This is a genomic window from Paenibacillus sp. GXUN7292, assembly GCF_050864975.1.
GTDB lineage: Bacteria > Bacillota > Bacilli > Paenibacillales > Paenibacillaceae > Pristimantibacillus.
Genome location: NZ_JBOZWO010000032.1, coordinates 1 through 57,671 on the forward strand (window position 1 = coordinate 1; position 57,671 = coordinate 57,671).

The 57,671-nt window shown below is 41.4% G+C and carries 35 protein-coding genes, 2 tRNA genes and 1 pseudogene (1 of these 38 running past the window's edge); 33 read left to right on the forward strand and 5 right to left on the reverse strand.

Annotated elements, in window-relative coordinates:
- Positions 1-276 precede the first annotated feature (276 nt).
- Positions 277-1,068, forward strand: a complete 792-nt coding sequence (locus ACRRU2_RS21310; RefSeq protein ID WP_331700958.1) for a lipid II flippase Amj family protein — start codon at positions 277-279, stop codon at positions 1,066-1,068.
- A gap of 195 nt (positions 1,069-1,263) precedes the next feature.
- Positions 1,264-1,503 (forward strand): thioredoxin family protein, encoded by a 240-nt coding sequence (locus ACRRU2_RS21315; protein ID WP_331700957.1) that lies wholly within the window; start codon positions 1,264-1,266, stop codon positions 1,501-1,503.
- An 86-nt stretch (positions 1,504-1,589) separates the two neighbouring features.
- Here the strand turns inward: ACRRU2_RS21315 and ACRRU2_RS21320 are convergent, their stop codons facing one another.
- The gene (locus ACRRU2_RS21320) at positions 1,590-2,495 is read right to left on the reverse strand and encodes an AraC family transcriptional regulator (protein WP_432504838.1); all 906 of its coding nucleotides are present in this window, start codon (positions 2,493-2,495) and stop codon (positions 1,590-1,592) included.
- A gap of 161 nt (positions 2,496-2,656) precedes the next feature.
- On the opposite strand from ACRRU2_RS21320, the gene ACRRU2_RS21325 reads away from it, so the two are divergent.
- Positions 2,657-3,475, forward strand: coding sequence for a sugar phosphate isomerase/epimerase family protein (locus ACRRU2_RS21325; protein ID WP_432504841.1), 819 nt, complete (start codon positions 2,657-2,659; stop codon positions 3,473-3,475).
- A 326-nt stretch (positions 3,476-3,801) separates the two neighbouring features.
- Here the strand turns inward: ACRRU2_RS21325 and ACRRU2_RS21330 are convergent, their stop codons facing one another.
- The gene (locus ACRRU2_RS21330; RefSeq protein ID WP_432504843.1) at positions 3,802-4,563 is read right to left on the reverse strand and encodes a response regulator transcription factor; all 762 of its coding nucleotides are present in this window, start codon (positions 4,561-4,563) and stop codon (positions 3,802-3,804) included.
- Positions 4,564-4,572: 9 nt separating this feature from the next.
- On the reverse strand, positions 4,573-6,360 hold the full coding sequence (locus tag ACRRU2_RS21335; protein ID WP_432504845.1) for a cache domain-containing sensor histidine kinase: 1,788 nt from the start codon (positions 6,358-6,360) through the stop codon (positions 4,573-4,575).
- A 265-nt stretch (positions 6,361-6,625) separates the two neighbouring features.
- Between ACRRU2_RS21335 and ACRRU2_RS21340 the strand changes: the two genes are divergently transcribed.
- From ACRRU2_RS21340 to ACRRU2_RS21395, 12 genes are all read left to right on the forward strand, one after another.
- Positions 6,626-7,483, forward strand: coding sequence for an ABC transporter permease (locus tag ACRRU2_RS21340; protein WP_432504912.1), 858 nt, complete (start codon positions 6,626-6,628; stop codon positions 7,481-7,483).
- Positions 7,483-8,352 (forward strand): carbohydrate ABC transporter permease, encoded by an 870-nt coding sequence (locus tag ACRRU2_RS21345; protein ID WP_432504848.1) that lies wholly within the window; start codon positions 7,483-7,485, stop codon positions 8,350-8,352. The genes ACRRU2_RS21340 and ACRRU2_RS21345 overlap by 1 nt, the downstream gene beginning before the upstream one ends.
- 95 nt (positions 8,353-8,447) lie before the next feature.
- Positions 8,448-10,064, forward strand: coding sequence for an extracellular solute-binding protein (locus ACRRU2_RS21350; RefSeq protein WP_432504850.1), 1,617 nt, complete (start codon positions 8,448-8,450; stop codon positions 10,062-10,064).
- Between the two features lie 21 nt (positions 10,065-10,085).
- Positions 10,086-13,424 (forward strand): carbohydrate binding domain-containing protein, encoded by a 3,339-nt coding sequence (locus ACRRU2_RS21355; RefSeq protein WP_432504852.1) that lies wholly within the window; start codon positions 10,086-10,088, stop codon positions 13,422-13,424.
- Positions 13,425-13,490: 66 nt separating this feature from the next.
- Positions 13,491-14,501 carry a Gfo/Idh/MocA family protein gene (locus ACRRU2_RS21360; protein WP_432504854.1) on the forward strand — a complete coding sequence of 337 codons (1,011 nt, stop codon included), beginning with the start codon at positions 13,491-13,493 and terminating at the stop codon, positions 14,499-14,501.
- A 36-nt stretch (positions 14,502-14,537) separates the two neighbouring features.
- Positions 14,538-15,512, forward strand: a complete 975-nt coding sequence (locus ACRRU2_RS21365; RefSeq protein WP_432504856.1) for a Gfo/Idh/MocA family protein — start codon at positions 14,538-14,540, stop codon at positions 15,510-15,512.
- A gap of 22 nt (positions 15,513-15,534) precedes the next feature.
- Positions 15,535-18,522, forward strand: coding sequence for a glycosyl hydrolase (locus tag ACRRU2_RS21370; protein ID WP_432504858.1), 2,988 nt, complete (start codon positions 15,535-15,537; stop codon positions 18,520-18,522).
- A gap of 22 nt (positions 18,523-18,544) precedes the next feature.
- Complete coding sequence (locus ACRRU2_RS21375; protein WP_432504860.1) at positions 18,545-19,285, forward strand: glucosamine-6-phosphate deaminase; 741 nt, start codon at positions 18,545-18,547, stop codon at positions 19,283-19,285.
- A gap of 14 nt (positions 19,286-19,299) precedes the next feature.
- Positions 19,300-20,547: a Gfo/Idh/MocA family protein gene (locus tag ACRRU2_RS21380; RefSeq protein WP_432504862.1), complete on the forward strand. Its 1,248-nt coding sequence runs from the start codon at positions 19,300-19,302 to the stop codon at positions 20,545-20,547.
- 178 nt (positions 20,548-20,725) lie between these two features.
- Positions 20,726-22,198, forward strand: coding sequence for an aminotransferase class I/II-fold pyridoxal phosphate-dependent enzyme (locus ACRRU2_RS21385; RefSeq protein ID WP_331700956.1), 1,473 nt, complete (start codon positions 20,726-20,728; stop codon positions 22,196-22,198).
- 14 nt (positions 22,199-22,212) lie between these two features.
- The gene (glyA, locus tag ACRRU2_RS21390) at positions 22,213-23,448 is read left to right on the forward strand and encodes a serine hydroxymethyltransferase (RefSeq protein WP_331700955.1); all 1,236 of its coding nucleotides are present in this window, start codon (positions 22,213-22,215) and stop codon (positions 23,446-23,448) included.
- A 65-nt stretch (positions 23,449-23,513) separates the two neighbouring features.
- Positions 23,514-24,695: an acetylornithine transaminase gene (locus ACRRU2_RS21395; RefSeq protein ID WP_331700954.1), complete on the forward strand. Its 1,182-nt coding sequence runs from the start codon at positions 23,514-23,516 to the stop codon at positions 24,693-24,695.
- A 21-nt stretch (positions 24,696-24,716) separates the two neighbouring features.
- Here the strand turns inward: ACRRU2_RS21395 and ACRRU2_RS21400 are convergent, their stop codons facing one another.
- Positions 24,717-25,613 carry a LysR family transcriptional regulator gene (locus tag ACRRU2_RS21400; protein ID WP_331700953.1) on the reverse strand — a complete coding sequence of 299 codons (897 nt, stop codon included), beginning with the start codon at positions 25,611-25,613 and terminating at the stop codon, positions 24,717-24,719.
- 99 nt (positions 25,614-25,712) lie between these two features.
- Here ACRRU2_RS21400 and serC point away from each other — a divergent pair, with 99 nt between their 5' ends.
- The 15 genes and pseudogenes from serC to ACRRU2_RS21475 all read left to right on the forward strand — a co-directional run bounded on the left by serC (position 25,713) and on the right by ACRRU2_RS21475 (position 51,748).
- Positions 25,713-26,798 carry a 3-phosphoserine/phosphohydroxythreonine transaminase gene (gene serC, locus ACRRU2_RS21405; RefSeq protein ID WP_432504865.1) on the forward strand — a complete coding sequence of 362 codons (1,086 nt, stop codon included), beginning with the start codon at positions 25,713-25,715 and terminating at the stop codon, positions 26,796-26,798.
- A gap of 12 nt (positions 26,799-26,810) precedes the next feature.
- Positions 26,811-27,425 carry an HAD family hydrolase gene (locus ACRRU2_RS21410; protein WP_331700951.1) on the forward strand — a complete coding sequence of 205 codons (615 nt, stop codon included), beginning with the start codon at positions 26,811-26,813 and terminating at the stop codon, positions 27,423-27,425.
- A 323-nt stretch (positions 27,426-27,748) separates the two neighbouring features.
- Positions 27,749-27,822 (forward strand) — tRNA-Cys (locus ACRRU2_RS21415).
- A gap of 27 nt (positions 27,823-27,849) precedes the next feature.
- A tRNA-Cys gene (locus ACRRU2_RS21420) sits at positions 27,850-27,923 on the forward strand.
- Between the two features lie 117 nt (positions 27,924-28,040).
- The gene (locus ACRRU2_RS21425; RefSeq protein WP_331700949.1) at positions 28,041-28,751 is read left to right on the forward strand and encodes a type 1 glutamine amidotransferase; all 711 of its coding nucleotides are present in this window, start codon (positions 28,041-28,043) and stop codon (positions 28,749-28,751) included.
- A gap of 898 nt (positions 28,752-29,649) precedes the next feature.
- Positions 29,650-31,797 (forward strand): ATP-binding protein, encoded by a 2,148-nt coding sequence (locus ACRRU2_RS21430; RefSeq protein ID WP_432504868.1) that lies wholly within the window; start codon positions 29,650-29,652, stop codon positions 31,795-31,797.
- Positions 31,798-31,804: 7 nt separating this feature from the next.
- Positions 31,805-32,515, forward strand: a complete 711-nt coding sequence (locus ACRRU2_RS21435; RefSeq protein ID WP_432504870.1) for a response regulator transcription factor — start codon at positions 31,805-31,807, stop codon at positions 32,513-32,515.
- A 361-nt stretch (positions 32,516-32,876) separates the two neighbouring features.
- Positions 32,877-33,038 (forward strand): annotated as a pseudogene (locus ACRRU2_RS21440) (S-layer homology domain-containing protein); the annotation flags it as partial.
- 15 nt (positions 33,039-33,053) lie between these two features.
- Positions 33,054-34,700, forward strand: coding sequence for a clostripain-related cysteine peptidase (locus ACRRU2_RS21445; RefSeq protein WP_331700946.1), 1,647 nt, complete (start codon positions 33,054-33,056; stop codon positions 34,698-34,700).
- 393 nt (positions 34,701-35,093) lie between these two features.
- Entirely contained in the window at positions 35,094-41,552 is a 6,459-nt protein-coding gene (locus tag ACRRU2_RS21450; protein WP_432504872.1) for a hypothetical protein, read from the forward strand.
- A 3-nt stretch (positions 41,553-41,555) separates the two neighbouring features.
- Entirely contained in the window at positions 41,556-47,243 is a 5,688-nt protein-coding gene (locus ACRRU2_RS21455) for a dockerin type I domain-containing protein (RefSeq protein ID WP_432504874.1), read from the forward strand.
- Entirely contained in the window at positions 47,240-48,832 is a 1,593-nt protein-coding gene (locus tag ACRRU2_RS21460) for an S-layer homology domain-containing protein (protein ID WP_432504876.1), read from the forward strand. The genes ACRRU2_RS21455 and ACRRU2_RS21460 overlap by 4 nt, the downstream gene beginning before the upstream one ends.
- Before the next feature lie 720 nt (positions 48,833-49,552).
- Positions 49,553-50,266 carry a hypothetical protein gene (locus tag ACRRU2_RS21465; RefSeq protein ID WP_331700942.1) on the forward strand — a complete coding sequence of 238 codons (714 nt, stop codon included), beginning with the start codon at positions 49,553-49,555 and terminating at the stop codon, positions 50,264-50,266.
- Between the two features lie 331 nt (positions 50,267-50,597).
- The gene (locus ACRRU2_RS21470) at positions 50,598-51,098 is read left to right on the forward strand and encodes a GNAT family N-acetyltransferase (RefSeq protein WP_331700941.1); all 501 of its coding nucleotides are present in this window, start codon (positions 50,598-50,600) and stop codon (positions 51,096-51,098) included.
- The gene (locus tag ACRRU2_RS21475; RefSeq protein WP_432504879.1) at positions 51,083-51,748 is read left to right on the forward strand and encodes a GNAT family N-acetyltransferase; all 666 of its coding nucleotides are present in this window, start codon (positions 51,083-51,085) and stop codon (positions 51,746-51,748) included. The genes ACRRU2_RS21470 and ACRRU2_RS21475 overlap by 16 nt, the downstream gene beginning before the upstream one ends.
- 526 nt (positions 51,749-52,274) lie before the next feature.
- On the opposite strand, the gene ACRRU2_RS21480 is transcribed toward ACRRU2_RS21475, so the two are convergent.
- Positions 52,275-54,533, reverse strand: a complete 2,259-nt coding sequence (locus ACRRU2_RS21480; RefSeq protein ID WP_432504881.1) for a helix-turn-helix transcriptional regulator — start codon at positions 54,531-54,533, stop codon at positions 52,275-52,277.
- A gap of 241 nt (positions 54,534-54,774) precedes the next feature.
- On the opposite strand from ACRRU2_RS21480, the gene ACRRU2_RS21485 reads away from it, so the two are divergent.
- From ACRRU2_RS21485 to ACRRU2_RS21495, 3 genes are all read left to right on the forward strand, one after another.
- On the forward strand, positions 54,775-55,683 hold the full coding sequence (locus ACRRU2_RS21485) for an ABC transporter permease (protein WP_432504883.1): 909 nt from the start codon (positions 54,775-54,777) through the stop codon (positions 55,681-55,683).
- A gap of 12 nt (positions 55,684-55,695) precedes the next feature.
- Positions 55,696-56,562: a carbohydrate ABC transporter permease gene (locus tag ACRRU2_RS21490; RefSeq protein WP_331700937.1), complete on the forward strand. Its 867-nt coding sequence runs from the start codon at positions 55,696-55,698 to the stop codon at positions 56,560-56,562.
- An 89-nt stretch (positions 56,563-56,651) separates the two neighbouring features.
- Positions 56,652-57,671, forward strand: partial view of an extracellular solute-binding protein gene (locus tag ACRRU2_RS21495; RefSeq protein ID WP_432504885.1) — the 5' portion only. 561 nt of this gene lie beyond the right edge of the window; 1,020 of the gene's 1,581 nt are visible here — the first part of the coding sequence; it begins with the start codon at positions 56,652-56,654; the stop codon falls past the right edge of the window.

The following is a 57,671-nucleotide window of genomic DNA, read 5'->3' on the forward strand; positions in this document are numbered from 1 at the left end:
TAAAAAGAACTCTAATGCTCATAAATCCTGCATAATCGCAGGAATGTTATAGAAAAGTAACAAAATTGGAAAAAATAATGTATTTTTGCATCATTTTCGAATCACAGCGATGAAATGGTTAGGTAAACAGGAAGTAGTCATACGATTTTGGGCAAAGATGACATTTAGAGTTTCTTCAGGGGCTAACACTTACACGATACAATTTTAAAATTTTGGAAAATATAGTATGATACTAATAGAAGCGGCATAGAGGCGGTGACGGAGCATTAGATGTTAATGTTAAATAGTTTAATTTTAGTATTTGTGTTAACTATGATCATACATACAGCAGAGACACTTTCTTATTCTTTAAGATACGCCGGGGTCAAAATAAATAAAATCGCTGTTGCGCTCTCTTTAACAGGCATTGTTGTACTAGTATCAAGGACAGCTAATCTCATTCAAGCGGCACCAATAGGAAGGTTTGTAGATTATGCAATGGTTGATTCAGATTTCAATTTATTGGAATATCTCAGAATAATAATGTTTGCTGCAACGATAGGAACATTAATTGCTATTATATTATTCCCGACCTTTGTGAATATTTGGAGCAGAGTCATATCCAAGCTGGAATTGACCGGTTCCTTGCCAAAGCTGATTTCCAGCGTAACGATTGCACAGTTGAAAAATACAAGGCACTATATTCGAAAGCCTTCTTTCCGCTTAGCTCAATATAGATATTTGGGCGTATCCAAACGGTTTATTTTTCTAAATATAGTCGTTACCGCGATTTATACAGTAGGGGTACTTTCTGCATTGTACGCCGCCTATTTGGTTCCAGAATTACAAATGACTGCTTCGCAATCATCTGGATTGATCAACGGTATTGCCACTATTCTATTAACGATATTTATTGATCCGCAGGTTGGATTAATTACAGATAGAGCGATTAACAACGTAACGTATCGCGATCAGCTTGGCAAAATATATACTCTGCTTATGGTTTCACGTTTTCTAGGAACTTTGCTAGCGCAGGTGCTAATATTGCCTGCTGCTTACTTAATTACTATACTGATCAAGCTAATTTAAGCCTTGTTTATATTGTACAAAGATACAAATATCGCCTAATCAATTCTATGTTGGGGCAAGAGTATATTTTGTTTCCATATAACGATTGCTTTTGCCTATGATAATAAGAAGAAATGTGTAATTGATAATAGCTCATGACCTCCCCTATACTCAATATAAGTAGCGATGCTACATAAATTAGAGGGAGTGATGGTAATGTCTAAAGCGGTATTTTATCATGCTGGTTGTCCTGTTTGTGTTGATGCTGAGCAGGTGGTACTTCAGTACCTTGATCCGTCGAAGGTGAGTGTAGAAGTCGTACATTTTGGTACAGACAGAAGCCGTATCGGTGAAGCGGAAAGCGCTGGAGTAGTTTCCGTTCCGGCTTTGGTGCTCGATGGCAATGTGTATCATATTAACTTTGGTGCTAGCCTGGATGATGTTAAAAAAGGCTAGTAAAAACTTGAGGCGCCCTGATGGGCGCCTTTTTCTATTAAATGCATCCAGTTAGTCCGCTCCTGTACTTTGATTGCCTTCAAACATCAAGTTTTCTTGAGAACACTTACTTCCCAGCCGCGAAGATTAATGCTCCTAGCATATTCTGACGGGGTCATACCGGTTGTTTTTTTGAAGTGCCGCGAAAAGTAATGGATGCTGCTGTATCCGAGCAACTCTGAGATTTCGGTTAGATTGTAAACTTCTATTCGAATATATTCCTTCGCCTTCTCAACACGAAGTTGGTTCATGTACTCAATAACGCCGCAGCCGGTTCTTTCTTTAAAAATAATATTGATCTGCGTACGCCCAATCCCAAATTTAGCGCAAACTTGTTGCAACGTCCATTTACCCGCAAGGTTGGTCTCCAAAAATGCAATAATCTGATCCGTCAATAGATTTGCTTGATTCTTACGCGTAGATGACACGATAGGGCGTTCTTCGTTTCTATGATGGTGGCGTAGTAGGTGAATGAGTAATGTCTCTAGATAGTTGCTGACTAACTGTTCACAAGCAAAATGTGACTCACGCTCCTCCTTCGATAACGAGGATGGTTTGGTCTTCAAGTCTATTAGGTGCAAACCTTCTCTCATCAATTGAGTAAAAATAGTGCGTTCAAATTCGCCAAGTCGGAATTTCTTGTGTTTAGCGAAAAAGCTCATAGGATCCGAGGTGCAGACGAATGTGATAATAAAAATATTCGGAGCAGTGTCACCGCTACTGCTTAGATTATGAAATTCGTTCGGTTCATGGAAGACCAAGTCACCTTGCTTAAGCAAATGAACCCCTGTTTTAGTGCGTGCTTTGGCCTCCCCTTTATCGACGTATACAATTTCCCAAAAGTTATGTTTTTCCCCTTTATTGCTAAAAGTTTTCGAGAATTCAAAGTAGAAACAGGTAACTAAACTGCGAACATTAATTTCATTTCTCAAAGGATGATGTTTGAACTTCAATGTTTGTCCCTCCCTGTTTACACGGAGTATAAAATTTCCGGTCTATAATGTCAAGGAGTGTGCAAGAAATGTGTTTGTGAAGCTAAAGAATAATATAACTTGAGCTTTTATAATAAATTTGAATGATTCTAAATCTAATTTATTTGGGGGAAAACAATACTATGAAAATTGGAGTAATTCATTCATTGCAGTTGGATTCGCAGCAAAATCAGTTTAATAACGTCAAAAGTTACGACCTTGATGTGTGTCAATTGTTATGCGGGGGAGATAAGCTGCCGGCGACACAAGAAATGGCAGATCGTATTATACAGGAATCTCGCGAAGCGGAGATACGCGTCTGTGCGGTGTGGGCAGGTTTACCTGGCGTGGGGTCATGGAATTTTACGGAAGGACCGGTGACGCTGGGGCTTGTGCCAGCGGAACTTCGGGAAGAACGGGTTCAGGCGCTGAAGCAATGGGCAGATCTTGCAGCTTGGATTGGTGCACCTGCCATTATTACGCATTGCGGCTTTATCCCTGAAAATTTGACAGATCCTGAGTTCACACCTATTGTGGATGCCATTCGTGAAGTGGCACAGTATTGTGCACAGCTAGGCATTGAATTCTGGTTTGAGACGGGGCAGGAGACACCGATTACATTGCTGCGCACGATCGAACGAGTTGGGACCTCTAATCTCGGCATCAATCTTGATCCGGCTAATCTGATTATGTATGGTAAGGGAAATCCAATTGATGCACTAGATGTGTTTGGTCGTTACGTACGGAATGTACATGTCAAGGATGGTTTTTATCCTACTAACGGTGATAAACTGGGCGATGAAGTTAGGGTGGGAGAAGGAAAAGTGGATTTCCCGCAATTTTTAAACAAGCTTAAGCAGTTGGGTTTTGACGGCGAGTTTATTATCGAACGCGAGATATCTGGTCCGGAACAGCATGCGGATATTATCCAAACGATACAGTATTTGCAGAAATGGTGGTAATTATTTAGCAGAAATTGATAAACTTTTTTTCAAAATATAAGAAGTATAAATTTTTGCACCTTATATCTGTTCTTATATTTCATTGGTAAACGCGCCAGTCTAAAGGACGGCGATAGCCGTTTATCCTTGTGTCATACCCTATAATGTAGTCGAACATTAACAAGTAAGGAGGGTGTCGATTCATTATGGGCAACTATTGATAAGCAATAAGGTTAGTAGTATTCCTTTCGATTGTTGCCCTATCCACAATTAATCGACCCCCTCAATCGATGAGCTATCGTCGAAGACTGGCGAACGCGAATCGACATTGATAGGGGGCATGAAAGCTAGACCTGCCCACTTTTATAATCACTTGGTTTAATAAGAGTCTTTTTTTCGAAAATTTTGCTAAAGTATTTGGCATCTTTATAGCCGACGCGATCGCTAATCTCATACACCTTCAAATCGGTTTCAAGTAACAATTTTTTGGATTTTTCAATACGTACATCAGTTAAGTAGTTGAGAAAGGTGTCCTTTGTTTTTTTCTTGAAAAGCTGGCTTAAATAGCTGGGGTTTATAAAAAAGTGTTCGGCAATGGAATTTAATGAAATGTTCTCCATATAATGCAGCTCGATATAGTTTTTAATATGGTGAATTAACCCTTGCTCACTAATGGTGGCTTTTTTTTGGTTTTGCAGTTGAGATTGTAGCAGCAGCTCTCGATTGAGCCGCTCATTTTCAATTTCGAAAGTGATTAGCTGGATGCTTTCCTCTAGCTCCTGCTCATTAACTGGCTTTAATATGAAATTTTTTATACCGAGTCGTATTCCTTTTTGTGCATATTGAAAATCATTATAGCCGCTTAAAATAATGAACTTAATAGGACTAGAGCGAGCTTTCAATACTTCAATCATCTCAAGACCGTTCATATAAGGCATATTAATATCTGTAATAACAATATCTGGTTGTGTATCCTCCACTAATCGCAAGCCGGTCTCCCCGTTATAAGCCGTTCCTACCACCGTACAATTCAATTTCTCCCAAGCGATAATATGTGATAAGCCTCGCGTAATTCGGTTTTCATCATCGACCAACACAACTTTATACATGGCGGAAGCTCACTCCTCTAGTTTGTTGTAATCGTTCAAGCTGTATGTAAAAGCGATAACAGTCCCTTTATTGGGTGTCGACTCAATGCTAATTGAGTAGCTCTCTCCATAATGAAGCCGCAGTCTTTCGCTGATATTTTTCAACCCCAGCGATTTCGTAGGTGTATCCTCAACACGATTTCTTTTGAATAGATCCTCGATACTTTTTAATTGTTGCTCCGACATTCCTTCACCATCATCATGAATGCTAATTGTACATTTATTATTTTGACAGATGCCCTTAATCGTAACATGATAATTGCGTTCATGCTTCAAAAAGCCATGAATAATACTGTTTTCTATTAGCGGCTGGAAAATAAGCCTCGGGATCGGAGCGTTAAGCAATGTCTCATCCATTTCGATACGCAGCTTGAAGCGGTCATCGAAGCGAATATTTTGAAGTTCTAAATACGTTTCTACATATTCGATCTCATCACATATTCGATGGGGCTGATTCGACTCGTTGAGTGCAAGCTTAAACAGCTTGCCAAGTGTTTTGATCATATTGGCAACTGTAGGGGTGCCGGTCATTTGAGCTTCCATTCGTATCGATTCCAATGTATTATTCAGCCAATGCGGGTTAATCTGATTTTGCAATGCGAGAAAGCGCGCTTCATTTTGCTTGATTTTTGATGTAAGCACATCTTCGATCAGATGTTTGATTTTTAAAATCATATCATTGTAGTGCTGTGTTAGAACGTTAAATTCATCCTTGCGCGTCGAGTTTGGGATAGGCATATAAAGTCCTTGATCGACATGCTTCATGCTGGAAATTAATCGTCTAATCGGTTTAGTAATGTGATAGCTGATCCATACTGAAATTGGTGAAATGACAATCAAGATGATAAGCGTTACTAAAAAAGAAAGCTGTTTAAATTTATCAAGTCTTTGATAAAGCTTCTGCTCAGGTACATCGATTGTAACACTAATGCCAGTCGTGCTGGATTGATTGGAAATGCTTAGTACTGCCTGCTCGGCTGGATGGGATGATGGAGATGCATTTGCTTGTTTAGTTTTCGGTGTGTCCACACTATATTGTGGAATCATATTAAATAACAGCTCACCCGTTTTATTATGAACGGCAATTTGTGCATCATAGGTTTTACTCAATTGAAATAAGTCTTTGTCAATCGCAATTAGACTGCGGGAAGAAAGCTCAAACAAAATAATTCCAGCGGGTTCACCCTGCTGCGTTTTAATTAAACGTCCTGCAGTGAATACATCAAATTCTCGTTCTTTTAATGTCTTTTTCTCGTAATAAGGAGTAAGAACGAGCTGTCCTCCTGCTTTAATGATATCTTGAAACCACGTCTGGTTCGACAAATCATTGTAAACGGTTTCAATTTTCGTGTTTCCGGTAGAGTAAATGTTGCCCTCATTGCTAACAATCATGACTCCCTCCACAAATGGAAGCTGGTCAGAAAATCGAATAAGCTGGCGAGAAATCATTAGATTATGTTTAATACTGTCTCCTGTTGAATAGGAGGACTCATTTTTCAAAAAAGAAATCATTTCGTAATCACTGAAAATCGTGCGTGATGTATGATCAATTTGCAAGACATAGTTGTTAATCGTTGTATTGAGCTGAGACGCATACAGCTTAATGAAATCAGTCGAAGCATGCTCGATCGATTTTGTACCTTGTGAATAGATGATTTGAATGGCAAGCAAAAGTGGGATGATACATAGAAATAAAAAGTAAATAAACAGTTGTTTTGAAAAGCTGAGATAGCGAAGACTAGTGTAAAGTTTTTTCAAGATGATTCCCTCTTTTCTTGAAAATAGTATAGAAGATATAAGGATTACTGGCAAGTTGAATGAAAGCGCATTCTAAAGAATGTCGTACCAAATACTACAGAATGTCTCATTTCGGCAGTAGCAGCTTCAATGTTACGATGTAAACGCAATCACATGATATGCAACTAGAAATAGAGGAGGGGTCTCTTTGGCGGCAGCAGCCAAATTAAAGACAAGCAAGGAAAGTCTGTGGCAGAATTTTAAGAAATATAAAGTATTATACCTGATGGCACTGCCTGGGATTATATATTTTATTATGTTTCGATATATCCCATTAGGCGGCATCATTATAGCATTTCAGGATTATATGATTTTTAAAGGGATTGGCGATAGTCCATTTGTAGGCTTTCTACATTTTGAAAAATTATTTTCATATCCGCAATTTTGGCGGGTATTGAAAAATACGTCGATCATCGGATTTTATAATATTGTTTTTGTGTTTCCTGTTCCGATTTTACTGGCGCTATTGTTTAATGAAATCAAAAACTTAGCTTATAAACGTACTATGCAAACGATTTACTATGTGCCTCATTTTTTTTCATGGGTCATTATTTCAGCGCTTGCGTTCGATTTTCTTTCAACCTCGGGTGTAGTAAACGCGGTACGCGGTTGGTTTGGCTATGAACCTTTCTTATTTATGCAAAGCGAGACTTACTTTCGGACTATCGTCGTACTGACAAGTATTTGGAAGGAAGCAGGCTGGGGGACGATCGTGTTGCTGGCAGCAATTAGCGGAATAAATCCAGAAATTTATGAGGCTGCAATGGCGGATGGCGCCAATCGTATTCGCCAAATGTTCAGTATAACCTTGCCAATGCTGATGCCGACTGTCGTTATATTACTGCTGCTCAATATTGGTAACTTTCTCGATTTAAGCTTTGATCAGCTTTATAATTTACTGACGCCTATGACATATCCTGTTGGCGATGTAATTGATACTTATGTCTATCGTGTTGGTATCGTTCAAGGACAATATAGCTCGACTACAGCAATTGGTTTGTTTCAATCGCTTATTGGTTTAATGCTGGTGGTGTTTTTTAATAGACTGGCGAAGAAGTACCAAGAAGACGGAGGGCTATGGTAATGATAGGTACTCGTGAAACTGTGGGAGACAGTATATTTCGATTGATAACAGTGATTGTTATAGGGTTGCTCTCGATCCTAATGCTGATGCCGTTTCTGAAGGTGCTGGCAACGAGTTTTAGTGGTCCTGTGCCCGTGGATAGCGGACGAGTATATTTTTGGCCCGTGCAATTTACTTGGGAATCCTGGATTTATATCGTGAAGCAGGCAGCTTTATGGAGATCGGTATCTTTAACTGTATTTGCTACTGTGGTAGGAACTATCCTGTGCTTGCTTGTGACGGCATTGTTTGCTTATCCGCTGTCTAAAAACGAGTTTAAATTAGCCAAGATACTCATGCTTATGATTGTGATTACAATGATTTTTCGATACCCGATCATTCCATATTTTTTAGCCTTACGTTCATACGGCTTATATAATTCGATTTGGGTGCTCATCATTCCACATACGATTACTGCTTTTAATTTAATTATTATGCGTACCTTTTTTAAAGGATTGCCTAAGGAGTTGGAAGAGGCGGCGCAGATGGAGGGTTGCGGTTATTTTCAGCTATTATTCAGAATCGTACTGCCCTCATCGAAGGCTGTGCTTGCGACACTTGGTATTTTCTATGCAGTTGGGATATGGAATCAGTTTATGACACCTTTAATGTTTATAGAGGATCAGGCATTATATCCACTGCAATTGAAACTGCGAGAGTATATCATCGATGTCGATATGGCGACAACTCGTTTAAAGGAAATGCTTCCTTATAATAACAGTACATTGCAAGCTGCTGCTGTTATTTTTGCCACATTGCCAATTTTACTTGTATATCCCTTTTTGCAAAAGCATTTTGTAAAAGGAGCCATGCTAGGTTCCGTTAAGTAACAGGACATGAGTACAAATCGAAGTATCCGGCTGCATCAAGACAGCTGTTTACGATAGAACAATAAGCAATATTACACTGAGAGGGGTAGTAAAGAATGAATAGCAAGCAAAAAACAATGATTCAAAAGCTAGTGTTGCTAGTTTTAATGACATCTTTAGCGTTAGTAGGCTGTTCAAGTACTAAAGGAGGAAATGAACCGTCTTCCAGCCCATCAACAAAGCCTGAGCAATCTGCTCCGGCTGCAGAATCTGAGCCGCCGAAAGAAACGCCCTTTGTAGAGATTTGGGGTAATCATGGAAATTACAAAAATGCGATTACGAAGGAATCGCCTTATGCGCAATGGTTGGCTGAGCAGGTTGGTGTCGGCTACTACTCGCCGTTAGTTCCATGGGAAGGCGGTACAGCTTATATTCAGCGTTTAAATACAAGAATTGCGAGTAATGACTTGCCAGATGCCTTCATTCCATGGCAAGGAATTGAAGGAACATTAATTAAACAAGGCGCTCTAGCTGATTTAACTGATTATTTGCCGAAATATGCGCCAAATATTTGGAACCGCATTCCTCAAGAAATTTGGGATGTAGTAAAAACGGCTGATCCGACTAATCAAGGACGAATTTACTATATTCCAAGAGTTGAGCTGTATCAAGGCTATGGTGCATTTATTCGTCAGGATTGGCTTGATCGGGTAGGTAAGGAAGTACCAACGACGAAAGAGGAATTCGAGGATGTACTGCAGGCATTTCTAGATCAGGATGCTAACGGAAATGGTGATGCGAAGGATGAAATTCCGATTTCGGGCAGAGAATTTGGACGATGGATGGACGTATTGTTCGGCATGTATGGCGTAGCAATGTGGGAAGGCTTTCCGATGTGGGATATTTATGATGGAGAAATGACATACTCGGGTGTAACTCCAAATATGAGAGCAGCTATCGAAAACTTAAGAGAAATGTATGTCAAAAAGCTGTTGGATAACGAGACATTTTTGAATAAAGCTGGGGATTGGACTGCAAAGCTGAATTCTGACCGTGTTGGTGCTTGGTTCCATATTAATAAAAATACAACGGGGCAGTTGGATCAAATTAAAGAAATTAATCCTGAAGTTCATTTAGTAGCTATGCCGCTGCCTAAAGTGGAAGGCTATGACGGTTTTACAACGCATACTCGTATTAATCGTCCGGAGTTTGTAATAGCCAATAAAGATGAAGAAACGATTATTAATGTGCTGAAAATATTAGATTGGATTCATGATCCGGCCAATAAAGAAACAGCGATACTCGGTGTAGAGGGCATTGATCACGAAGTAGTAGACGGTCAGAAAAAGCTATTGCCGCTTGATTATGACAATAACACAGCCAAAATCGTAAACGATTTTATTATAGACCTGGCTAGTTTGCAGAAGCAGCTTGAATTGGATGCGATTGGAGTTGACGAGAATCTTAGAAAAATATTGGACCAGCGTGACCGAATTATTGCGGATAATCAAGCAAATTCCAAAACAATCGCTGGTGATGGAATGCCTGCCAATGTGTATGAAGGATACGCAGATATTCAAAACCACACACTGTACCAAGAGGTTATGACCAAAATTGTTATCGGTGAATATCCGATTGAAAAGTTTGATGAGTTTGTTACGAATTGGTATCGCAGTGGTGGGGAAGAAGTAACAGCTCGTGCACGCGAGTGGTATGACAAGGTGAAACAATAAGCGAAAGTAGGAGGATTCAATATGTCTAAGCTAAACGTAAACAGAGGGTCGAAACGAACGATGGCACGGTGGGTAATCGCTGCTAGTTATGCTGTAATTGTTTTTATAGCGGCACTAGGAGCTTCAAAAGCAATGGCAGCGAATGTCGGTGACGAACTCATGCTTAACGGCAGCTTTGAACAGAATACTCAGCTTATTCCAGATCATTGGGATGCAATGGGAGGATGGGGAAATCCAGAGATTTCCCTTTCCCCTAATGCCGCATATTCAGATGACTTTGGCATAAAAATCGAAACGTCTCAAAAAACTAATCCCTGGATCATGCAGGTTGTTCCATTTGAAGAAGGAGGAACTTATGAAGTTTCAGCGTGGCTGAAAGCAACAGGGGTGCAGGGGTCCGGTGTCGGCTTTAAGCTGGAATATTACCGTGGGGAGGATACAAGCTCCAGTAATCATATCCTCGATTACGATAGAACATTTATATTGCCGCCGAATCAATTGACGGGTGATTGGCAGCAGTTTAAAGTCGAGAATATTGCACCGCCTGAAGCGGGTCATGTAAAGGTTTATGTTCGTTTGTATGGTACGGGTTCTGTAAATTTTGATGATGCATCCTTTATTTTAAAACAGCATAAAGCGATCATTGATATGCAAACGGATGAAATTTTTTATTATTCCGACAAGACTGATGGAAGAATTGATGCAGCATTTTATCCTTTAGATGGCGTGTTAAATAATAAGAAGGCTATTGCCCGTATTTATAATGAAGAAACAAATGCATTGTTCGCCGATTCAGGACTGCTGAATGCAGAGAATGTTTTTGAGTTTCATTTCGATCCATCGCAAATGAGTAAAACGATTCCCTATCGCGTTGAGGTGCAGTTACTTGATCAGAATAATACGATGATTGCAGTAGAAGAAGAAATGATATTCCGCTATGATCGTCCTTCAATGCTAGATGAAGACGGTACATTAATTGTAGATGGAGAGCCGTTTTTTCCAGTAGCTGCGTACCACGCTCATATGAATGACTATCCATTTCTTACTTCAGCAGGAATTAATGCTATTCAAGGAAGCGGTACCAATAATGCGAATACGTTGCAAAGTGAACTTGATACCGCTGCACAATACGGATTAAAAATGATGGTGGTGCTGTATAGTGGCATGAAAGTTCATGAAAATGCCGCGATGACGGAAGAGTTTGTAACGAGATTTAAAGATCACCCTGCCGTTCTGGCATGGATGATTATGGATGAGCCTATTCATAACGGTAAAACTAAAGAAGAGTTAATTAACGCATATCGGATTATCAAATCTATTGATTCCGAGCATCCCGTCTATATGGTGGAAGCTCCAATAGAATGGGCCTATGAAACGACAGCGAAGCTATCAGATATATTTGCAACCGATTATTATCCTCTCCCGGATAAATCAATCTCTCTAGTTGGTCAGCATACTATGCTAGGAAAGCAGGCTGCTGGAGAATATAAACCGGTTTGGACTGTGCTGCAAGCGATGTACAATTCAAATCATCCCTATTTGCCTTTGATTGACGAAGTGCGGAATATGGCTTATCAATCCATTATTAACGGAGCTCAGGGCTTAGCTTATTATTCTATGAATGAAATAGGCTTCGAGATGCGCCAGTCTGTATTGTGGCCGGGATTAATTAGCTTTCGCGAGGAATTGGAGGAAATCGGACAGCTGGTGACAAGTGCTGATCGGCTTGCTTCTGGCGGTGATGTAAGCTCAGAATTACAGTGGACCTTATGGCAGAAGGATGGCGAGCTGTATGTGATGGCCGTCAATTTAAGCGAGCAATCGAACCAAGCAACGATTCCGCTCGGTGTGAGCGGTTACCATGCCGAACTGATATATGGAGGTACAGCAGCCTCTATCGATTCTGGATCCAATGAATTGCTGGTACAGCTCCATGCAGAGCAAGCGATGATGTATCGGATTACTCCCTATCCATTACTTGCAGAAAAAATGATAGATGCAGCGGCTCAAGCGAGCTTATTGTCCGCAGACGCTCAGTGGATCAATAAATTAACAAAATTGAATGATGAATTAAGCTCGCTTTATGCAGGTTTGACGGCTGACGCACCTAATATGGCGCAGATTACGAAAGAAGCGCTGAAAGCCTTGAAAACGATTGAACAGTTGAACAAGCATGTCGCTAAGCTTCAGGATCAAGCGGTTCAAGACGTATTGAAAGCTGCATTGTTACCAATCGAGCAGTATTTGGGTATGGTTTCCAGCTATGAACAAGACGTTAAGCTGACGCTGGCAAGTGGGACTATTTCGGCGCTGGAACAGAATAATTTATCGGTACAGATAGGTCACTTGGCTAATAGTCCAATGAAAAATATTCACATAGAAGTTGTTTTCCCAGAAGCATTTGGATTAGATCCTATGACTCAGACAATAGCTAAATTAAAACAAAACGAATCGGAAAATCGTAATTTTTCATTTACCATTAATGAGCCGCTCGCAGAAGGTCAATATCGATTGCCGGTCAATATTTATTACGAGTATAAGGGTACAGAAGTATGGGTAGAAAAATCGATCTATATAAAGTCAGTACAGGAGTTGCAAGCACTGGCTATCCCTGGCGAGCTCATAGTGAATAAAGCTGGCAGTTATCCTATTGCAATTAAATTGAGTAATCGCTCGCTCAGCAATATGCAGGTATCGTTGGAAGCTGAGCCTATGGTGGAAGGGATCAGTCTTCAATTGCCAGCAGGGACAGTGGTCGGTGCGAGCGCTCAGCAATTGGTAGACGCTACCCTCAATATACCTGCTGGAATAGCAGAAGGGGAATATACTGTTGTAGTTCACATTAGCAGAGGCGAAAGAGTTGTACAATCTTTGCAAATACCGATTAAGGTCAGCTACAATATGCTGTTTAATCCGGGATTTGAACAAGCAACAACTGGCAGCAACGTGCCTGAAGGCTGGTTGATGCGTCAAGGGCAAAGAACGACGGACGAAGCTCATAGCGGTCAATATGCTGTTAGCTTGCTTCCCGATGGAGGTGCAAATACGTATAATGTCATCAACTCTTTAGGCTTAATGCCAGTTGAGGCGGGACATAAATATGTACTGCGGGGCTGGGTCAAAAATAGTGCTTCGACCGGCTTAGTACAAATCGGCTTGAGAGAAATAAAAGCAGATAAAATAGCATCTGTTCGCTATACGTGGGAGACTGTACAAGTGCAATCAGACTGGACACTTTATGAATTGGAAGTTGTGCCTGATGCTGCATCAAAATATTTGCAAGTATATTTGAGTATGAATACACATACCGATGGTGCTGCATGGTTCGATGATTTCTATGTTCGAGAGCTGCCTCTATAGTAAATGAGAAATATAGTCTGTATATTGCGAATAATACGAATTTAGCACAGGCAGGAGAGGGTCGTGTTGAAGACAATTAAATTTGCAGTAGTTGGTACGGGATGGGTCGCAGGGGAGTATATCAAAGCCATTAGCTCTCTTCCAGACGCGGAATTGTATGCCATCGTGAGTGAAAATAAGCAGCGTGCTTATGAAAAATTGGCGACCTACCAATTACAAGCAAAAGTGCTGAGCGAATATGAGACTGCGGTTAGGGATCCGAATATAGATGCGGTTGTATTGTGTTCAACACCGGATAAACGCGTAGATCAGATGGTCGCTGCGGCGCAGAACGGCAAGCATATCGTTATTGAAAAACCATTGGCCATGAATCGGGAAGATCTAAGGAGAATACAGGAGGCCAGTGAGAAATGGCCTGTGCATTCGGTTGCTAGTTTTGTACTGCGCTGGAATCATTCTTTTCAAAATACAAGAGCGCTTATACAAGATGACGCGATCGGTCGTCCATTTCTAGTAAATGTAGATTATTGGCATCATGTAGGTCCGCAATATGGACAATTTCGTTGGAGTAAAACACGTGAAAGCGGGGGCAGCAGTATGCTCTCTGCAGGTTGTCACGCAGTTGATGCGATCCGTTTTTTTGCTGGTGATATTACGGAGGTTACAGCTTATAGCTGCTCCACTTGGCATCAATCCGATTATGAATTCGATCCCAATGCTGTAGCGATTTTCAAATTAAAAAATGGCGGTGTGGGAAAAATTTCATCGTCATTGGAATGCAAGACGCCTTATCGTTTCAATGTCCATATTCTTGGAGAGAAAGGGGCGATTATGAACAATCAATTGTTTACTCATAAATTACCAGGGCAAACCGATTTTGCAACGATTCCAACCATTTTACCGGATAGCGGTGATGTTGCGCATCATCCTTTTACTCAGGAAATAGAAGACTTTATTATGACTTTACGTAATCAAACCTCTTCGCTTTGCAGTATGGAAGATGCATGCAAATCAATGGAAGCTTGCTTTGCCATTGATGAATCGATTAAAAGCGGAAAACCGGTTAAGCTGCCATAATATTCACTAGTAAGAGCAGCAAGAAAGGAAATTGAGATGGAAATCAGATTTGGTGTTATCGGAGCGGGCGGCATATCTAGCCATCATATTCGCGTGTTTGAACAGATAGGCAATGTCCGAGTTGTTAGTGTTTTTGACGTAAATACCGAACAGGCAGCTAAGCTTGCATCCAAGACAGGGGCAGCAATTGCTGCCTCTGCGGAAGAGGTGCTTGATCCAGAGCAAATTGATGCGGTCTTAATTTGTTCACCGCAATTTGCTAGAGGGAACTTGGAGGAGCTTGCTGCTAACAGAAATATTCATCTGTTAGTTGAAAAGCCGCTCGGTCTGCAGATTGATGAGGTACAGCAGAAGCAAAGGGTGATCGAGCAATCAGGCATTATTCATGCTGCAGGGTACTGTTTAAGGTATTTGGATACTGTACAGCTTGCTAAGCAATATTTGCATAATAGAAAAATACATTTAGTACAGGTTCAGCGTTATGGAGCTGCACATCCGGCAAAATGGTGGAATCAGCTTGCCGCTTCGGGTGGTTTTTTAGTGGATGCTGTAACACATCAGGTTGATCTTGTTCGTTATTTAATCGGTGAGTTTCATAGTGTTTATGCTAATTTCGGACGTAATTCAATAAAGGATAGCAATCCGGAAGCAACGATTTATGATGGCGGAGCTGTAACATTTACGATGAAAAATGGCGCAGTAGGCACTTTAACAGAGTCCTGTCATTCCCTTCATTATAATGAAGCAGAAATTAAAATATTTGGAGCGGATTTTTTCTTGTCTCTGAACAAAAATGGCACGCAGCTTACTATTATCGACGAATCGCAGCATATGACACGAATATCGAAGCAGGATGCTTATTATGAACAAAATAAACAGTTTGTTGAAGCTGTGTTAAGCAGTTCAGCAGAACAAATTTTATGCAATTATGGCGATGCCGCTAAGACGCTTGCCTTTACATTAGCTGCTAACCGCTCTTTTATTGAGCAGACTAGCATCTGTTTAGATTAGCTGGTTTGGAGGGATATATGCGATGAAAGAAACTATGACACCGATATCCTTCTGGTTTCTTAATCATTTGCTTGAGGAAAATGAGTTGATATGGCAGCTGGACGAGATGAAAGATAAAGGGTTTAAAGGGGTTTTTATTCATCCGCGAGATGGACTGGAAACCCCCTATTTATCCGAGGATTGGATGGAAAAGGTAGAGCTGATTGTGAACTATTGTGAGCAAATCGGCTTGCATGCATGGTTGTATGATGAGGATCCATATCCTAGCGGGACAGCTGGCGGAATGGTTACTTTTCATAAACCGGAATTTTTAGCAAAGTCGTTATTTATGGAATCGATGGTTAGTGCTGGCGGAAAACTCTGCTTTGACTTTCCGGTTGGCAGATTGATTAAGGTGTTTGCCATACCTATTAAGGATGGCGCTCAGAGAAGTGAGTGGATTGATTTAACAAGCCGAACAGGTATTGTTCGTGTCAATTGGAGCCCCTCCTATGTACATCACTGGCATTATTTTGGACGATACGAGGATGAAGGGAATCCTCACTGGCGAACAGCTGCGGGCAGTTCGGTATATAGAACGATGGCAGTGCTGCCAACAGGGGATTGGAAAATTTGCGCGTTTGTAATACGAAATATAGTTCCATCGTCTAGAGGCGGTTATGCGGATCTGCTTAATCCGGAAGCGGTTCGTTATTTTATGGAGCTTACGCATAAGCGTTATGCTGCTAGATTCGGCAATAAATTTGGCAGCACGATCCCAGGCATGTTTACGGATGAACCTAAAGTGCTCGGTATTGTAGCTTGGACAGAGCAGTTTCCATCTTATTTTAAAAAAATGTTTGATTATGAGCTTACTGATCAATTGCCGCATCTTTTTATGCAGCTTGACGGACATACTGCACAAATTAGGCATGACTATCGTTATGCGCTTAGTCGACTTATTCTGGAATCATTTATAGAACCAATTGCGAAATGGTGTCAGGAGCATCACTTATTATATACGGGACATTTAAGCCCAGAGGAAGATCCAATCGGACAGACACATTTTACACCTTATTTAATGTCTTTATTAAGGCCCTTTTCGTTGCCTGGAACGGATTTAATAGCTGGACTTATCGGTGATGAGCAAAGACCGCTTTTACATTTGGGGCCTAAGCTGGTCAGTTCAGTCGCTCATCATGGCGGTAAACCAGGGGCAATGGTGGAGACATTTGGTGCAAATGGCTGGGATATGACGATTGGCGATATGCAACGCATGACAGATTGGCTATTCGTAATGGGGATTACCGATATTGTGACACATGCGCAGTTTTATTCTATTGATGGACAACGCAAGCGTGAGGCTCCACCGTCGATCTTTTATCAATCGAGCTATTGGAGTTTTTATGAGACATATTCACAGCGACTGACCGATTTATCTAATCGTTTGAAACGGGGTAAGCATCACTGCCACGTGCTGTTATATTATCCGCAAAGCTCATTTAGTGCTTATTATCCTGATGAGAAGCAGAAGATGGAGCAACTGCGGGATCGGCTCGCATGGCTGCAGCATGAATTATTAGCTAATCAATGGGATTTTGATTGGGTGGATGAAGATGCATTGCTGTCGATGAAGCTTGAAAATGGCAAATGGAAAAATGAAATTAGCGATGAAAGCTATGATGTGCTGCTGCTGTTTGGTGATTTTTTAGAAAGCGAAGCAGTACTGTTTTGCAAGCGAATGGTAGATCAAGGTGCCGAGGCATGGCTTTTAGGAGAGCCGCCGCGGCTCATTCAAACTGCACAAAAGGCTGCCAGCAATGTCGCATCGTACACTGAACAATTTTGGTCTAGGCAGATTGTTGATCCAGCACTTATTACTGAGCTGAGGAATACGGTGAAAAGAGAGGTTGTTCTGCTGGAAGCTGCGGATTCAGAAGCTGAGCAAGTATATGCTCGCGAAGTTTATATGCATACCCGAATGGTTGGCAGCGCTAAACTCATTTTTTTAGTTAATGGGCAAAAAAAATGGCGCAGGCTTTTTGTTCATTTGGATGAGGCAGGACAGCCAAAGCAGCTATCGCTTGCACCTGAAGGCTCTATTTATCTCGAGTGGAGCAAATCTGCAGGCTGGAAGCAGCCGCTCGATAAGGTTGCGAATAGTGACCTGTACGAAACGCCTTCCGTCACGCTAGATATTAGCGATAGCTGGAATATTCAGCCCAAGACAGATAATGTATTGGTGCTGGCAGATTGGCATTGCTCGACTGAGGAGTTGCTCGCGAGTAAAAAATCGATTACGCTGCTTCCGATTCATCGCTTGACGACTCAGCCTGAGCGCCATATGCAGCCGGGGGAGCATGCCTACTGTCGGTTCTTTTTAGACGCAGTACCAGCTGCATTGTATTTAGTGACGGAATCGTTTGCTTTGACTAACGGCATAACTATTTCTGTAAACGGGATAGAATTAAATACAGCCCCTAAGCGAGTGCGCAGATATGATACTCATAACTATGAATGGAACATTGCTTCGGTGTTAAAGCAGGGATTGAACTGGGTAACTGTTTATTTCCCCAATGGGGGAGTATTTTGTGAGCCGCTTAGGCTTTATGGCCGTTTTCTAGCCGAATTATGTTACGCAGGAGCGATGACAGGGACGATCAAGCAGATGGATACAGCGCTGGATGGAAGCGTGTTTTCAGAGTGGTCCTATTTAGGCTTCCCGCACTATTCGGGCGTAATGATGTACGAGAAGGAATTGGTTATTCCAGAAGGATGGTTTCTAAAAGAAGAAAAGGCGGCGTCCATTTGGCTGCAGATAGGCAATTTGGCAGATACAGCGCGCTGCGTTATTAATGGCAATGATGCTGGAACTGTGCTAAGTAAACCGTATGCTTGGGAAGTAACCACTCAGTTGCATGCGGGTGTTAATCATATCTTGATTCTAGTAGCTGGAGGTACGCTTGCTACAATGGAAGGGATTAGCAAACGATGTGGAATTTTCGAAAGTATTAACCTAGTCAGATACTAATATGAAGATAGCGGGGATAAAAATGAATATTAAAATATATGAAAATCCAACGGAATTAGGCGAAGCAGCAGCGCAATATTGCGCTTCTATTCTGCATCAAACGATTCAAGAAAAAGGTGAAGCTGTTATTATTTTGTCTACAGGCTCTTCGCAATTTGAATTTATGCAGTCCTTTGTTGAGATGGACATTGACTGGGGTAAAATTACGATGTTTCATTTGGACGAATATGTTGCTTTGCCGGAATCGCATCCTGCTAGCTTCAGAAAGTATTTAAAGGAACGTTTTTTACAGTTTGTCTCAATAAAAGAAGCATTTTTGGTAAATAGCGAAGGAGATGTGGCGGCTCATTTACAGAAATTAAATAAAGAGCTAGGGAGCCGTACAGTTGATCTGGCTTTGATCGGTATTGGTGAAAATGCCCATATCGCCTTTAATGATCCACCTGCTGATTTTGATACCGATGAAATTTACAAAATTGCAGCTTTAGACGATGCTTGCAAGCAGCAACAGGTTGGAGAAGGCTGGTTTGCCAGCTTGGATGATGTTCCAACTCATGCAATTACGATGACGGTTAAACAAATTATGAAAAGTAAGCATATCGTTTCGGTCGTTCCGCATCAAGTGAAGGCAAAGGCAGTAAAGCTTACATTGGAGCATCAGTTAAGCAATATGGTACCGTCTACTATGCTAAGAGAACACCCTAGATGTACTTTGTTCCTGGACAATGGCTCGGCTTCATTGCTCAATGACGTAAAGGTGTAGAACGAGGGGAGTAAATGATGAAGAAATATGTACTTGTAGGAGCGGGACATCGGGCTCGGGCTATGTTTGCGAAACCACTTGCCACAGAGTATGGCGATGTCGCACTCCTTTCTGGTATTTACGATCATAATCAAGTTCGAGCAGAGGCATTAAGTAAAGAATGCGGAGATATTCCAGTTTTTTTAAGCTTTGAACAAATGCTCAATCAGGTAAAGCCGGATGTTGTTATTGTAGCCGTTCCAGATGCTTATCATGATAAGTATATTATTGGTGCATTAGAAGCTGACTGCGACGTCATCACTGAAAAACCGATGACGATTGATGGAGTAAAGACTGAAGCGATACTGGCGGCGGAACAGAATTCAAAGGGAAGCATAACCGTGACGTTCAATTTGCGGTTTAACGCCTATATGGCCAAGGTGAAGGAGCTTATTGCTGGAAATGCTGTGGGGGAAATATTAAATATTCATTTTGAATATTTTTTGGACGATGTGCACGGCGCTGATTATTTTAGAAGATGGCATAGCCGAATGGAAATAAGCGGGGGCTTGCTTATACATAAATCTACCCATCATTTTGATATCGTGAATTGGTGGATGGATGACGAGCCGGCCGAGCTGTATGCTTTTGGTACAACGAGGTACTATGGTCCTGTAAGAGAGGAACGGGGTAAACGCTGCTTAAATTGTCACTATACACAAAGCTGTGAGTATTATTGGAATATTCGCGAAGATGATTTCATGAAAGCTTACTATTTAGATGCGGAACAAGAAGAAGACGGCTATATTCGTGATCAATGCGTGTTTGGTGATCATATTAATATTTATGATACGATGTCTGTTAATGTGAAGTATGATCGTGGTGCACTTCTATCTTATTCTCTTATTGCGCATAGTCCATATGAAGGCTGGAAGGCTGTTATTAACGGAACAAAAGGCAGACTTGAATTGGCTGAATATTACAGCGGTGAACAGGCGAAGGAAAACGAAAGACCGATCATACTATATAAGCGAAGTAGAGAAAAAATAATATATATGGTTCCAAAAGTTTCTGGTGCACACGGCGGCGCAGATACACAGCTGCGAGAATTTTTGTTTCGTTCTATCATTACTGATCCTCAGCTTGATCAACAGGCTGGATCTCGTGCAGGCGCAATTTCTTTGTTAATGGGCGAGGCTGCGAATAAGGCAATCTCACAAAATACGCCTGTGCAAATATCATTGAAGACTGCTGTAAAAAAGGACGCTCCTAGATCATTATGATCAGGAGTGTTTTCTTATAAGAAGGAATGCTGCCTCCCCCAATGATAGTTTCCCCTCGTCCAATCGATAGGATATTCCTATGAAAACCATATAATTTATTGAATTGATCAATTAATTTGTTCGCTCTATACTAAATCGAAATACGGATATCGCATTCTGAAAGGATTTGACCGCTATAATGGACCATCACCGCACCCCTTTGTTTACGGCTCTAACGGAGCATGCAAAACGCGATCCCATTCAATTTCATATACCCGGCCACAAAAAAGGGGCAGGAATGGAAAATGGATTTAAAACGTTTCTGGGCGGCAATGCCTTGTCCATCGACTTAATTAATATTGCGCCTCTGGACGATTTACACCAGCCTACCGGTGTAATTGATGAGGCGCAGCGCCTTGCTGCAGATGCGTTTGGCGCAGACTATACGCTGTTTTCTGTACAAGGTACAAGCAGCGCGATTATGACGATGATTATGGCCGTTTGCGGACCAGGTGACAAAATCATCGTGCCTCGCAATTTGCATAAATCCATTTTGTCAGCGGTCATTTTTGCCGGCACGAAGCCTGTATTTATTACGCCTGAACGAGACACCCAATGGGGCGTTGATCATGGTATTTCTGTACGTTCAGTGAGAAAGGCTTTAGAGCGGCATCCAGATGCTAAAGCTGTGCTCGTTATTAATCCGACTTATTTTGGCGTATGCACGAATTTGAAGGCCATCGTGGATTTAGCTCATAGCTATGACATCCCTGTTTTAGTTGATGAAGCGCATGGCGCCTTGCTGCATTTCAACGATAAGCTTCCATTATCGGCGATGCAGGCCGGGGCCGATATGGCAGCGACAAGCATGCATAAGCTTGGCGGTTCCTTGACGCAAAGCTCGCTTCTGCAAATAAAAAAAGGGCTTATCCGCCCTCAAAAGGTGCAAACTATTTTCAGCATGCTGACCACAACCTCCACTTCTTACATTTTGTTGGCATCGCTGGATGCGGCCCGTAAGCATCTGGCTATCGAAGGACGGGAAATGTCCGAAAAAACGATTCGCTTGGCAGAATATGCGAGAGGCCGGATTAATGAAATTGACGGGCTTGCTTCCTTCGGCAGAGAAATATTATGGACGGATGCAGCATTTGACTTTGACCCGACAAAGCTTACCGTGCATGTTCGCGAGCTTGGCATCACCGGTTATGATGCGGAGAACTGGCTGCGGGAGCAATGCAATATCGAAGTGGAGCTGAGCGATTTGTACAATATATTGTGTTTAATCACACCGGGCGATTCGATTGAAGCAGTCGATAGTTTAGTCAATGCCTTAAAAGAGCTGGCCACGGAGAAGCGCAAGCAGCAAGCAGAGATTCATCCAGTGGATGTCGCGCTGCCAGATATTCCAGTGTTAGCTTTAACGCCAAGAGACGCATTCTATTGTGAAACAGAGCTGATTCCTTTCGAGCAGTCAGCCGGCAGAATTATTTCTGAATCTATTTATGTATATCCGCCAGGCATTCCTATATTGTTACCCGGTGAAGTCATCGCCAGGCAGCATATTCAATATATAATGGAGCATTTGAAGGTCGGACTGCCTGTCAAAGGTCCCGAGGATTTAACCGTTAAGCACGTCAAAGTTGCTATAGAAGAGAAAGCAATATTTTAGAGGAGGATACTGAAATGAATTACTTACTTAAACAAGATCCTGTAATTGCTGATGCGATTCAGCTGGAGCTGGGACGTCAGCGCGATAAAATCGAGCTGATCGCGTCTGAAAATTTTGTGAGCAGCGCCGTTTTGGAAGCGATGGGAACAGTTTTAACTAATAAGTATGCTGAAGGTTATCCGGGAAAAAGGTTTTATGGCGGCTGTGAGCACGTCGATGTCGTAGAAGATTTGGCGAGACAAAGAGTGAAGGATTTATTTGGAGCAGAGCATGCCAATGTGCAGCCCCACTCAGGCGCGCAAGCAAATATGGCCGTATACTTCGCCAGCGTGAAGCCGGGCGATACTATTCTTGGCATGAACTTGGCACATGGCGGACATTTGACGCATGGCAGCCCGGCGAATGCTGCGGCAAAATTGTATAACTTTGTCCCTTATGGCGTAAATAGCGAAACCTTCCGCATCGATTACGATGAAGTGCGCAAGCTGGCGCATAAACATAAACCGCGCATGATTGTCGTAGGAGCGAGTGCGTATCCGCGCACAATTGAATTTGAGCCTTTTGCCCAAATTGCAGAAGAGATCGGCGCCTTGTTCTTTGTTGATATGGCGCATATTGCTGGAATTATCGCTGCTGGCTTGCATCCCAATCCTGTCCCGCATGCACATTTTGTAACGACTACCACTCATAAAACGCTGCGCGGACCTAGAGGAGGCGTCATTTTATGCCGCAATTCATGGGCTCAAGCCATTGATAAAGCAGTCTTTCCTACTACGCAGGGCGGTCCGTTAATGCATGTGATTGCAGCTAAAGCGGTTGCATTTGGAGAAAATGCCAAGCCAGAATTTAGAGATTATATGGAGCGTGTCGTTCAGAACGCCAAAGTATTGGCGGAAGCTTTAATGGAACAAGGTTTCCATGTCGTATCTGGGGGAACGGATAATCATCTTGTGCTAATCGACCTTCGCAATATGGGCTTGAATGGAAAAGAAGCTCAGCTGCTTTTGGATAATATCGGCGTTACTGTGAACAAGAATACGATTCCTTTTGATACAGCTAGTCCTCTGATTACGAGCGGAATTCGGCTTGGAACGCCTGCTGCAACGACAAGAGGCATGGGAACCAATGAGATGAAAATGATCGCGGATATAATTGCACAAGCATTAAAAAGTCCAAATGATTCAACGATTCAGGAAAAGATGAGTCAAAGAGTGAAAGAGATAACTTCGCAATTCCCTTTGTATGATTAAAACAAAATAGCGTCTACGCCATAGGAAGCCGTACGCGCGTAATGTTCGGTGGGGAGTGAGATCATATGAATACTGTAGAGACGAGCAGCGCTTTGTTCCCGACGTATATGAAATATCCGATTACGCTTGTAAAAGGGGAAGGCAGCAAGGTCTGGGATGATGGGGGCAAGCAATATTTAGATTTTATGGCTGGGATTGCGGTTTGTAATCTGGGTCATGTGCCTGAAAAAGTAAAGAAAAAGGTGCAGGAGCAGCTTGATCAGCTTTGGCATGTTTCTAATTTGTTTCATATTCCTAATCAGGAAAGACTTGCTCAATTGCTTGCAGAAAACAGCTGTACAGATCTTGTTTTTTTCTGTAACAGCGGCGCTGAGGCGAATGAAGCTGCGATAAAATGTGCCAGAAGATATCATCAGCGGGTGCTGGGCAACGACAGATACGAAATTATCACTTTCGAGAAGTCGTTTCATGGCCGGACAATGGCGACGTTGACGGCTACCGGACAGGATAAAGTGAAGGACGGCTTTTATCCGCTGCCAGGCGGATTCTCATATGCGCCATATAATGATATTGCAGCTGTAAAAGAGAAAATTACCGATAAAACGGCTGCTATTATGCTGGAGCTCGTGCAAGGTGAGGGAGGCTTATACCCTGCGGAGCATGAATTTGTTCGCCAGCTTTCAGCCTTGTGCCAGCAGTATGGCCTGCTGCTTATTGTGGATGAGGTACAGACTGGGATAGGGCGAACGGGAAAATTATTTGCTTATGAGCATTATGGGATTGAGCCGGATATTATTACACTGGCCAAAGGGCTGGCAAGCGGCTTTCCGATAGGGGCAATGATGGGCAAGAAGAAGCTGCGCGAGGCATTTTCGGCAGGCAGTCATGCTTCCACCTTTGGAGGCGCTCCGCTCGCTGCAGCAGCAGGTATTGCTACACTAGAAACGATGGTCGAAGAGCGTTTGTATGATCGCGCGGATCAAGTTGGAGCATATGCCTTAGAGAGACTCAATAATCAGCTGCAGTCCTATTCGGCTGTGAAGTCGATAAGAGGTATCGGTCTATTGATTGGCATTGAATGTTACCAGCCCGTTGCGCCGATTATTCAGAAGCTTGTCCAGCACGGCTTGCTTGTGCTGGCAGCGGGGACGCATGTCATTCGGCTAGTACCGAATTTATATATAACGAATGAAGAAGTCGATCAAGCTGTAAATATTATTGCAAGCGTGCTGAAGGATGCCGAGTAATCGGCATCCCCTTAAGCATTCCTAGTCAAACTGATCACTTTTTACCGTTGTAATTAATTGCTCCATAAACACGCGGCTAGCTGCGCATAAATATTTGTTTTTTCGATAGGCAATACCGATTTGGGTGGTGAGCACTGGATTTTGAATCGGAATTGTCCGAATCTGCTTATTGTCGATGTAATCAAGATAAGCTTTAGGCAGGATAGTGACGCCAACCCCTTTGCAGACCATATTAACGATTGACTCCATCGTTGTCATTTCCATAATAGGCTGGGGTGCGAAGTCCTGCTCGCGGCACTTTTCATTTATTAACTGTCTCATAAAATAAGTGCTTGGCAATAAGACGGATGGAGTGTCCTTCAAAACGTCCAGCTTTACAAATGGCTTTTTAGCAATAGGATGATCAATCGGCGCCGCAAGAGCAAGATTTTGCTTGTAGAGCGGGATAGTCTCCAAATCGTCATGCTCCATAGGCAAAAATACAATGCCCAAATCAAGCTCATTTTGCAACAGGCCATTATAAATATCGCCTGTCCGCAGACCAAGTACGGATAGCTCTACATTCGGGTAGCTGCGATGGAATCCGATTACTGTAGGCGGAAGCAAGTAATTGACGACCGTAAGCAGAGCGCCGATTTTTAAAGTGCCGCGTTCTAAGCCTTGTATTTCACTAATCGCGGCTTTTGCCTGCGACAGCTCGTGAAAAACATTATAGCTATGATGGAGCAATGTTTTCCCCGCTTCGGTTATAATCGTTTTTTTGCCGACTCGATCAAATAGCGGTGTGCCGATTTCATGCTCCAAAAGACGAATTTGCTGGCTCAATGATGGCTGTGCGATGCCAAGCTTTTCAGCAGCACGTGTAAAATGCAGCTCTCGGCAAACGGCCATAAAGTACTCTAACTGCTTCAATTCCATTGGGTGTTCTCCTTTATCAAGCTATAAAATAATAGGTTATTACAATCATTGTAAGATAAATCATTCGAAATATCTATAGAATAGTAGGGGGATATGGAAATGAATCAAGTTTTTAACTTTAATGCAGGACCAGCTGGACTGCCTTCAGAAGTGATGCTTGAAGTGCAGGAGGAAATTTTGGACCTTCAAGGGACAGGATTATCCATACTCGAAATATCGCATCGAAGTAAGGAATATGAAGCGATCAACGATGAGTCTCAGCAGCTGCTCAAACAACTGCTGCAAATCTCATCTGAGTATGAGGTGCTATTCCTGCAAGGAGGCGCAAGCACGCAGTTTGCTATGGTGCCTATGAACTTCTTGACAGCTGGACGCGTAGGAAGCTATGTGCACAGCGGCACATGGTCGGGAAAAGCGATCGCCGAAGCGCTAAAGATTGGCGAGACTGCTATAGCGGCAAGCTCAGAGGAAGATCAATTTAAGAAAATGCCCGATTTACAGCATATGAAGCTTCATCCGAAAACTGCTTACGTTCACCTTACAACTAATGAGACGATTGCAGGCACCCAGTTCCAAAGCTTTACTAATACAGAGGAAATTCCGCTTATTGCGGATATGTCCAGTGATATTTTGTCCCGCTCTTTTGATGCTTCTAATTTCTCGCTGATTTATGCCGGCGCGCAAAAAAATTTAGGAGCTTCAGGTGTTGTCATTGTCATTGTGAAGCGAGATATGCTGAATCGTGTTTCTGCCCATATTCCTGATATTATGAACTATCGCGTACATGCCAATAGCGGTTCACTGTATAATACGCCGCCCGTATTTGGAGTATATCTTGTCAATCTTATGCTTAAATGGATCCGTAATAATGGAGGGGTGAAGGCCATTGAACGCCGCAACCAGCTTAAAGCTGATTTGCTGTATAGCACGATAGACGAGAGCGGCGGATTCTATATGGGACTTGCCGACCCGCAAAGCCGTTCGACAATGAATGTCACCTTCGGAATTAGCTCAGACGATTTAGAAAAAAAGTTTTTACAAGAAGCAGCACAGCATGGGTTTGTTGGGCTAAAGGGGCATCGGGATGCGGGGCATTTGCGAGCGTCGATTTATAATGCGGTAACGTTCGAACAATGTAAGGCGCTGACTGATTTTATGGCCGATTTTCAAAAAAGATTTGGCTGAGGAGGATTGAACATGTATCAGAACATTGTATTTGACGTGGATGGAACGCTTCTTGATTCAGATCAGGCCATTCTAATATCCTTGCACAAGGTTTTGCTTGAAGAGCTCGGCAGAGAGTTTTCTGCGGAAGAGCTGACGCCTGTATTAGGCATGCCGACTAAGAAAAGCTTGAAACTGCTCAAGGTTCCTGATGTTGATCGTGCAGATGCCAGACTGCTGCAATATTTGAAGGAGCATAACGATTTGATGACTCTCTATTCAGGCATTACAGATATGCTCGAAAAACTTGTGGAAGATAATATTCATATTGGAATTGTCACCTCTAAAACTCGGGAGGAGTTTCAGGTCGATTTTATACCGCTTGGCATTCACCATTATTTTTCCCATATTATTTGTGCAGATGATACAGCAAAGCATAAGCCAGAACCGGATCCTTTATTGAAATATGTAGAACAAACCGGTATAAATCCGGCAACAACGCTTTATGTTGGGGATACGGTATATGATCAGAAATGCGCGAACGGAGCTGGAATTGATTTTGCTCTCGCATTGTGGGGAGCCAAGCAGCCCGAAAGTACTGAAGCTCAACATAGATTGAGCATGCCGGAAGATATTCTTAAAATATAAGAAAGCATAAGTTTTTGCACCTTATATCTGTTCTTATATTTCATCGGTAAACGCGCCAGTCCAGAGGATGACGGAGCCGTTTATCCTTGGCCGAATAGGAAGCTGATTTTAGCATAATGAACGCAACCGGTTGATTGCGGCAATAGTCCACACCTACATGATTCGTCATTGCAGTTAGACTTCTCTTAAAAAGAAACGGTGCAATGACGAATAGAAAATGAAAGATTGATAGGCTAAACCAATCATTATTAGTAAAAAGTTGAAATTGATCATATTGATCAAAAAAAGTATTGTTAAAATATAGCTAGTTGATGTTCTTGTTAGGGAGTATAGCCAAATGGTAAGGCGAAGGCGTGCATAGCCTTAGGTTCTGGTTCAAGTCCAGATACTCCCTCCAATAAATTAGCTTGCATGCAATTCATAGGGGAGTATAGCCAAATGGCAAGGCGAAGGTGTGCATAACCTTAGGTTTTGGTTCGAATCCAGATACTCCCTCCAACAAAAAAACTATACTCATTTAGGTAGAGAGCAGGGGGGAGGCAACCCTGCTTGTCTTGTTTTATAGTTAGATATGTAGTTTTAGGTACAACAATAACGATAGAGGGTGGAATTACGATGAGAATTCACTATTTGCAGCATGTCCCTTTTGAAACGCCTGAGTATATAAGCGATTGGGCCAAAGAGAGAGGGTATATGCTGACAGGGTCTTTAACTTACGATAATCATCGATTTCCAGAACTATCTGAATTTGATATGCTCGTCATTATGGGCGGACCGATGGGTGTATACGATGAAGAGAAATATCCATGGCTTGCTCGTGAGAAGCAGTTTATAAAAAAATCCATACAACAGCGAAAGCTGGTGCTTGGCATATGCCTTGGGGCACAGCTCATTGCAGAGGCTATCGGCGGCAGGGTTTACAAAAACGAGCATAAGGAAATTGGCTGGTTTCCCATACAGTTGACGAATTGGTCTAAGCATACTGAGCTTTTCAAGGTGCTGCCCAAAGATTTTACGGCATTTCACTGGCATGGAGATACATTTGAGCTTCCACCTGCTGCCATGCGCATTGCATTTAGCAAAGGCTGCGCCAATCAAGCTTTCGAATACGATGACCACGTAGTTGGGCTGCAATTCCATTTGGAGAGCAGTAATGCGAGTATTCGAAGGCTGGTTGATCATTGCCCCGATGATTTGGAGCCAGGCATATATGTGCAGAAACCTAATGAAATGCTGGATCAAGACGAATATTTGGCTCAGTCAAATGCAATCCTCTTTACATTGCTCGATGCGATGGTAAGTAAGCATGCCAAAGGTAACTTCTAACGGTTGCCACAGGCGCTAATCATGCGAAAATGAAGCATTAAATTTTCTAACGGTTGCCATCGTGCTTAATATCGTAAAAACCGCTAATTTCTTAGAAAAATGGTGCAATAGCGCCCATGACAACCGTTAAAATATAAATTCGGTTAAAAACATCGAAATAGCCTCGTTGGCAACCGTTAGAGCGGTTTTGACGAGGAATGGGGTTGTCCGATCAACCTTAGTAAGGTATTGATTGAGAAAAGGGCTAGATTACCGTGAGATAGTTTGGAGGAAAGGTGTTGTTCAACTTTTACCTGCCTGCAAGTAAACGTCATTGAAGCTAAAAGTGTAAGTTCAAAGGGAATCTATCCCTGGAACTTACGCTTTTTTATTGAGCTGTTTCTGAGTAGTGAAGCTGCTGATGCGACAGCTTCTTTTTACTATTATTCTTGTCTCTAGTGGAGTTGTGAGCATTTCATTTTGGCGAATTCTATTGTTATCTTATGTATTACATGTATAATGAATAAATAATTTTCTGAGGCGCGTTGTCTATTAGACAATATTGGTTCGGCTAAAGTGATGGAGAAATCAGGCATGCAGTTAGAAGGTGTATTGCGGAAAGCAGTATACAATAAAGGAATCCATCAGGATTTGAAGTCTATTCTATTATATATAGTGCTGTCTAGAGAGTAAAACCATTCGATTTAAGCGCAAGGTAGCTCAAGTAAAACGTACTGTGGGTTTGCACGTTAAGGAAGCGTCCAGGGATGGACGGTTTTTCTTACGCTCACAAAAAGGACCTCATAGTGATTTTTGTGTTGAAGCCTCTCAGATATTTTAAGGGCACAAATTTCTTAAATGATGATATTATTTAGATAACTTACTTATTGCACTAATGTAGATTGGGGTCAGGTTCATAATGAGGGGTATTCTCCGATTAGGTTCTCGTACGATCTTGTTATATATAGCTGCAGCCGTTGTTGTCGGTTTGGTTGCAAGCTATGCTGTCATCCCTGCACCGGACTCCCCTAAACTCCAAAGTGAAAAAGGCGTTCTGGATTTAACGCAGGTTCATGTCAGTGAGAATCCGCTAAAGTTAAAAGGGGAGTGGGCGTTCTACTGGCAAGAGCTGCTGTCGCCGGAGGACATACAGATCCGCTTGGCAAGGGACGGAAATAATGACAGCTGGATCAGTATCCCGGGCTCCTGGCTAGGCTATTGGTTTGATGGTCAGCAACTGGACGGTACAGGCTTTGCAACCTTTCGGGTGGTCATCCAGCTTAGCGAGCAGGATCGAAATGAGAGGCTTGCTCTGAGGGTGCCGACTATTTTTCATGCGTATAAATTATGGGTGAATGGCGAGCTGCTGGCAGAAGTCGGTCTGGTTGGTCAGGACAAGAGCAGAGTGACACCTCATCTTGCAACAAAGCTGGTGTTCATCCAGCCCGAGAATGACACCGTGGAACTGGTTATACAAGCAGCCAACTTCCATCATAAGCGAGGCGGTATCACCAAGTATATCGAATTGGGCGGCAGTGATGTGTTAATGGTCAGGACAAATCTGAAAATTGCTGCTGAAATGTTCATAATCACAAGCCTGCTGGTAATTGGCATCTATCACCTGCTATTGTTCATACTGCGACGCAAAGACAGAGCCCCATTGTATTTTGGTCTGTTCACCTTGTTGTTCGGTATTCGATCCTTGCTGGTCGGCGAGCTCTTGATCACACAATTGTGGCCAGCTTTTCCATGGGAATTGCAGTTTAAGATCGAGTACCTGATTCTTTGCAGCAGTGGTTATATTATCACAAAGTACTCTAATTGCATTTTTCCGAATTATGTGTCGAGTTGGTTTCGTCTTGCCACGCGGATCGTAACCGGCGTACTCTGTCTAGTTGTTGTGGTGACCCCTGCACTAATATATTCAAAAATGTTACTGATAATCGGTGTAATCGTTGTTCTGCACATGGTGTATCTGATGGTTGGGCTGGTCCAATCGGCTGTGCGGCGTATGGAGGGAGCACTGATCTTCCTGCTGGTGTCGATGGTTGCTTTAGTGACGGTCATCAACGATTTTTTATATTACAACGAATGGTCACGAATCGGAAATACATCTCCGCTTGGTCTGTTGGTGTTTACGATCGCACAGATGATTCTGCTTTCTTCAAGATTTACGAGGGCTGCATCGAACGAAGAAAGGATTGCACGTGAACTGCAGGACGCTAACAACAAGCTGACCGAAATGAATATAAATTTGGAACGGACCGTGCAGGAACGCACGCAGGCCTTATCCGCAGCTCATGATGATCTCCGCACTTCGTATGACCGGTTGCTTCACTACGAGCAAGGGAGAAAAAAGCTTCTTGCCTATATTACGCATGATCTGCGTATGCCGCTGTCCAACATGCTTGGTTATGTAGAAGCTGTGCAGGACAAGGTCAAGCCAGAACATAATGAACAGTACCTGAAGTATATCCGGGATAACACTGTAAGGATTAACCGCATGATTGAGGAGTTATCCTTCTTGTCACATTTGGAGACGGGACAAGTCTCGTACCGAATGGAGCAGGTTCATGTGCATCACTTTTTACGTCGTTTTTTTGAACAATATGAGCTGGTTGTGCGTGATGCAGGGCTCAATTTCATGCTGGATACCAGAGATACGGAAGATCAAGGGACCAAATCACCTGTTGTCGAGATGGATGAGCAAAGACTGGAGCAGGCGTTGTTTAATCTAGTGTCGAACGCGATGAAGTTCACCTCTAGTGATGGGTTGGTGCGAATTGCACTAGCTGTGAACGAGGTGAATCATACCCAATATGCGATTATTAGCGTACAAGATTCTGGCACGGGTATTCCTCCAGATCAGCTCGAGCAAATCTTCGATCGCAATTACAAGTATGATCGACCGGGCGTGGAGAAGAGCGTAGAAGGCAGCGGGCTCGGGCTGGCGATTTGCAGGGAAATCGTACAAGCGCATGGAGGGACGGTTCGAGCGGAGAGCGACGGCAAGACGGGGGCGATCTTCTATGTATCGATCCCTTGTATTGTAAATGAAGGAAGGTGACGATGTGGTGGCCACGCACAAAATAATGATCGTCGATGATGATCCCCATATATGTGAGATTGTTCAGGTGTATTGCGAGAGGGAGGGGTTTCTATCCTCCTACAGTCATAGCGGGACAGAAGCCATGAAGCTGCTTGAGTCTTTCGAGCCCGATTTGATTGTACTGGATGTCATGCTGGCTAATGAAAATGGTATAGATTGGTGCATGAACGCACGCTGCTACACGAATGCGCCGATTGTGTTTCTGAGCAGCCGTGAGGAAGACGAGGTGAAAATCAGCGCATTATCCTATGGCGGCGACGATTATGTAACCAAGCCGTTCAGTCCGGGAGTACTCATGGCCAAGATCAAGGCTCACCTTCGCAGAGTGTCGACGGGCAGAAAGGATCAACTGCTGGAGTTACCGGGTTTGACGCTGGATTTCTACGCTCAGTCCGTTAACATGGGGAGTGAAACCATCCTGTTAACGAAAAAAGAGTTCGGTTTAATGTCCTATATGGCACAAAACGTTAATCGTGTCGTCAGTGTCGATGCGTTGTTCCAGGTTACTTGGGGAATGGAGAGCTTGGAGGATATTAGAACGGTAGCTGTACATATCAGTAATTTACGTAAAAAGATCGAGACTGACCCTGCCAATCCTGAGAGAATTGTTACGATTCGGGGGACAGGATATATGCTGGTTGCCAGAAGTGCGTTGCAAGCGCGAACATTGCGTTAAGTTTGGTAGACTACCATATGTAGGGCGAAATATTCGTAAAATATTGGGGTTTACTTAGCCCGGCTCGGGTTGGGGATAGTTTTTATTCGTTGGAAAAAATGGGATCATGGCGTTGGGGCATTATTTGACGTTGTTGACCCATTTTTTGTTCTTTCCGCTAACTTTGCAATCGACTCTTATCCCAGTTCACGGATATGGCCAGATCCTGTAGATGAAGGCTGCCGTTATTCTAAGTGCGAACTTAAAGTTTTCTTTGTAATTCACCAGAGGTCCCATCTAGCATGATAAAATAAGTTTACAAAATTAGACATAAATTTTCCTGTCTGTTGGTCCAACGGGCGGGTTTTGAGATGTTAGTCCAACGGACTGGTTCTACGATGCGGTCGCCTATGTCCGAAAGAATGGCATATGCAGCGGAACGGGCGTTGACACCTTCTCGCCCAAGGGAACGATGACGCGTGTCATGTATGTGATGGCGCTTGCTTTTTTATTTTTTACATTTAAGAAGGAAATTTTCAAATAGAAAGGTCGGAATTTGATGAAAAATATCCGAAGTGTAATCATTTTTTTAATCTTTCTTCTTGCAATAACTCCAACAGCAGTGGCACAAAACTCAAGCTATGCAGAAGCTCTTAACCACTTGGGATTGTTCAAAGGAACGGGGAATGGATATGAACTTTCGCGGGTGCCTACCAGAGCAGAAGCCCTTGTGATGATGCTTCGACTGTGGGGGAAGGAAGGAGATATTCAGAAAAACACCTACAAAAATCCTTTTAAAGATACTGATTGGGAAAGTTCTTATGTATCGTTTGCATATACAAATGGTATAGTTAACGGAATTAATGAACATAGTTTTGGAGGTAAGCAACCAATCTCTCTCAAACAATATTGTGCAATGGTTTTAAGGGTTTTGGGATATTCAGAAACAAAAGGCGACTTTACATATGAATCCGCGGTTCCTTTTGCCTCAATAGTCTTGGGTCTAGACCTTACAAAAGAAGTCGCATTCAATCGGGGAACTCTTGCCAAAATAAGCAGCTATGCTTTAAACACAAGACCCAAAAACCAAATTGCAACATTAGGTCAAATCCTTCGCGAAACAGATGTTTTCACAACGCAACGTTTAAACGAGGCAAGATCACTTTGGGAGCAGGATAAAAAATTTGATTCCTCGACGATTTTAATATATGCCATTGGTTCTGACCTTGAATCACAACAAGGTCGGCTAACAAGTGATTTGGAAGAAATTTTTCGTGGTCAGCCTAATAAAAATACGAAAGTATTGCTTCAAACAGGTGGAACGCTTAAATATCACAACAACTACATGACTGATGGTGCAGCAGAACGTTTTGAAGTAAGCAATGGAAAACTTGAAAAGCATAAAAGTATCATCAAGACCGACGCATCAGATCCTAAAACCCTAAGGGATTTTCTTGTTTGGGGCAAAACCGTTGCACCAAATGATAGGTATATACTGATTTTATGGGACCATGGGTATGGTACAATGGGTGGATTTGGCGCAGACGAGCTAAACGACCGAAAAACGGTGAAAGTTTCGGAGCTTTCGAAAGCAATCGCTGCATCAGATATGTATTTCGACTTGATCGTCTTTGATGCCTGTCTTATGGGCACAGTTGAAACCGCCTATGCCCTTAGAAACCATGGCAAATATCTTATAGCTTCTGAAGATTTAACCCCCGCTGGAGGGTTGTATTATACGACGTGGATAAGTGCAATGGAGCGAAATCCACAAATTAGCACGGAAAGAGTGGGACGATTAATGTTAGATTCTTTTAACCTTCATTCAGGGATTGAATCTAATCTAGCAACAACAATGTCAATGATGAAGCTTTCTCAAGTAGAAGCGCTGGTTAAGGCAATAGAAGGTGCAAAATTTGATTCCTCACTAACAGACCTTGCAAACAACTCAGAGCTATTAGGCAAAACCGAAGGGATATTTGACCAATATGATCTTATAGATATAATGGGGAAATCATCAGAAATTACTGCTGCAGCCCAAGCACTTGCATTCGAAGTAAGAAATTCAGAAGGCAATAAAAATCGTAATGGCGTGGCTTTATACGTACCTAACAGGAAAATTGAACATGCACATGAAATGAAAGAAGAACTAGAAGCCATTGGTCTTAGCTCAAAGTATATAAAAACAATTTTTAATGAAAATTAGCTGTAAAGGATGATCGTTGTCCAGAATGAGGATGATGATGTCGGAATCGAATAAATATCCGGAATGAGGCTTCGCATGAGTTTACTAAACTTTTGCGAGCCTCTTTTTTGCGTGTCTTGGTCACATAAATGTAACCCTAATTAGTCAAAAAGTCCTGATTATACGGAACTATTGTTGGCTTCGTAGTCTAGTCTCTCTATGAAACTTAAAGATTTCTTTATAATCCATCATGACTACTATTAACGATGGTACTATAGGAGGAAAGTGCTGTCGAGTAGTGTCGCAATTTGGTTGTAAAGGTTCATAATTGCAGATGAACTTACTGTCGATGCAGCAGACGTAAGCGGCCGAATCAAGCCGATTTGAAAATGTTATTATACGAGGAGGTATTTTATGAAGAAGATTTTAAGCTTAGTATTAGCAATAGCTGTGCTGGCATCTGTGTTTCCGGTTTATGTTCATGCATCCACCATCTATAGATATGAGTCTGGTGTGAGCAATGGGTCAGAGCTATATCTCGATGAAAACTCGACAGGTATTGAAAAAATAGAGTGGGACGGGAAAGCTAGCGATAAAAATGGTACTTATCACGTTATGCAATTTGCAGACCCTCCTGTTATTTTCCCACCTACCGTTTCAGATGAAAGTTTTGGCGATGACTGGTATACATTCCAGCCGGCTACAAAAACGCAAAATTTAAAGTTGGAAATTGACCGGGAAAAACTTTACAATGCAATGATTGCTAAGGATAAAGCAGAGGTTTCGATCACTTATATGATTGCGTTTCCTGAAGCTACTACCGATTTGTCTAGCTTTGGTGGGACTTTTCATTATATATGGGCAGCACCTGGAATAAAAGCATGGGAAAGACTATTTATAGGGGTAGCGCCGGACATACGGTCGTACTGGAAAAAATATGTGACTACTACTTTTTATCGTAGTGTATATAACCTTGGCAATCCAAAAATAGATCAAACGACTACCTTTGCTCACAGTGATGACAATCGATATCTAAATCGAAAATTTTCAGATGTTAAGATCACAGTTGAAGTGGATTCCATTCATAAAAAAAATCCGTCAGCAGAAAATAAAGCCGAGCTTATTGAAAATTTACAAGCAACACCTTCGTTATATCTTGGAAATAGTACAGATACAAAGCTTACTACTCTTACCATGACAAAAATGCGAGGAACAGATGGAAAATACAACGGTATACTTCAGTTTACTGGAAAAGTGCCGATGGATATTAGTGGGGTTGACGGCGCGGGTATAAGACTTCAGCTTGATGATGTATCTACATACTTAACGAAGGAAAATGTAGTTCAATATTATGATTTGGAAAATCCATCAGATGGAATAAAAACATCCCAAGGCTTTTATTTTTCTACTCATAAAGTGGATACACAAACACCAACCATAAAAATTACCGATGGAAATGGACTGGATCTAACTGGACAAAATTCCATTCAAAATAACATTAAGAAAGAGCATAAGTTTTATACGGTCGCTAGCGAAACACTTTATCCAGAGGGAAGTGTCGCCCACACCAATGAAAATCAAAATTATTTTAAATACGAGTTATATAAGAAAAACGGCGATGTTTACGAACCGACAACGACTAGAATAACAAACTTTGACGGTACAGGAATTGCAAATACGGTTAAAGCACCTATTAGTACGCAAGTATTACCAGGAGTTAGTATTAACCTAAATCCTATTGATCCTACAGAAGGAGAATTTAAACTTCGTTTGTATGGATGGGACAAAGCTGACAATCCACTAGGCGGAGCTGCCGGATATACAGAAATCGACAATATTAAATTAGATAACCAGGCTCCACGTGTAACGATTGATGAAACTGTACAACCGCAAGATTCACAATCTCGTAAAAGAAATGATTATAGATTTGAAATGAACGATTATCAACAAACTAATAATGGGTGGTCTAAAACTTATTATACTTTTATGAACGGTACTGCATTGCCAGATGATACTCCAATTGATGAAATTAAGCTTGCATCAGAAGAAATATCTTCTATTCAAGGAAAGTGGGCATTTGTAGATTCAAAAGGGGAAAGTACTACTGCAATACTGTCTATTCCAAAAGGTGATAATTTTGATGGAACACTCTACTATTTCACAATGGATTCATTAGGTAACGATTCACGAGACGAGCAAGTATTAAAATATTACACAAGACCAGTACAGATTTTTAATGGTTCTGCTTCGGATACTATTGTTACAACAGAAACCAGTACCCCTAAGCAGCGTTTTGATATCAAATTTGATATTAGTAATTCAAATCTTGAAACGAGTTATAAATGGGTTTCCCATCCTAGCAATGGAATAAGTTTCACGCAAAACTACACGGTTTATGAAGCAGGCCATGATGTTGGTGCAGCAGAAAAAATTAATAGCAGCGGCACTAAAGTTACAATGGATGGAAAATATACACTTGAATATCGCGTTAGAGATAAACGTTCAGGTAACTCATTAGAGTTTTCCAGAGAGTTTACTTATGACAACAAAGCTCCAGTGATTAGCTATGTAGTTGGAAATCAACATCATCTTTTTAAGTCAACTCATCAATTTACAGTGAAAGTGAAAGATGCAAGTGGCCTTGCAAGTGCATATTACTATTTAGCTAGACCAGGAACAGATACAAGAATAGCAAATGCGGAAAACTTTCCTCTGCCACTGAAGTTAAACGGTGAAGGTATATTGGAAGTTGATCAAACTTTGACAATGACAGGAATTCCATCAGGTGCATATAGCATTGTTGTTGTGGCAACAGATCTTCATGGTAGAGAAAGCAAAGAGATTTCTCCGTATTTTGGAATGAGATCGGAAGCTGTAACGATAACGAAGTTACAACATGCTCAAACAAAGACCATTAACGGCATGGGGGCAACAACAGATGGGACATATCATGTTCTTACTTTATTGAATGAACCTCATGTTGCTTGGACTTCTGAGAGTGCAACAAAATATCAGCAGCCGATTTATTATGCATCTATAAATGGAGTGCCAACTGAAAATGGTGTTGCCGTTCAAAACTTCACAGCGAGTAATAATTCGGGTGGTCAGTATGAATTTACCCTAAATACACCTCTTCCACTGAAAGAAGGTGTCAACACCATTGATTTTCAATTTGGACTTCTAAATAATGCTGCCGACCAAAGACCAGAGTTTTTAACAGAAAGTAAATCTATCAAAATTTTATATGATAGCCAAGCACCAACTTTTGAATTGCCTGAATATAGCACAATTCAGCCAACAAACTCATCAGTAACTGTAAGAATAGAAGCAGAAGATGAGGGCACAGGAATTTGTAAATTGACAGTACCTACAGAACATGCGGACAAAATCACTATTTCTCCATATACGAACGGTGCATTTACAGTAACTGTGAGCGAGAATGTGACAACTAATCTAGTGCTTTCAGACGAACTTGGTCATAGTGTTTATGTTCCTATTACAGTTTCGAATATAGATAAAGCAGCTCCGATAGCAATTGCATCAAAAAGTGCAATCGTAAAAAATGGAGCAAGAAAAGATGGTACTGTTACGGTCGATGTCTCAGATAAGAGTGACACAACTGTTTCTTTCGCACTTGTTAAAGATCCTGCTGCAAACCATGTTCTAACCGAAGAAGACTATGAATGGTTTAGTGCAAGTGAATCAGTAACATTACAAAGTAGTCAGACTATTACTAATAGCCAAGGACACAAACAGAAAACGTATACTATTGACTTGAAAGGGCTTAATGGCATTCATGCGATTGGAATCAAAGCTACTGACAATGCAGGTAATATTACTGAAAAAGTATTCTATGACTCCAAGTTGGATTTGGTGGACGCAGAAGCAGCAATTGTAGGTGTTAGCGCCAACCCAGCAATAACAAAAACGACCTCAACGGTTACCGTTTCATTTAATGTCCCAGTAACGGTTATGCCAAATGCACCAATTGAGGGCAATAAGGTGAACGAAATGGCAGGGTCGAATCATCTATATAGAGGGCTGTTAACAACATCTGTTGATTATGTCATGAATTATGATATTGTCATTCAAAATAATAATGAAATTAGTCTATATATTCAGGATGAGGCGGGAAGGGATAGTATTGTAACGTTTACACCTGATGTTGAATTCATTGAGGGATTTGAGATTACAGGGAATGTACAAAGAAATGGAACTGCTGTGCAAAATGGTGGATTTATATCCTATAAGGAAAACGATACGCTTTATTACGTTATTGTTCCCAATCCTAAATACTCTGGGCAATATTTCTTTGTTGAAAATGCAGTGTTATCTGGATTAGAACTAAATACGGAACTAAGTGTGCTTGCTCCTTCATTTGAAGAGGTAGAAGGAAGAACGGCTTATTCCAAGCTTGTATTAGAGGCAGTAAGAGATGGCAAGACTACGAAATCAGCTTACTTCGAGGTTTATACAACTGAAGGTTTTGAAGCGGATCGGATGGAAGAAGCGTATGTCGCAATCTCAGTGGTTGATGAAACTGCACCTGTTGCTAGTGTGGAATTTTCGAATACTGAGCCAACAAATCAAAATGTGAATGCGAGGCTTTCAATATCTGACCCGGAAAGCGGAATATTAATGCTTGAACGTTCCTATGACGGAAAAAAGTTTGATAAAATCGAATCCATTGCATCTCATACTGAAAATTTTAGCCTCAATGCAACGGTATATTTTAGAGTAACTAACAAGGCGGGAATGATCACAACCCTCCCAGTTACAGTTTCAAATATTGATAAAACACCAATTACAGAAGGTGTACACTACACTTTAGATTACAGTTACGAAAATTATTTAGGAAATTGGGTTCCGATCCAAGAAGGAAAAGCTTATAGAAGAGTGATGGCAACTGTTAATTCTATCGGTGGCGGAAAAACATTATCTATGATTAACAATGCTTCCTTTTCAAAGACTCTAACGAAAGATGCTAATTCCTTTACCTTTGAATTTAAAGATCAATCAGGAAACACCCATTCTCAGAAAGTGAGTTATGATGACTTTGACAATACGATAGGTGAGACAACTTATGTATTATCAAACACTTCCAAGACGAATAAAAATATATTCGCAACAATCACTATAACGGATGACTCGGGTGAAATTTCATTCGCAGAGGTCAAGAAGGATGATGTAGTTTATCCATTCAAAGGTGAGCCGCTTGAGAATGAATATGTCGTTGAACTTGATAGCTCGGGAGTTTATTATGTGACAGCATATGATTACGCAGGAAATAAGTGGACTACTTCATTAACAGTTTCAAATATTAATAAAGTAGCACCCATTGCAACTGCAATGACGTACAGCACGCTGCCAACAGAGTTTACGACACAAAGTATCAATGTTGAGTTAACACAGTTCAGTAAAGATATTAAAACCATTAAGGTTACCAATGTTGAACCAGTGGGAAGCTTAACTTATTCCGACATCGTTCATATCCCTGGTAGTAAAGCGGTTCGTTTTAGAAAAAATGGTACTGTAGCAGTGACCTTTGTAGATGAGTACGGTAACGAAGGTAATGAAATTATTAATATTTCAAATATTGTATCTACACCACCACAAGTTAGTGCAACTGCAACATTAGCGAAGGATAAGTTGAGTGTTAATGTAACATTTGACCAAATTCGTGACCGTGATGGCGTTCCGCTAGACATTCTTAGAACGATGCAAGACCTTACCGTTTCTTATCGTGGATATGAATATGCACTTTCAACAGAGGTTAAAAATGAAGATGGTGATGTGGTGTCTTTTGAAGATACTGTTATCAACATTAAAACAAATGGGGAGCACGTATTTCAAGTTAGAGACCAAACAGGATTAACACAAAAAATTCTGTTAACGATCGAAGGAATTGAAGTTGGAGCACCAAAGATTAAAGAAATTCGTTGGTCGTATAAATATCTTGTGAAAAACGAATCTGGTCAGTGGATTGAACACGATTATCAAAACAAGATTAAAGTTGGAGTTGACACTTCAGGAAAAGAAGAAGGTTATGTTGTTGGAATTGATAAAAATCCAATAACCAATCAAGATGTCAACGTTACTGTAATCACGGATAAAGATGCTAAGTTCGTTGGAGGAAACGACGTTTGGGAACTCGATAAATCAATGAACTATAGCAATAATGGACTTTATGTATTTAATCTGCAAGGAAGAACAGGAGAGCATACTTCATACGGTGTTAACATTGGTCTCATTGATAAAACTCCTCCTGAATTAAAACTTAAAAACGGTGAGGAGCTAATCTTCATCGAGGGAATGACAGCTAAAAAAGATGCTTCAACTGCCTATGACAAATCAAAGCTATTTGATTTCGAAGCATGGGATATGGTTGCTAATAAAAAAGTTGATTTAACTAACCGAGTTAGCATTAACTATGGTGTAGGCGGGAGAGTATTTAATCCTGACAACATCTCAGCGAATGAATTTAATCGCTCAAACCCTTACTATATCGACTATACAGTAAGAGATGATGCAGGAAATCAAACTACAGTTCGTCGCACAGTTCGTCTTGTAGGTCTTTATGACACAGTAGCGCTTGTTAACGGAGCAATGCCAGACAGTTCGAATGTTGCAACGGTGAATGGAAACAAAATTGAAATTTCACTGAAAAACTTTGCAGGCATTTCGTATGCACGTTATGAAAAAGGCACCTTAACACAAGGTCAAATGAAAACAAAAGGAACTGTTATGCGGGAGAAAAACGGAGTGTATACAATTGATAATGTCTCAAATGGTTGGTATACCGTTTATATTCAAACGGATAAGCGAGACTATTTCAACATTTCTGTATATGTTTCAAACAAAGGAGGGAAATAAGCAATGACTATCTTTAGTAGATTAAAACGCGGCATAGCTATAACCACTTTTCTAGCGATGTTATTTACTTTTGCAAGTTTCCCAGTAAGTGCAGAAGCTAGCGGTGCGAATTATTCCATTGCTAATGATTTTATGAAATACTCCATTAATTCAAAAACAGGTGGATTTTCTATCGAAACCGTTGATGGTCATCCCCAAAAAGCTTTTGACAACAATATTCCGTTGCTCTATAAAGAAGATGCAGCAAGAAGCAATGGAACATCATTTACTACCGTACGTATTGACGGAAAAGATTATATTTTCGGTCAGGAATATGGATGGTTTGGAATAGATACTAAACTTCATGAGCCTGTCCTTTCTGATCAAAACAGACTAATGACGATCGCATGGGACATCAAGGGGTATACAATAACACAAAAAGTATCCATTTCAACGGATCCTAGCAACTCGTTAGTTGGAAATATTGGTATTTCATATGACGTGGTAAATAATAATTCCAAAGTGGGAACGGTAGGTATTCGTCTTCTTCTAGATAATGCCCTTGGTTCAGAAATTGATGCACCTCATGTTCTCGTTAACCGATCACAACCGACAATCGTGGAAACAGAATATAGTGGTGAGAACTTGCCGCAACAAATTAGATATTTAGATTCTCTTTCAGCTTCAGACAAAATGGGCTACGCCCTTTTGTCTGGCTGGAGTGGAAATAATGACGTAAGTGTTGATAAAGTCATTGTGGGGCACTGGGTTAATCTTGCAAATACAAGATATGATTATACACCGAATCCTAACGTTGACTTTACTAACTATTCGAATCCATATTTAACACCTGATACTGCAACAGCTTTTTATTGGAACGAAAAACCAATTGAACCAGGTAAAGTGCGAGTTTCTGAGATGCTTTATGGTATTGGTAACTTTTCAGATCAAACACAAGACAAAGATTTATCCATCGGTATCCAGACAGATAAAGTTCAATTGAACAAAGACAAAGATGGCTATCTAAACGATGGCAAATTTAAAGCAACTGTAACCATTGACAATAGTATTACTGGAGCTAAAGAGCTTATAGAACCAGTTGTTGTCCTTACTCTTGATGAGGGACTTACTTTTGCAGCAACGAATACAAGAGAATATACGGTTCAGATTTCAGGCGGGTTAAATGTGGGTACTGTATTTGATATTCCAAATATAGAAATTATTGCATCAAAGCAGTCTATGATTACCGCGAAGCGATTGATAGTATCGTTAAACGCAACAGAAATGAACGATGCAAACAAGCCCAAACTGGTTGAATATAGTGCGAATAAAAATATATTACTTCCAGCAATTGAAGGAGAAATTCCTGATATCTCTTTAAAGCATATTTTTCCTGCAGCAGTTTATCATGAAGGAGAGAAAAATATCACCATTTCTGGAGATATGAAAGTTTTGGAAAAAGCCATTATAGGCATTGATGGATGGGATCTTTTTCTTGTCGCTAATGCAACTGGTGAGACGACGTTAATTGATAAAAGAAAAATTAGTTTTGTTGAAGAAGGTCAAGCGCTTTCGTTTTCAACTGATAGAAAGTTAGCAATTGGAAAATATAAAATTGAAATTAGATTTACAAATCAACAATTAATTGAAGCGTTTAAAGCTAAGATTATTTCGACATCGGAACTAGATGTAACAAATGACCCGAAAGATAAAAGTGCGAGTTATGGTATTGTTTCGTTAGTTAGAATTACAGACTCTTCTAATCATAGGCAGTTATACGATTATGTAAATTTTGAAAACGAAGATGTAATGAAGAAATTTATCTCTGGTGAAGTTAAAAGAAATGGTATCATTCATAAAGACATAACATATAAAGAAGGCGAAACAGAAGTACTATTGACAGTTCGTGGAAAAGTTAGATTAATGGGTTCTGGTAAAAGCAGTTATTACTCTGCTAGTAAAGCCGATGGTGATATTTCTATTAACAACATTTTGTCTTATGACAGCAACACTCCACTTACGATGACAGTTAAGGATATTGGAGCAAAATTAGAAGGCGATGGTACAGTAAAAGTAATAAACTCTATTAATATTTGGCATCATAAGTGGTTTTTTGAAGCCAAAAATGGAGTGAAATACAGCTTGGACCGGGAGGCTGTTTCCGAAAATGAGGCTAAAGCATTAGAACTGAAATTTGGAGATGCTGGTTCTATGCTGCAAAATATTGCTGGATTTTTAATCAATATTAAGTACGGTGTCATGACTCAAGATGAAGATGACTTCGGAATTAGCTTCGGCGGAAAGATTTCAATGCCTTTAAAAGCTGCAGATGAGAAAAAGAATGAATCGCATTATGACTACAAGGGTTCATTAACTGCAGAAATTAGTGATATCCAATATGGTATTAAAAACGAGAAACGTGGTTTTATTGGTATTAATACTACACTAGCTGTAGCACTGCCAGAAGATATTCTAGGTCCATTAGTAGGAAATAAATATGGTGCTATGGCAGAAGTAACGATAGACACGATTGGCGGCATCTATAAATTGGAGTATGGACTTTCTCTCTTAACAATGGAAGTGGAAGGTACGTTGGCATTTAAAGAGGTTCCAATGAACAATCTTCCAGATATCATGATTGACGAACTTACATTCTTTATAGCGAGTAAAACAAAGAAAGTTCCAATTGTTGCACCTTATGTATTTATGACGGGGCTAGGTGGAGGGGTTTCAAACCTAGCAGATACCATTTCTGGAACACCGGATGGCAAACTTCCACCTATTACACTTCATCTTCAAACAAGGTTATTAATTAATCTAGTTATTGTAGGTGACTTCAAGCTAAAAGCAAACCTATCTGGTCTTAGTCTTGAAGGTACTGCTAGATTGGAAAAAGACGATGAAGGAAGACTCTTCAATCTTAAAGCGGGAATGGATATTCAATGGATATCGCCATTTCAGTTAACTGGCTACGGTAATGTTAGCATTCATGCTGGGGCGGTTCGTGGTGGAATAACCATTAAAATTACAGAAGATTATTTTTATGGTTATGTTTATGCAGCAGTTTATATTCCAACTTCAGTTCCATTTATAGGCGGGAAGAGACTTGGTGGAATTGAGGCAGCAGTTTCATCTGACTTTATTGGTGCGAATTTTAGAGTCATTGGAATTAGAGTTGGCTTTATCTATTATTGGGATGGCGATTTTAGCTTTGGTGGTCCTGTCGATCTTTCATCTAGAGGAGGAGCTGTACACTATGTTCATTCGGAAGCGCTAGATGCGAATGGAAATCTTGTACCAACCACTGCGTTATATGGAACGAATATGCGAAGGCTCACTACAAAGGCAGTAGCTAAAACTCGAGCAGGAAAAGGAATTACAAAAGAAGTTAACCCAGCATCGAAAGATTCACTTCTCTTTGAAATCCCGCTTCGTGGCCATGTTAAACCTTCTGCATCTGAAATCATTATCACTAATCCTGCTGGGAAGCAACTGATAATGATGGAAGACGATAATAACGGAAATGGAAACTATCTTGTTCAATCTTTAGATGGTACAAATTATTTGTATATTACAATCACTGATCCCAATCTAATTGTTGCTGGTGAATGGTCAGTTTCTGTGACAACAAAAGATGTTTATATCGACAATTTTGAAGTAAACAGTGTTGAAGATTTGCCAGAGATGACAGGCATTAGTGCAACGCATAGCAAAAATACGAGCCGTGATATTAACCTTTCTTGGACAATTGACGGGCAAAGTGATTATTCAGGGGCAGTTAATGTTTATGTCACAAAAGACCCATCCATTATGCAAACCATAGAATCAGATAACACTCAAGATACTTCATCCTTAATTAGTATTGGTAATTTTGAGCTAGATAAAATTAAATCAGGCTCTCATGTATTTACACTGCCTGAGTCATTCCCTGAAGGGAATTATTATGTTGTTGCTATGCTTGTTAACCATCTAGGTGGAATGAGTAAGCAAATCACTTCAGCTCCATTCACATTTAAAAATCCATTGCTACCACAAAAACCAGAGTTAGTAGCTGCGGCCTACAATGGTGATGGCTATGTGAAGGTTGATATAACTGGAAGTGACAAAACGGCAACCCATTATTTTGTGGCAATAGAAGATGAGAACGGAGTTGAGGTTGATAGTTCCTTTGGTCAGTTTCCTGTAAATAGTGAAATTATTCTAAAACCGTTAGACCAAGCGAACAATCCTCTATTACAAGCAGGCAAGACTTATTCTATTAAAGCCAAAGCTGTTAGAATAGTCGAATCTGCACTTAATCATACGGAATATTATAGTTCTACCGAAGTTGCATCATCGGAAAGCTTTGTTATGCCTTCTATCAACAAACCTAAGCTTTTAAGTGTTGAAACAAATATCGACAAATCCAAAGAACATTATTATTTAAGGACTGATAAATTAGAGGTAAAGTACACTTTCGATACACCCGTTAAAATGACTTTGAATCTTAATAAAGAGGATAAGAACAAGCCTGAGGAATTTAAGGCGGAATGGTCATTTGAAGAAACACTTGAAGACGGCGCGCATTTGATTGACTTTACTGCAGTTAGTGAAAATCGTGACACCATTCAAGGTAGCCTGTCATCAGGGGCAATTGGTGTTACTGTCGATACAAGCGCACCTATATTACTTCTAGGTGAAGAAGTTCAACCAAGTCTAGATAAGGATCAAGTTGAAAATACAGTTAGCAATCAAGTTGTTTTTGTTAGTGCGAACGGGGGCTATAGCTTCTATGGTCTAACAGAAGCATCTGCATCATTGACTTTAGGTGGTAGTTCAGAAGGTATTGTGGTGAATCCAGACGGAACATTCCAGGTTAACCGTAAGACTTCAAGTCAAGAACCAAACCAAACCTTACTGTTGAAAGCAGTTGATGAAGCTGGAAACGAAACGGTTGTTCCCATTTATCTTGTGAATCGTGAATTGTCAGAGTTTGAGAGCATTAAATTAATATCTGACCTTGAAAACTCCGACAATCAACCTGATGCTATCGAGCTTGGAATAGGCGGAAAAACAAAGCTTTCTGTTAAGGCTCTTCGTAAAGTTGGCGAAACCGACTTAAAAGAAGAAGATATTGTATGGCATGTTCTATATAATCAGAACATTATCAAGCTCTCACAGGATGGTACCATTGAAGCTTTGGCTCCAGGTGAAACGGCAATCAAAGTTAGTTATAGACTTGCTGCTTTTGAAGGTGAAAATGGGAAAATAGTCTATAAAGAACTGTCAGACGTTATTAACATTAGTGTGAAAGATCTGGGATATCGTTATGAAGTTCGACAATCACAAGGATTCTCGTTGTTCACCATATACACGGAGATAAATATGGGTAAAGCAACAGTTGTGATTGGAGACAACCAACAAACACTCCTGTATGACAAACTTAAAAAAGCTTATATTGGTTCTTCAAGAGAACTTGTCACGGGTGAGCAATTAGTAGCCAAGCTTGTTTTTGAACCAACAGTGAAATCTCCTAATCTTCTTCGTGGAGACACCAATGGTAGTGGGGCTGTGGATCGAGCAGACGTTCTAGCGACAATAGATGCTCTATTAAATAATGTCTTCAACGGCTACAGTTCTTCTGAAAACTGGATGAGATCTGATTTAAATGGCGATGGCATTGTTGATATTGTAGACGCGCAACTCGCACTAATGGAGGCACTGAGAAGATGAGGAAACAATTGAAAATGATGTTGTGTATGCTGCTTCTAGTGGCTGTCTTACCATCCTATGCCTACGGCGCAAACGATGCTGCTGACCTTAGTTATCGTGTAGATATGAAAGTAACGGATCGCTCCGGTAACTCTAAATCGTCATTTGAAGTCGGAGAAGAAATTTTTGTTAAACTAAGTTTTGCCTATACTGGTGCTGGTAAAGCACCGGTATATGGCTTTCAAGGAAAGCTGCAGTTTGATTCTTATGTCTTGAAAAACACTAGTCTCAATATGGAAAAGGACATTTCAATGAAATATTCCGATGGTGTAATCAACTATGTCTATCTTGACATGACCGCGGGCGGAAAAGCTGATTCCATGCTGCAAAATATTGGAACTGCCGTATTTCAAGCTAGAAACAACGGAACCTTCAATTTTTCTTTAAGCAACTTCCTTATAACCAATAAAGATGCTACACTGCGGTATATTGAACCGTTTGAAGATGTGCAAATCATTGTTGGCAATGGAATAAAGGAAGCTTCTAAGTCTTCACTCTATGAAGACATTGAGGCTGCAAAAGCTTATCTAGCTTCAGTTACTATTGCGGATAATCCAAAAATGATATATTACCCTGATTTTTGGTATTCAACAACATCAGCTCAAAATCTTCGAAATGTTATTTCTAAAGTTGAGGCTGTTTTTGAGAATGAACACGCTCTAGATTCGGAAATTTCAGAAGCAATAGAGAAGCTAAGCATTGCCTTTTCCAATTTTGAGAATTCAAAAATAGTAGGCCCGAAACGTTGGGTTGACTCGGGTAGTAACACTAATCTTAACTACTCTGTTAAAGCTTCTGTGCAAGGCGGAAATGGTAAAATTGCTGATGGCTTTGAAGATCAAACGATTCGTGCAACAACCTCTGCAACGATCAGAATGATTCCCGATGAAGGGTTTGAAACCGAATATATCATTATCAATGGTGAAAAATTTATAGGCCGTGACATTTATACCATTCCAGAGATTAGTCGTGACACAACTGTTGTGGTTACATTTGTGAGAAAACCTCCGTTTGCAGATATAGCACATGACGATTGGTTCTATTTTTCTGTAAGATACGCTTATAACGAAGGGCTATTCACGGGAACTTCTGAAACTAAATTTTCACCTTCTGGGAAAATGAGCCGTGCCATGCTTGCCACTGTATTATATCGTATGGAAAATCAACCAAATGTTAAGTTTTCAGATGTGTTCTCTGACGTTCAAAGCGGTCATTGGTATTCAGATCCTATTATTTGGGCCAACCAAAACCAAATTGTAAACGGATATGGTAAAGGTATATTTGCTCCCAATGCTTCAATCACTCGTGAGCAAATTGCTGTTATGCTCTATAGATACGCAAAGGGTAAAGGATTTGACCTTCGTAGCGACATTTCAAGCCTTAGCTTCAAAGATGCAAATAAAATTTCGGCCTTTGCCAAAGAGTCAGTTATTTGGGCTGTGTCAAAGGGGATTATGAAGGGCAACTCTGATTTGTCTCTGAATCCTTCTGGTCTTGCAACCAGAGCAGAGGTTGCCACTATGCTCCAAAGGTTTATCGAGTTGGAATAATCTGTGAATAATACCACAAGTAGGGTAAGTGTTCGTAAAATATTTGGGTTTACTTTGCACGGCTCTGGTTGGGGGAAGTTTTTATTCGTTGGAAAAATGGGATCATAGCGTCGGGCATTACTTGACGCTCTTGACCCATTTTTTTTCATTCCGCTAACTTTGCAATCGACTTAATTAAATGAATTCCTCAACGCAAATCTGTGCTTTTCCATTCTCGTCAAATGATGTGCCGACTCCTAGAAGGCTTAAACTATCCAATACCTCAAAATTGCCCCCGTATAGTCCGGTGTGCTCGGACGTCTCTTTACTTACGCGACGTTAGGTCTAATTGAATCCAAGTAAGCATAATTGATCAAAGCGTCTATTCTTTTCAAGAGACAGGGGGCCAGATATATGCTGTTTGCCAGCAATGCGTTGCAAGCACTAACTTAAAGTTTTCTTTAGGTTTCACAAGTAGGCTAATCCACCATGATAAAATAGAATCACTATGGTATTTAGTATCACTTTTTCGTCAGGTGCTACGAATGCAACAGCATCACTTTAAGGATCTCTACTGTGAAGCAGCCGATATAGTGGATACTACGAGAATGTCGATTAATTGTGGGAAAATTTTACCGTTAATTAAGTTGGCAGATTGAAAATAAAATGGGAGGACAAGGCATTCGCTTCTTTGGCTCATTTTTTGCTAATAACAAGATCACGAATAGTGGAGGTAAAAATATGAAAACAAGTAAGCGACAATTGAAACCGAAAGGATTTATTTGGATCTGGATGCTGATCGTCAGTATGGTTCCTCTGTTGTTGCTTGTGCAGCAGGCGACGGTTCATGCGGTTGGTTTTATGGAATGGCAAACCGTAGATAGTGCGGGTTTTCCGGGAGGTTGGGCTTATGAGTCATCGATAGCGCTAGACAGCAGCGGTACCCCTTATGTTGTCTATGCAGATGCTGGGAACGACAATAAAGTGACCGTAATAATATATAATGGAGGAAGTTGGGATCCTATAGGCGGTGCGGGTTTCTCGGCAGGTTCGGCTCATGCTCCATCGATAGCGCTAGACAGCAGCGGCACCCCTTATGTTGTCTATGCAGATGCTGGGAACGACAATAAAGCGACCGTGATGAAATACAACGGAAGCAGTTGGGTAACTGTGGGCAGTGCTGGCTTTTCGGCAGGTTCGGCTGAATATACATCGATAGTGCTAGTCAGCAACGGCACCCCTTATGTTGTCTATACAGATGCTGGGAACGACAATAAAGCGACCGTGATGAAATATAACGGAAGCAGTTGGGTAACTGTGGGCTGTGCGGATTTTTCAGCAGATTGGACTGAATATATATCGATAGTGATAGACAGCAGCGGCACCCCTTATATTGTTTATAGAGATGGCGAGAACGCCTATAAAGCGACCGTGATAAATACAACGGAGCACTGACGACAGACATTACAGATCCCGTCTGCAATGGGGGGGCGTTCGCCTAGCAGATATGCTGAACTGTATCACTGCCATACTCATCGGCTACATATCTGTAAATAAGCGACGTGAAGCAAGAAGCGTAAGTTCTAAGGGAATCATTTCCTAGAACTTACGCTTTTTTTGCATAGAGGAGCTGCTGAAGAGACAGCCTCTTCTTACTCTCTATTTTGTCTGAAGCAGCGATGTGCTCATTCATTTCTCGCGGTTACTATTGCCATCCTGTGTATTACATGTATAATGAGTAAATAATTTTCTGAAATTTCTGATAGGAATAAAGGGGGAAAGTTCAATGAAAATTAGAATGAAGCCACTAAGTTTAACCGATGGACGGGATGTTTTCGAAATGCTGCAAGAGATCGGGCTAGGGGAGAATGGTTTTAAAACAAACTTCGCCGAGCAGGATTTTGAGCAATTTAAGGACAGCTTGCCGAGGTTAGTCGAAATATCAAGTGGCATTAATCTTGCAGAGGGTAATGTCCCTCAAACGATTTATTGGATGTACGTGAACGATCAGCCGGTTGCCTACGGGAAGCTAAGACATAGATTAACAGATCAGTTAATGAAATATGGCGGACATGTTGGATATATCATTAGACCGAGTGAACGCGGGAAAGGTTATGGGAAGCTTTTTCTTAGTGAGTTAACGAAAGAAGCTAGGAAACTAGGTTTGGACAAAATACTGCTCACCTGCGACGAGGAAAATTTGCGCTCTCGAAAAGTAATTGAAAGAAACAATGGGGTAATAGACACGATCCATGATGGCATATGCCGATATTGGATACAGCTTTAAGCGGTGGACACCGCGTATTGGTATATAGTAAGTTGGTGGAAACTGGCTTAAGCAAAGCGAAAATAACTAAAGCAAAGCAGGTGCTACAAATGAAACTGGAGTCCATATTTTCTGACCTACCTACTCTTGAAACAGACAGAACTATCCTTCGCAAAATTCGCTTGGAAGACGCCCAGGATATGTTTGCTTATTGTTCCGATGATGATGTGGCGAAATATACGACATGGTATAAACACCTTTCGATCGAAGATACGAAATCATTTATTAATCATCTGCTGGGGAGATATGAGCTTGCAAAGGTTTCCCCTTGGGGCATACAAGATAAATTAACTGGCAGGCTTATTGGGACATGCGGCTTTGTACAATGGAACTCGGAACATGCAAGCGCTGAACTTGGATATGCATTATCGAAAACATATTGGAATCAAGGCTATATGACGGAGATTGTTAAAAAAATAATAGACTTCGGATTTACTGCGACTGGCTTGATAAGGATTGAGGCGAGATGCCTTGTAGACAATATCGGTTCGGCTATGGTGATGGAAAAATCGGGCATGCGGTTGGAAGGTGTATTTAGAAAGGTAGTATACACAAAAGGAATCCATCAGGATTTGAAGGTTTATTCTATTATAAAGCCCGAGTTGCTATAAACATGAATAAGTAGCTAAAATGCCAATGAAATCTCACGAGAATACTCTCGATACATTAGGCATGCAACAGCCCCTTTACTATTGCATGCTGCCATGTCCTCACATGCATCGATAGTCTCTCTAGCTGGTCAGTCGTTCCGTTATTACGCCCAAAGTGGCAGTTTTGAGGTAATAAGGTGACAGACGTTCCGCTATTGGTCAATAAATCGCAGAAAAAGTATCAATTAGGGCCGAATAGCGGAACGTGTGACCGCGAAAATAAAAAAATGGCGATTTTAAGGCAAATAACGGAACGTGTGACCAACAAATGCTGAAAATTTTAGTGGCACCAGCAGCCTATAAGCTAGACTCGATTGAGGCAGTAGTACGCACCGGCCAGACTCAATCGCATCAGCAGCACTCAACCATACCCAACTCAGACTCAATCGCATCAGCAGCTTTCCGCCTCAGACTAGAACGCAGCATAACCTTCTCTAGGCTGATTTTGCTAGGACGGCTTCACCAGGCTGACATTCAGCATACGGGTTCAAGAAAGCTGCCGCTTCCTGTACTCACCCGGCGTAACGCCCGCATATCGCTTGAACATGCGGATAAAGGAATTGACGCTCTGGTAGCCTAGCCGCGCCGAAATGTCATTGATTTTTAGATCGACTTCAGACAGCATTTCCTTGGCTTTAGAAATACGTACACGATTTAAGTATTCGCTGAAGCTTTCGCCTGTCTTCTCTTTAAAATAAGTAGACAAATAGCTACGCGAAATATTGAGCTTATCTGCAACCAAATCAAGCGAAATATCCTGCTCCAAATGCTCGTTCACATATTGCTGTACAAAGCTGGTGACCGGGTCTTTTTCCTCGATTTTCTCCTTCAGTAAATGCACGGTGTCCATGGCCATCCTCTCGAACAAAGCAGCGAATTGCTCTGTCGTAAAGCAGGCTTGCAGCTGCTCCCGCCATCCGACCTCAAGCGAGCTTCTATCTTTGGAAAGTCTGCGCGCATCAAGCGAATGCTTACTAACCTTCATAACTAGCTCTCCAAGCTCTGCATAAGCAGAATGAGGAGCGGCGTTTTGCTTCAGCTGCTCCAGTTGTTTATCGGTCCACTCCAATATAGCGCGGCTGTCGCCGGAGCTTATTCTCGTTGCAAGCTCATCCTCTTGCTTTGCACTTATAGCAAGTGAATAGGCAGCCCTTTTCTCAACAATAATTTGTGTATCATCGCCTGGTAGACGCTGTTTTAACATAGCTAAGGCTAACTCGTAAGCGTCAGTAAATTCAGAGGATTGCTTGAATACAGGTGTGACTGCAATGGTAAACAAAGCGAGGTCTTTATCCTGATCCAGCACCTCCTTCAAGCTCTGCAGCACATCCGGCTGTGCGTGCAGCCCGGTTTCACCAAATTCGATCACTAATATTTGATCTTGGTCAATTTGAAAGATAACACTGTCGCTTGATAGCTGAGAGAAATGATAGTTAATATATTCACGTATAAAATAAGTCGTACGCTCCGAGTCCAGCTCAGCCGCTTCAGAGGAATGAGGCAGAAAATGAACGTGGACGAGCATGAGCGAAAATGGTTTGTTCTCGTATGCGGTATCCTTCAGATCGTGAAACTGAGTATGAATTCTCTTAAATTTATTTGTATAGGCGTAGTAGCGCAGCAACGAATTTTTCTTCGACAAATCATCGTTCAGATCGGTGTTAGAGTCGATAAGCTGCTTCAGCTTTTCCTGAATCACTACAAATTCACGAATGCCGCTGTCCGCCTGCGGCTCTTGATTATAATGCTGAATGGACTCCATTAACCGCTTGACGGGATGATGGAGGCGAACGCTGAACCAAAGGGATACGATAGTGCCGATAACGATCGTGGCGCCTAGAAGTGTAAGCAGCACGATATTCAGCTTGAGCAGCTGAGCAGAAATATTTGTAATCGGAACCTTGGTCAAATAAGTAAAACCGGTCTCTATTCCTTTTATATAGAAATAATAATAGCCATTCGAGGTAAAATTGCCGCCCTTGCCTGTCAAAGCGTGAAGCGGGATCGTTTCATCTGCTGCAGATGTACTGAACAGAGGTGAGCCAGTTTCATTCAGTATAAAAAACGGATGGTCCTCAGTATAATGCAGCGTACGGAACAAAGACCTGGCATCCAGCAGCACGATGAAATACATATCGTTGTATAGATTGCTTTTGACGATAATAGGCAGCAAATAGCCAAGTGATTTGGCCGTATGCATATAGATCTCTTTGAATTCAGCAGCAGGATACGTATGGAAAAAATCTCCTGAATCGAATAAGTCCTCCCAAAAGCTCAGCGGGTACTGGGGGCTTACCAAAAACTTGTCGAACATATCCTTGCTGCGGCTTGACCCTTCTTTCTCAAGCACATAGGCACCTTCCTTGAAATGAACCATCACATTCATATAATGAAGAAACGGATTCAACTGCAGCGCTTTCAATTCCTTCTGCACGCTTACCATACGGTCATAGCCGACCCCTTCGGGCAATTTCCGCAGGAAATTCAAATTCATCATCAACTCTTCCTTCTGATAAATTCCAAGCATTAAATTTTTCGTCAAGTCGATATGGCGCTCATAGCCCTCCATCGTATGCTGCATATTCAAGTCGTTGTATTTAATAATTTCTTTATGAATTTTATTTTTCAAATAAAAGAATGACAAAAAATTGAATGCAACCAAAAGCACAATTACCGCCAGAAAGCTGAGCATTAAACGAACGAATAATGAATGATTTCGCAGTGGATTACGAAATAAGCTGCGCATGACTTCCCCTCTTTCTATATCGCTTATGCACGCCTCGCTTTATGCCCTGCTTAGTACGCGATCTGTCTTTCTTCATTATAAGGAATCGATACCGTTATCCCAATACTCATTTGGTTTTATTCATGCACATTACGTTAGGTATGGTATGAAAAGGCGATTGATCGAAAACATTGCGCATTTTCTGCGCCGTTTTGCTTTGTTATGATGCAGGCAACGACAAGCAAAGAGACGGAGGATCGGTATGGAAGGAAGCTTGCTGAAGAAAGTGAACAAGACGAAATATTTGTGGCTGATGTTTTTGCCCTGCTTGCTGTATTTCATTATTTTTCGTTATGCGCCTATGTTTGGGCTGGTCATTACCTTCAAAAACTACAATTTGTTTAAAGGCGTGTTCGCGAGTGAATGGGTGGGCTTCAAATATTACATCACATTTATTCAAAATCCTGATTTCTTTATTTTGATGAAAAATACGTTTTTGCTGGGGCTGTATAAGCTGGTGTTTGGTTTTCCGGCCCCGATTATTTTAGCCATTTTGCTAAACGAGATGAGGCTTCAAGTATTTAAAAGATTTGTGCAGACGGTCAGCTATTTGCCGCATTTCATATCAAACGTTATTGTGGCGAGCATGGTCATTATGTTTTTGTCGCCGAGCGGCGGCATGATTAATCAAATGATTCAGAAGCTTGGCTTCGAGCCGATCAACTTTATGATGGAGCCGGGCATGTTCCGGGGCATCTACGTCTTGTCCGAAATATGGCAGCATCTGGGCTGGGAAACGATTATTTACTTGGCGGCGTTAACCGCGATCGCCCCCGATCTTTATGAAGCAGCCAGTATAGACGGCGCCAATCGCTGGCGCAAAATATGGCATGTTACTTTGCCGGGCATCGCTCCAGCTATCGTTATTATTTTTATTCTTAACGTCGGCAAGGTGCTGGAAATCGGCTTTGAAAAAGTATTTCTCATGTACAATCCGGCCATTTATTCTACAGCGGATATTATAAGCACCTATGTTTATCGAACCGGATTAATAGGCGGCAATTTCAGCTATGCTGCAGCGATTGATCTGTTTATGGGCATTATCAGTTTATTTTTTATCGTTATGGCCAATACAATCAGCCGAAGAATAAGCGAGAACAGCTTGTGGTAAGGAGGAAGGTTTATGCGAACTAGAATTGGACTATTTCCAATTATTAATGCGATTGTCATGCTTTTTATTGTAATCGTTACGCTATACCCGTTTGTGTATATGGCAGCTGTATCGCTGAGCAAGGATATTTATGTGTTGAAAAATGAAGTCACACTATGGCCAAAGGGCTTCAATCTTAAAATGTACGAATTGGTTTTCAGTAATAACCAAGTATGGATTGCTTACAAAAATACGATTATCTATGTTGTGCTCGGAACGGCAATCGCTCTCATTATAACCGCGCTCGGCTCATACGCCTTATCGCGCAAGGATATGATGTTCAGCCGCACCTTTACGCTGCTTATTATATTTACGATGTTTTTCAGCGGCGGCATGATACCGACCTTTCTCGTCGTTCGCGAGCTTGGGCTTGTCGATACGATTTGGGGGATGGTGCTGCCCGGTGCCGTAAGCACATGGAATCTCATTATAATGCGCACCTTCTTCAGCGGCATCCCGCAGGAGCTGGAGGAATCGGGCCGTATGGATGGCCTTACAGATCTAGGTGTTTTCTTTCGCATTGTTGCGCCGCTGTCCAAGCCGGTGTTTGCAACAATCGGATTATTTTATGCGGTAGGGCTTTGGAATAACTTTTACTTTCCGCTGCTTTATTTGCGCAATCCCGATTTGTTTCCGCTGCAGGTTTATTTACGCAATTTGATTCTTGCTGGCAGTGTGTCATCGGGCCAAGTAACTTCGATAGGAGGTGATAATCTCGTCGTTGAGGACTCGCTGAAATTCGCTACAATAATGGTTTCAACGCTTCCAATACTGCTCGTATATCCGTTTATTCAGAAGTATTTCGTAAAAGGGGTCATGATTGGGGCCATTAAAGGGTAGGCAGGAAGGCTTAAGGCTATGACTTAAAAAAGGAAAGCCAAAGGTTTAGTCGAAAACATTAGAATGAGTGAGAAGGAGCTGGCAAGAAGATGAAAAGAACGAAATGGATTGCTTTCGCAATAGCTTTAATCATGCTGTTTGCTGCAGCATGCTCGGGAGGAAATACGAACAAGCCTGATCCGAGCCCATCGAATACGTCTGGAGGCAACCAGCAGTCGGATGCGCCGTCTGCGACACCGGATGATACACCTGCGAAGAAAACCTTTACTGCGCTGCTGGACAACAATGCTACCTTCCCGTATACAAAGGAATGGCCGGTATGGGACATGATTGAGAAGAAAACAGGTGTTACGCTTGATGTGCAAATTCCTTCCGGCAAGCTGTCGGAAACGCTTAGTCTGGTTATTGCATCAGGAAGCCTGCCGGACCTTATGTATATGCACAGCCGCAAGAACGATTCCAATAAATACGGCCAGCAGGGAGCGCTAGCTAATATTCTTGACTATTTGGACATTATGCCTAATCTCAAGGCCTGGATCGAGAAATATCCGGAGGAAGCAAAGGCTGCTTTGGCTGCGGACGGCAAAATGTATATGTTCCCGAATGAAGGCTTCGGCGAAACGAACCGTATGATATGGATGTACCGCGAGGATATATTCAAAAAACATAATTTGACGCCGCCGACGACGTATGATGAGCTTTATACCGTATTGAAAGAGCTGAAGCAGCTGTACCCTGACAGCTATCCGCTTGCCATGCGCTTCGGACAAATACCGGAAGAGATGCTGGCGCATTTCACAAGCAATTTTGAAACAAGCGGCGACGTGTATTTCGATTTTGACACCAATACATGGAAGTATGGCGCTACAGAAGAGAACTATCGCGAGATGATGGTGAGCTTGAAGAAGCTGTTTGATGAAAAGCTGATTCCTTCCGATTTCCTTACGATGCAAACGAAGCAGTGGCAGGATATGGTATCGACCAGCGGCGCATTTATTACAATAGACTATATTACTCGTATCGACTTCTTCAACAATGCGATGCGTCAGGAAAATCCAGAGTACAATATGCAGTTTATGGCTCCTCCGGCTGGTCTGAGCGGCGGTAAA

Bases quoted from the DNA above. Each gene is read 5' to 3' on its own strand.
- ACRRU2_RS21310 (WP_331700958.1), top strand. From the start codon at position 277: ATGTTAAATAGTTTAATTTTAGTATTTGTGTTAACTATGATCATACAT.
- ACRRU2_RS21315 (WP_331700957.1), top strand. From the start codon at position 1,264: ATGTCTAAAGCGGTATTTTATCATGCTGGTTGTCCTGTTTGTGTTGAT.
- ACRRU2_RS21325 (WP_432504841.1), top strand. From the start codon at position 2,657: ATGAAAATTGGAGTAATTCATTCATTGCAGTTGGATTCGCAGCAAAAT.
- ACRRU2_RS21330 (WP_432504843.1), bottom strand. From the start codon at position 4,563: ATGTATAAAGTTGTGTTGGTCGATGATGAAAACCGAATTACGCGAGGC.
- ACRRU2_RS21340 (WP_432504912.1), top strand. From the start codon at position 6,626: ATGGCACTGCCTGGGATTATATATTTTATTATGTTTCGATATATCCCA.
- ACRRU2_RS21345 (WP_432504848.1), top strand. From the start codon at position 7,483: ATGATAGGTACTCGTGAAACTGTGGGAGACAGTATATTTCGATTGATA.
- ACRRU2_RS21350 (WP_432504850.1), top strand. From the start codon at position 8,448: ATGAATAGCAAGCAAAAAACAATGATTCAAAAGCTAGTGTTGCTAGTT.
- ACRRU2_RS21355 (WP_432504852.1), top strand. From the start codon at position 10,086: ATGTCTAAGCTAAACGTAAACAGAGGGTCGAAACGAACGATGGCACGG.
- ACRRU2_RS21365 (WP_432504856.1), top strand. From the start codon at position 14,538: ATGGAAATCAGATTTGGTGTTATCGGAGCGGGCGGCATATCTAGCCAT.
- ACRRU2_RS21370 (WP_432504858.1), top strand. From the start codon at position 15,535: ATGAAAGAAACTATGACACCGATATCCTTCTGGTTTCTTAATCATTTG.
- ACRRU2_RS21375 (WP_432504860.1), top strand. From the start codon at position 18,545: ATGAATATTAAAATATATGAAAATCCAACGGAATTAGGCGAAGCAGCA.
- ACRRU2_RS21380 (WP_432504862.1), top strand. From the start codon at position 19,300: ATGATGAAGAAATATGTACTTGTAGGAGCGGGACATCGGGCTCGGGCT.
- ACRRU2_RS21385 (WP_331700956.1), top strand. From the start codon at position 20,726: ATGGACCATCACCGCACCCCTTTGTTTACGGCTCTAACGGAGCATGCA.
- glyA (WP_331700955.1), top strand. From the start codon at position 22,213: ATGAATTACTTACTTAAACAAGATCCTGTAATTGCTGATGCGATTCAG.
- ACRRU2_RS21395 (WP_331700954.1), top strand. From the start codon at position 23,514: ATGAATACTGTAGAGACGAGCAGCGCTTTGTTCCCGACGTATATGAAA.
- ACRRU2_RS21400 (WP_331700953.1), bottom strand. From the start codon at position 25,613: ATGGAATTGAAGCAGTTAGAGTACTTTATGGCCGTTTGCCGAGAGCTG.
- serC (WP_432504865.1), top strand. From the start codon at position 25,713: ATGAATCAAGTTTTTAACTTTAATGCAGGACCAGCTGGACTGCCTTCA.
- ACRRU2_RS21410 (WP_331700951.1), top strand. From the start codon at position 26,811: ATGTATCAGAACATTGTATTTGACGTGGATGGAACGCTTCTTGATTCA.
- ACRRU2_RS21425 (WP_331700949.1), top strand. From the start codon at position 28,041: ATGAGAATTCACTATTTGCAGCATGTCCCTTTTGAAACGCCTGAGTAT.
- ACRRU2_RS21430 (WP_432504868.1), top strand. From the start codon at position 29,650: ATGAGGGGTATTCTCCGATTAGGTTCTCGTACGATCTTGTTATATATA.
- ACRRU2_RS21445 (WP_331700946.1), top strand. From the start codon at position 33,054: ATGAAAAATATCCGAAGTGTAATCATTTTTTTAATCTTTCTTCTTGCA.
- ACRRU2_RS21450 (WP_432504872.1), top strand. From the start codon at position 35,094: ATGAAGAAGATTTTAAGCTTAGTATTAGCAATAGCTGTGCTGGCATCT.
- ACRRU2_RS21455 (WP_432504874.1), top strand. From the start codon at position 41,556: ATGACTATCTTTAGTAGATTAAAACGCGGCATAGCTATAACCACTTTT.
- ACRRU2_RS21460 (WP_432504876.1), top strand. From the start codon at position 47,240: ATGAGGAAACAATTGAAAATGATGTTGTGTATGCTGCTTCTAGTGGCT.
- ACRRU2_RS21465 (WP_331700942.1), top strand. From the start codon at position 49,553: ATGAAAACAAGTAAGCGACAATTGAAACCGAAAGGATTTATTTGGATC.
- ACRRU2_RS21470 (WP_331700941.1), top strand. From the start codon at position 50,598: ATGAAAATTAGAATGAAGCCACTAAGTTTAACCGATGGACGGGATGTT.
- ACRRU2_RS21480 (WP_432504881.1), bottom strand. From the start codon at position 54,533: ATGCGCAGCTTATTTCGTAATCCACTGCGAAATCATTCATTATTCGTT.
- ACRRU2_RS21485 (WP_432504883.1), top strand. From the start codon at position 54,775: ATGGAAGGAAGCTTGCTGAAGAAAGTGAACAAGACGAAATATTTGTGG.
- ACRRU2_RS21490 (WP_331700937.1), top strand. From the start codon at position 55,696: ATGCGAACTAGAATTGGACTATTTCCAATTATTAATGCGATTGTCATG.